This window comes from Nonomuraea sp. NPDC050404, assembly GCF_040655495.1.
Lineage (GTDB): Bacteria > Actinomycetota > Actinomycetes > Streptosporangiales > Streptosporangiaceae > Nonomuraea.
Map to the genome: position 1 here is coordinate 115343 of NZ_JBFAKB010000023.1, position 57431 is coordinate 172773.

At 70.4% G+C, this 57431-nt stretch carries 51 protein-coding genes and 1 pseudogene (2 of these 52 running past the window's edge); 32 read left to right on the forward strand and 20 right to left on the reverse strand.

Going from position 1 to position 57431, the window contains the following annotated elements; genetic code table 11:
- Positions 1 to 683 carry the 3' portion of a CopD family protein gene (locus AB0I81_RS45930; protein ID WP_360671775.1) on the forward strand. The gene continues 349 nt to the left of window position 1, outside the view, so only the last 683 of its 1032 coding nucleotides appear in the window; the start codon falls outside the window, past its left edge; its stop codon occupies positions 681 to 683.
- A 4-nt stretch (positions 684 to 687) separates the two neighbouring features.
- Here the strand turns inward: AB0I81_RS45930 and AB0I81_RS45935 are convergent, their stop codons facing one another.
- Genes AB0I81_RS45935 through AB0I81_RS45945 form a run of 3 tightly spaced genes read right to left on the reverse strand, consistent with a single transcriptional unit; the run spans position 688 to position 4064 of the window.
- On the reverse strand, positions 688 to 1875 hold the full coding sequence (locus AB0I81_RS45935) for a hypothetical protein (RefSeq protein WP_360671778.1): 1188 nt from the start codon (positions 1873 to 1875) through the stop codon (positions 688 to 690).
- A gap of 57 nt (positions 1876 to 1932) precedes the next feature.
- A complete protein-coding gene (locus tag AB0I81_RS45940; RefSeq protein WP_360671781.1) occupies positions 1933 to 2736 on the reverse strand; it encodes a methyltransferase domain-containing protein in 804 nt (267 codons plus the stop codon).
- Positions 2737 to 2774: 38 nt separating this feature from the next.
- Positions 2775 to 4064: a cytochrome P450 gene (locus AB0I81_RS45945; protein ID WP_360671784.1), complete on the reverse strand. Its 1290-nt coding sequence runs from the start codon at positions 4062 to 4064 to the stop codon at positions 2775 to 2777.
- An 85-nt stretch (positions 4065 to 4149) separates the two neighbouring features.
- Here AB0I81_RS45945 and AB0I81_RS45950 point away from each other — a divergent pair, with 85 nt between their 5' ends.
- From AB0I81_RS45950 to AB0I81_RS45970, 5 genes are all read left to right on the forward strand, one after another.
- Complete coding sequence (locus AB0I81_RS45950) at positions 4150 to 4557, forward strand: PaaI family thioesterase (protein WP_360671786.1); 408 nt, start codon at positions 4150 to 4152, stop codon at positions 4555 to 4557.
- A 115-nt stretch (positions 4558 to 4672) separates the two neighbouring features.
- On the forward strand, positions 4673 to 5101 hold the full coding sequence (locus AB0I81_RS45955; RefSeq protein ID WP_360671789.1) for a nuclear transport factor 2 family protein: 429 nt from the start codon (positions 4673 to 4675) through the stop codon (positions 5099 to 5101).
- A gap of 116 nt (positions 5102 to 5217) precedes the next feature.
- Positions 5218 to 8103 carry an alpha/beta fold hydrolase gene (locus AB0I81_RS45960; protein ID WP_360671792.1) on the forward strand — a complete coding sequence of 962 codons (2886 nt, stop codon included), beginning with the start codon at positions 5218 to 5220 and terminating at the stop codon, positions 8101 to 8103.
- Positions 8100 to 8948 carry an ABC transporter permease subunit gene (locus AB0I81_RS45965; protein ID WP_360671795.1) on the forward strand — a complete coding sequence of 283 codons (849 nt, stop codon included), beginning with the start codon at positions 8100 to 8102 and terminating at the stop codon, positions 8946 to 8948. Before AB0I81_RS45960 ends, AB0I81_RS45965 begins: the two co-directional genes overlap by 4 nt.
- Positions 8949 to 9324: 376 nt before the next feature.
- Positions 9325 to 10308: a hypothetical protein gene (locus tag AB0I81_RS45970; protein WP_360671798.1), complete on the forward strand. Its 984-nt coding sequence runs from the start codon at positions 9325 to 9327 to the stop codon at positions 10306 to 10308.
- A gap of 117 nt (positions 10309 to 10425) precedes the next feature.
- Here the strand turns inward: AB0I81_RS45970 and glpK are convergent, their stop codons facing one another.
- From glpK to AB0I81_RS45990, 4 genes are all read right to left on the reverse strand, one after another.
- Positions 10426 to 11940: a glycerol kinase GlpK gene (gene glpK, locus AB0I81_RS45975; RefSeq protein ID WP_360671802.1), complete on the reverse strand. Its 1515-nt coding sequence runs from the start codon at positions 11938 to 11940 to the stop codon at positions 10426 to 10428.
- A gap of 39 nt (positions 11941 to 11979) precedes the next feature.
- A complete protein-coding gene (locus AB0I81_RS45980; RefSeq protein ID WP_360671804.1) occupies positions 11980 to 12786 on the reverse strand; it encodes an MIP/aquaporin family protein in 807 nt (268 codons plus the stop codon).
- A gap of 246 nt (positions 12787 to 13032) precedes the next feature.
- Positions 13033 to 13479: an N-acetyltransferase gene (locus tag AB0I81_RS45985; protein ID WP_360671807.1), complete on the reverse strand. Its 447-nt coding sequence runs from the start codon at positions 13477 to 13479 to the stop codon at positions 13033 to 13035.
- A 6-nt stretch (positions 13480 to 13485) separates the two neighbouring features.
- Complete coding sequence (locus tag AB0I81_RS45990) at positions 13486 to 13683, reverse strand: hypothetical protein (protein WP_360671810.1); 198 nt, start codon at positions 13681 to 13683, stop codon at positions 13486 to 13488.
- 109 nt (positions 13684 to 13792) lie between these two features.
- Between AB0I81_RS45990 and AB0I81_RS45995 the strand changes: the two genes are divergently transcribed.
- On the forward strand, positions 13793 to 15913 hold the full coding sequence (locus AB0I81_RS45995) for a tetratricopeptide repeat protein (RefSeq protein ID WP_360671813.1): 2121 nt from the start codon (positions 13793 to 13795) through the stop codon (positions 15911 to 15913).
- 10 nt (positions 15914 to 15923) lie between these two features.
- Here AB0I81_RS45995 and AB0I81_RS46000 read toward each other — a convergent pair whose 3' ends face one another.
- The gene (locus tag AB0I81_RS46000; RefSeq protein ID WP_360671815.1) at positions 15924 to 16925 is read right to left on the reverse strand and encodes a hypothetical protein; all 1002 of its coding nucleotides are present in this window, start codon (positions 16923 to 16925) and stop codon (positions 15924 to 15926) included.
- A gap of 563 nt (positions 16926 to 17488) precedes the next feature.
- Here AB0I81_RS46000 and AB0I81_RS46005 point away from each other — a divergent pair.
- Together AB0I81_RS46005 and AB0I81_RS46010 are read left to right on the forward strand one after the other, a co-directional pair.
- Positions 17489 to 18391, forward strand: coding sequence for a PAC2 family protein (locus AB0I81_RS46005; protein WP_360671818.1), 903 nt, complete (start codon positions 17489 to 17491; stop codon positions 18389 to 18391).
- Between the two features lie 192 nt (positions 18392 to 18583).
- Entirely contained in the window at positions 18584 to 19624 is a 1041-nt protein-coding gene (locus AB0I81_RS46010) for a Gfo/Idh/MocA family oxidoreductase (RefSeq protein WP_360671821.1), read from the forward strand.
- Between the two features lie 16 nt (positions 19625 to 19640).
- Here the strand turns inward: AB0I81_RS46010 and AB0I81_RS46015 are convergent, their stop codons facing one another.
- Positions 19641 to 20429, reverse strand: a complete 789-nt coding sequence (locus AB0I81_RS46015; protein ID WP_360671823.1) for a tyrosine-protein phosphatase — start codon at positions 20427 to 20429, stop codon at positions 19641 to 19643.
- 64 nt (positions 20430 to 20493) lie between these two features.
- On the opposite strand from AB0I81_RS46015, the gene AB0I81_RS46020 reads away from it, so the two are divergent.
- Positions 20494 to 21366: a hypothetical protein gene (locus tag AB0I81_RS46020; protein WP_360671825.1), complete on the forward strand. Its 873-nt coding sequence runs from the start codon at positions 20494 to 20496 to the stop codon at positions 21364 to 21366.
- A 28-nt stretch (positions 21367 to 21394) separates the two neighbouring features.
- Here AB0I81_RS46020 and AB0I81_RS46025 read toward each other — a convergent pair whose 3' ends face one another.
- Together AB0I81_RS46025 and AB0I81_RS46030 are read right to left on the reverse strand one after the other, a co-directional pair.
- Positions 21395 to 23926: a tetratricopeptide repeat protein gene (locus AB0I81_RS46025; protein WP_360671828.1), complete on the reverse strand. Its 2532-nt coding sequence runs from the start codon at positions 23924 to 23926 to the stop codon at positions 21395 to 21397.
- Positions 23927 to 23996: 70 nt separating this feature from the next.
- Positions 23997 to 26096 (reverse strand): M6 family metalloprotease domain-containing protein, encoded by a 2100-nt coding sequence (locus AB0I81_RS46030; protein ID WP_360671830.1) that lies wholly within the window; start codon positions 26094 to 26096, stop codon positions 23997 to 23999.
- Between the two features lie 106 nt (positions 26097 to 26202).
- On the opposite strand from AB0I81_RS46030, the gene AB0I81_RS46035 reads away from it, so the two are divergent.
- Both AB0I81_RS46035 and AB0I81_RS46040 read left to right on the forward strand, forming a co-directional pair.
- Positions 26203 to 27387, forward strand: coding sequence for a helix-turn-helix domain-containing protein (locus AB0I81_RS46035; RefSeq protein ID WP_360671833.1), 1185 nt, complete (start codon positions 26203 to 26205; stop codon positions 27385 to 27387).
- A gap of 24 nt (positions 27388 to 27411) precedes the next feature.
- Positions 27412 to 28419: a hypothetical protein gene (locus AB0I81_RS46040; RefSeq protein WP_360671836.1), complete on the forward strand. Its 1008-nt coding sequence runs from the start codon at positions 27412 to 27414 to the stop codon at positions 28417 to 28419.
- Here the strand turns inward: AB0I81_RS46040 and AB0I81_RS46045 are convergent.
- Positions 28412 to 28831: a MarR family transcriptional regulator gene (locus AB0I81_RS46045; RefSeq protein WP_360671839.1), complete on the reverse strand. Its 420-nt coding sequence runs from the start codon at positions 28829 to 28831 to the stop codon at positions 28412 to 28414. The genes AB0I81_RS46040 and AB0I81_RS46045 overlap by 8 nt on opposite strands.
- A 70-nt stretch (positions 28832 to 28901) precedes the next feature.
- On the opposite strand from AB0I81_RS46045, the gene AB0I81_RS46050 reads away from it, so the two are divergent.
- From AB0I81_RS46050 to AB0I81_RS46070, 5 genes are all read left to right on the forward strand, one after another.
- Positions 28902 to 30629 carry an ABC transporter ATP-binding protein gene (locus tag AB0I81_RS46050; RefSeq protein ID WP_360671842.1) on the forward strand — a complete coding sequence of 576 codons (1728 nt, stop codon included), beginning with the start codon at positions 28902 to 28904 and terminating at the stop codon, positions 30627 to 30629.
- Positions 30630 to 30722: 93 nt separating this feature from the next.
- Positions 30723 to 31970 carry an MFS transporter gene (locus tag AB0I81_RS46055; RefSeq protein ID WP_360671845.1) on the forward strand — a complete coding sequence of 416 codons (1248 nt, stop codon included), beginning with the start codon at positions 30723 to 30725 and terminating at the stop codon, positions 31968 to 31970.
- A 40-nt stretch (positions 31971 to 32010) separates the two neighbouring features.
- On the forward strand, positions 32011 to 33552 hold the full coding sequence (locus AB0I81_RS46060) for a gamma-glutamyltransferase (RefSeq protein ID WP_360671848.1): 1542 nt from the start codon (positions 32011 to 32013) through the stop codon (positions 33550 to 33552).
- Complete coding sequence (locus AB0I81_RS46065; RefSeq protein WP_360671851.1) at positions 33542 to 33814, forward strand: hypothetical protein; 273 nt, start codon at positions 33542 to 33544, stop codon at positions 33812 to 33814. Before AB0I81_RS46060 ends, AB0I81_RS46065 begins: the two co-directional genes overlap by 11 nt.
- Before the next feature lie 33 nt (positions 33815 to 33847).
- Entirely contained in the window at positions 33848 to 34171 is a 324-nt protein-coding gene (locus AB0I81_RS46070) for a DUF5709 domain-containing protein (RefSeq protein ID WP_360671854.1), read from the forward strand.
- Between the two features lie 98 nt (positions 34172 to 34269).
- Here the strand turns inward: AB0I81_RS46070 and AB0I81_RS46075 are convergent, their stop codons facing one another.
- Complete coding sequence (locus AB0I81_RS46075) at positions 34270 to 34923, reverse strand: HAD-IA family hydrolase (protein WP_360671856.1); 654 nt, start codon at positions 34921 to 34923, stop codon at positions 34270 to 34272.
- 332 nt (positions 34924 to 35255) lie between these two features.
- Here AB0I81_RS46075 and AB0I81_RS46080 point away from each other — a divergent pair, with 332 nt between their 5' ends.
- A complete protein-coding gene (locus AB0I81_RS46080) occupies positions 35256 to 35858 on the forward strand; it encodes a Uma2 family endonuclease (protein WP_360671859.1) in 603 nt (200 codons plus the stop codon).
- Here AB0I81_RS46080 and hrpA read toward each other — a convergent pair.
- Positions 35848 to 39717 carry an ATP-dependent RNA helicase HrpA gene (gene hrpA, locus AB0I81_RS46085; protein WP_360671862.1) on the reverse strand — a complete coding sequence of 1290 codons (3870 nt, stop codon included), beginning with the start codon at positions 39715 to 39717 and terminating at the stop codon, positions 35848 to 35850. The genes AB0I81_RS46080 and hrpA overlap by 11 nt on opposite strands.
- Positions 39718 to 39816: 99 nt before the next feature.
- Between hrpA and AB0I81_RS46090 the strand changes: the two are divergent.
- Positions 39817 to 39906 (forward strand): annotated as a pseudogene (locus AB0I81_RS46090) (VOC family protein); the annotation flags it as partial.
- Here the strand turns inward: AB0I81_RS46090 and AB0I81_RS46095 are convergent.
- Positions 39887 to 40168, reverse strand: a complete 282-nt coding sequence (locus AB0I81_RS46095) for a VOC family protein (protein WP_360671865.1) — start codon at positions 40166 to 40168, stop codon at positions 39887 to 39889. The pseudogene AB0I81_RS46090 and the gene AB0I81_RS46095 sit on opposite strands and share 20 nt — an antisense overlap.
- A gap of 59 nt (positions 40169 to 40227) precedes the next feature.
- On the opposite strand from AB0I81_RS46095, the gene AB0I81_RS46100 reads away from it, so the two are divergent.
- Positions 40228 to 40659, forward strand: coding sequence for a MarR family transcriptional regulator (locus AB0I81_RS46100; RefSeq protein ID WP_360671868.1), 432 nt, complete (start codon positions 40228 to 40230; stop codon positions 40657 to 40659).
- Positions 40660 to 40670: 11 nt separating this feature from the next.
- On the opposite strand, the gene ppgK is transcribed toward AB0I81_RS46100, so the two are convergent.
- Positions 40671 to 41411, reverse strand: a complete 741-nt coding sequence (ppgK, locus tag AB0I81_RS46105) for a polyphosphate--glucose phosphotransferase (RefSeq protein WP_360671871.1) — start codon at positions 41409 to 41411, stop codon at positions 40671 to 40673.
- 109 nt (positions 41412 to 41520) lie between these two features.
- Between ppgK and AB0I81_RS46110 the strand changes: the two genes are divergently transcribed.
- The gene (locus AB0I81_RS46110) at positions 41521 to 42672 is read left to right on the forward strand and encodes a TIGR03118 family protein (protein WP_360671873.1); all 1152 of its coding nucleotides are present in this window, start codon (positions 41521 to 41523) and stop codon (positions 42670 to 42672) included.
- Between the two features lie 172 nt (positions 42673 to 42844).
- A complete protein-coding gene (locus AB0I81_RS46115; protein WP_360671876.1) occupies positions 42845 to 43549 on the forward strand; it encodes a TenA family protein in 705 nt (234 codons plus the stop codon).
- Positions 43550 to 43557: 8 nt separating this feature from the next.
- Here AB0I81_RS46115 and AB0I81_RS46120 read toward each other — a convergent pair whose 3' ends face one another.
- Positions 43558 to 44136, reverse strand: coding sequence for an HAD-IA family hydrolase (locus AB0I81_RS46120; RefSeq protein WP_360671878.1), 579 nt, complete (start codon positions 44134 to 44136; stop codon positions 43558 to 43560).
- 110 nt (positions 44137 to 44246) lie between these two features.
- On the opposite strand from AB0I81_RS46120, the gene AB0I81_RS46125 reads away from it, so the two are divergent.
- From AB0I81_RS46125 to AB0I81_RS46140, 4 genes are read left to right on the forward strand one after another with little or no spacing between them, the layout of a single operon-like run.
- Positions 44247 to 45065 (forward strand): DUF4253 domain-containing protein, encoded by an 819-nt coding sequence (locus tag AB0I81_RS46125; protein WP_360671881.1) that lies wholly within the window; start codon positions 44247 to 44249, stop codon positions 45063 to 45065.
- A 24-nt stretch (positions 45066 to 45089) separates the two neighbouring features.
- Positions 45090 to 46613 carry a hypothetical protein gene (locus AB0I81_RS46130; protein ID WP_360671884.1) on the forward strand — a complete coding sequence of 508 codons (1524 nt, stop codon included), beginning with the start codon at positions 45090 to 45092 and terminating at the stop codon, positions 46611 to 46613.
- Positions 46610 to 47029: a hypothetical protein gene (locus AB0I81_RS46135; RefSeq protein WP_360671887.1), complete on the forward strand. Its 420-nt coding sequence runs from the start codon at positions 46610 to 46612 to the stop codon at positions 47027 to 47029. The genes AB0I81_RS46130 and AB0I81_RS46135 overlap by 4 nt, the downstream gene beginning before the upstream one ends.
- A 10-nt stretch (positions 47030 to 47039) precedes the next feature.
- Complete coding sequence (locus AB0I81_RS46140; protein WP_360671890.1) at positions 47040 to 48626, forward strand: MFS transporter; 1587 nt, start codon at positions 47040 to 47042, stop codon at positions 48624 to 48626.
- 6 nt (positions 48627 to 48632) lie between these two features.
- Here the strand turns inward: AB0I81_RS46140 and AB0I81_RS46145 are convergent, their stop codons facing one another.
- A complete protein-coding gene (locus AB0I81_RS46145) occupies positions 48633 to 49442 on the reverse strand; it encodes an SAM-dependent methyltransferase (RefSeq protein WP_360671892.1) in 810 nt (269 codons plus the stop codon).
- A gap of 200 nt (positions 49443 to 49642) precedes the next feature.
- Entirely contained in the window at positions 49643 to 50899 is a 1257-nt protein-coding gene (locus AB0I81_RS46150; protein WP_360671895.1) for a Scr1 family TA system antitoxin-like transcriptional regulator, read from the reverse strand.
- Between the two features lie 221 nt (positions 50900 to 51120).
- On the opposite strand from AB0I81_RS46150, the gene AB0I81_RS46155 reads away from it, so the two are divergent.
- The 6 genes from AB0I81_RS46155 (at position 51121) to AB0I81_RS46180 (ending at position 57081) form a co-directional block, all read left to right on the forward strand.
- Positions 51121 to 51954, forward strand: coding sequence for a hypothetical protein (locus AB0I81_RS46155; protein WP_360671898.1), 834 nt, complete (start codon positions 51121 to 51123; stop codon positions 51952 to 51954).
- A gap of 311 nt (positions 51955 to 52265) precedes the next feature.
- Complete coding sequence (locus tag AB0I81_RS46160) at positions 52266 to 52730, forward strand: hypothetical protein (RefSeq protein ID WP_360671901.1); 465 nt, start codon at positions 52266 to 52268, stop codon at positions 52728 to 52730.
- A 12-nt stretch (positions 52731 to 52742) separates the two neighbouring features.
- Positions 52743 to 52973 carry a hypothetical protein gene (locus AB0I81_RS46165; protein ID WP_360671904.1) on the forward strand — a complete coding sequence of 77 codons (231 nt, stop codon included), beginning with the start codon at positions 52743 to 52745 and terminating at the stop codon, positions 52971 to 52973.
- A gap of 76 nt (positions 52974 to 53049) precedes the next feature.
- Positions 53050 to 53766 (forward strand): hypothetical protein, encoded by a 717-nt coding sequence (locus AB0I81_RS46170; protein WP_360671907.1) that lies wholly within the window; start codon positions 53050 to 53052, stop codon positions 53764 to 53766.
- A complete protein-coding gene (locus tag AB0I81_RS46175) occupies positions 53763 to 54950 on the forward strand; it encodes an FAD-dependent oxidoreductase (protein WP_360671910.1) in 1188 nt (395 codons plus the stop codon). Before AB0I81_RS46170 ends, AB0I81_RS46175 begins: the two co-directional genes overlap by 4 nt.
- A 46-nt stretch (positions 54951 to 54996) precedes the next feature.
- The gene (locus AB0I81_RS46180) at positions 54997 to 57081 is read left to right on the forward strand and encodes a hypothetical protein (RefSeq protein WP_360671913.1); all 2085 of its coding nucleotides are present in this window, start codon (positions 54997 to 54999) and stop codon (positions 57079 to 57081) included.
- 30 nt (positions 57082 to 57111) lie between these two features.
- On the opposite strand, the gene AB0I81_RS46185 is transcribed toward AB0I81_RS46180, so the two are convergent.
- A protein-coding gene (locus AB0I81_RS46185; RefSeq protein ID WP_360671916.1) for a Xaa-Pro dipeptidyl-peptidase crosses the window boundary here: on the reverse strand, positions 57112 to 57431 show its 3' end. It continues 1609 nt past the right edge of the window; the window shows 320 of its 1929 coding nt (coding positions 1610-1929); the start codon falls outside the window, past its right edge; its stop codon occupies positions 57112 to 57114.

The window sequence follows — 57431 nt, forward strand, 5'->3', positions numbered from 1 at the left end:
AGACCGCCGAGCTCAATCCGGGCGCCGTGCCGACGTTCGGGATGATCGCCGATTACGTCGGGAGCGTGGGCACCGGTCAGGGGCTGCTGTTCAGCGCGGCCTGCGCGCTGGCCGCGGCCGGCATCGGGCTGATGGCGGTGCGGTTCGGCGAGAAGGTGCCGGCCGAGCTGCGGGTGATCGTGGCGCTGTTCGGGCTGCTGCCGATCCCGGTCACCGGCCACGCGGTGAACTCGGTCTGGCACGACCCCATCATGATCTCGATGGAGATCCACGTCATGGGCGCGGCGGCGTGGGCCGGCGGGCTGCTCGCCACGGCCGCGTTCCTGGGGCCGCACCGGGACCTGCTGGCCCTGGCGCTGCCCAAGTTCTCCAGGATGGCCTCGGTGTGCCTGCTCCTGGTCGCGTTGTCCGGCCTGATCACGGGGCTGGGCACGATGGCGCTCACGCCCGGCGTGACGCTGCCCGGCGCGATCGTGACCAGCCAGTACGGGGTGCTGGTCGTGGTCAAGACGGCGCTGGTGGCGCTGGTGGTGCCGCTGGCGGCGCACATCCGCTTCCGGCTGCTGCCCGCCGTGCGCCGGGGTCAGGCCACCGCCCTGGTGGGCTGGGCGGTGGCCGAGGTGAGCGTGATGGGGCTGGCGTACGGCGTCGCGGTCGCGATCACCCGCGCGTCGATCGCCTGAAACTTCAGGACGTGGCGGGCGCGACGACCGCTCGTGGCGCGGTCTCGACCGGCCGGGAACGGCGCCTGCCCGCCATCCACTCGACGGCCAGCCAGACGACCAGCAGGCCGAGCCCGGCCCACACCGCTGACGCCATGACCAGCGGGGGCGCGCCCAGCAGCCCCTCGTGGCCCTGGATCGCGCCGTACACGGGCCCCATGACCGCGCTCTGCGCCGCCAGCCCGCCGTAGGCCGCGGCCGTCACGCCGGCCGACCCGAGCACCGCGCGCAGGACGGGCATCCGCAGCAGGAACGCCACGTCCACCAGCAGCCCGGCGAGGATCATGAAGAACGGCACCGCGGACGGCGGGAATCCGGTGAAGGTCAGCAGCGGCCAGGCCAGCGTCCTGAAGCCCACGTAACCGGCCGCGATGAGCGTGGCCGCGCCGAACCTGCCGATCATCACCCTGGCCGCGACCAGCACCGACAGCACGGCGACCACCGCGTACACCGGGTAGAGGAAGTCCGGTACGGGCAGCGTGAACCCGGCCATCATGGTCCGGTCGATCGGCCGCCCCATCTGGTCGGCCGCGAACTGCAACAGGATCGGCTCGGCGTAGGTGGCCCGGTTGTCCCACGCGCCGAGCGACAGGATGCCGTACTCCTGGTGCTGCTCGGGGAAGTGCACGTTCTCCAGGAAGAACGCGAACAGCGCGCCCAGCACCACCACCCGTTCCCTGCCGGGCGGCGCGCCCATGAACCAGCCGCGGATCACACCGGCGATCATGAAGAACGTGCCAAGGTAGAGCGAGATGTGCGACGGGCTCCACGAGGTGATGTCGAGCCCGTTGACGCGATGGTTGATCAGGTCGAGCGGCACGGCGACGAGGAAGATCCCGGTGCCCCACTGGATGAGCCGGAGCGCGGCCTTGTCCACGCCGTAGCCGGTGTAGCCGTGGATCACGGTCAGCGCGACGACGATGGCGGTGCCGACGGAGTTGAGCAGGTGGGGCGGGGCCAGGTCGTCGCGCAGCCACTTGAAGTGCCACGAGACGTCCCAGGCCGAGCCGAGCACCTTGAGCGTGAACGCCGCCAGCCAGCCGAAATAGAGCACCCTGAACAGGTCTTGCGGCGTCTCGCGGCCCGCCTCGCCGCGGGTCCAGTAGGGCAGGGCCCACGCGGCGGCCTTCTTGAACGATGCTGGAGACTTCACGGCAGCAAATCTTACGGTCATCCGCGCCGGTGCCCTTCGATGACCCGCGTCGCCCGCCTATGTGGTCGCGGCCGAGGCTTTCATGGAGAACATGAGGGGGATCCTGGGGGCGTCGCCGGGCAGGCGGTATCCGTCGGCGTCCTTGGTGAGGTTGGCGTAGCGGCGGAAGAGGATGTGGTCGTGCTCGTGCAGGAAGTCCACGCGCAGACCGGCCGCGACGACCGCGGTGACGATCTCGCCGAGACCGTGCCGGAACTGCACGGACTTCTGGTATTCGAGGATCTCGTCGCCGGTGTAGGTGTAGGGCCACTCCCAGACGTGGGGGCCGCGGTCGAAGTAGTCGTGGGTGACCTTGGTGCCCGTCTCGTCGTCCAGGGCGTCGGTGAACGGGTGAAATTCCGCGATATAGAGGAATCCGCCCGGCTTCAGGAGGGCTGCCACGGTTTCGGCCCAGCGGGTGAGATCGGGCAACCAGACCAGGGCGCCGATGCCCGTGTAGACGATGTCGTAGGTCTCGCCACCGAGCGCCTCAGGGGCGTCGTAGACGTCGGCGGCGACGAACGTCGCCGGGATGCCGCACTCCGCGGCGATCCCCCTGGCCTGCTCGACGGCGGCGTCGGAGAGGTCGAGGCCGGTCACCCGCGCGCCGAGCCTGGCCCATGACAGGGTGTCGAGGCCGAAGTGACACTGCAGGTGCGCCAGGCTGCGGCCGGACACGTCGCCCACCTCTTCGAGCTCGAACGGCCGCAACGCGTTCCGGCCCGCCTTGAAGCCTTCGAGGTCGTAGAAGTCGCTGTTGAGATGGACGGGGACGCGGGAGTTCCAGTTGGCCCGGTTGTGCCGCAGGTAGTCGTCTTCCATGATCTTCGATCGTATGGAGACGGCGGTGTCCTCGCACGTCATTTTCGGCGCAGGCGTACGGGGAGGTGCTTGAGGCCGTTCTGGAAGTTGGAGGTGAGCCGCGCGGGGCTGCCCGCGAGCTCGGCCTCCCAGGTGAGCAGTTCCTTGAAGACCGAGCGGAACTGGGCGCGGGCCAGGTGGGCGCCCAGGCAGAAGTGCGGGCCGAAGCCGAAACTGACGTGGTCGTTCGGGGTACGGGCGATGTCGAAGCGGTCCGGGTCCGGGAAGACGGACGGGTCGCGGTTGGCGGAGGCGTGGTAGACGACCACCTTGTCGCCCGCCCGGATGGGCCGGCCCGCGAGGGTGAGATCGCGGGTCGCCGTACGCCTGAAGTGCATGACCGGGGGCCAGAAGCGCAACATCTCCTCGATCGCGGAGTTCAGGAGGGACGGGTCCGCGCGCAGGCGGGCCAGTTCGGCGGGGTGCCGCAGGAGCGTGAGCAGGCCGCCGGGGATGCCGTTGCGGAGGGTCTCGTTCCCGGCGACGGCGAACAGGAAGAACATGTTCTCGAACTCCGCCTCCGTCAGCCCGCCCTTGCGCATGGCCGACATGACGGATTCGCCGTCCATCGGGTCCTCGGCCAGGGCATGGGCATAGGCGAACATGTCGGTCAGAGCCGCTCTGGAACGCGGATTGACGCCCGGCCCGAGTTCGGGCCTGGCCGCGAGAGCCAGTCGGCCCATGGGGGTGAGGGACTCGACGTCCGCCGTGGACAGGCCCGCGTAGTCGTCGTCCTGGTAGCCGATCACCCGTGACGCCCAGTCGTACAGCAGCCGCTTGTCCTGCGCCGGGACCCCCATGACGTGGGCCAGCGTCCAGACGGGCAGGTCGGCGGCCACCTCCACGAAGTCGCACTCCCCCTCATCGAACAGCGCCGCCGCCCGCTCCGCGATCGTCCGCTCCAGCGCGCGCACGGCACGCGGGGTGAAGGCCGCCGCCACGATCCTGCGCAGCCTGGAGTGGTCCGGCGGGTCCATGTTCAGCATCTGTGCCTGGACGAAGCGCAGGTCGGCCGGTGTGTCGGGGTCGCGGATCTGGGTGGCGCCGAGGCGGGAGGAGAAGTCGTCCGGGTTGCGGAGCACGTGCTTGACGTCCGGATGCCGGAACACCGCCCAGTAGCCGGGGCCCTCGCGCCACGGGCCCATGGGAGGCTCCGGGATCCAGCAGACGGGAGACTCCTCACGGAGGCGGGCGAACAGGTCGTACGGGACGGCCGCGTCGTACGTGGACGGCATGAAGATCTCCACGGCCGTACGTCCCGCGCGGTGCCCGTCATCAGTCGCCGACATGCGAACCTCCTGCGGTCGTCCCGAGTTATCCACAGGACCCTCGCCGGGCCCTTCATCGACCTTCTCCAGCGTGCATGATGGCCGCGTGACTCCAGAAGACGCAGAGGCGATTCTCCAGGAATACTTCGCCCCCTGGATCAAGCAGCTCGGGTTGCGGGTGGAGGAGGTGGGCGACCGCCACGCGATCGTGCGCCTGCCCTGGTCCGACGACCTGGCCAGAGAGGGCGGCGGGCTGTGCGGCCAGGCCATGATGGCCGCCGCCGACACGGCCACGGTGCTGGCCGTCTCGTCGGCGCGGGGCGGGTTCGTGCCGATGACCACGGTCCAGCAGTCCACGACGTTCCAGCGGCCGGTGGTGGGCAAGGACGTCCTGCTCGACGTCCGCATCACCAAGCTGGGCCGCACCTTGGCCTTCTCCGAGATCACCCTCAGGGCCGAGGGCAGCACCGAGACGGCCGCCCACGCCACGACCGTCTACGCGATCATGGCGTGACCTCATCCGTCCCGATAGGCCGTCGCCTTACCTCACAGGTAATCGCCGTCCGGCCCGCTCCCGGAGGAGACTGACGACCGGACGAACGCACCGAACAAACGTTTGAGGATGGATCATGACTACTGACGACACCGTGCGAGAGCTGCTGCGCCGGATCGGTGAGGGTGACTTCGACCGGATCGCCGAGCTGTTCGCCGAGCCGGTCGAGTGGCATCTCAACTGGCCCGGCGAAGGGCACCCCGCGGTGCCGTGGATCCGTCCCCGTTCGAGCCGCCGTGACGTGGCGGAGCACTTCCGCGAGCTGGGCGAGTACCACGTGCCCGAGCTGAACGGCACCTCGGTGGCGCGCGTCCTGGTGGACGGGGACGACGCGGTGGTGCTCGGCGACCTCGTGCAGACCGTCAAGGCCACCGGCCGGACCTACACCTCTCCGTTCGCGGTGCACCTCACGGTCGAGAACGGTCTGATCACCCGCTACTTCATCTACGAGGACAGCCTGACGGTCGCCCGCGCGCTCTCGGACACCGACGGGGACGTCCCATGATCGACGAGTCCTGCTGGTTTCATGATCGCCTGTCCGCCTCGGGGAGCGCCTTTCAGCAGGTCCCGGCAGGAGTGCCGTCTCAGCGATCTCTCAGGTCGGGAAAGTAGGCTCACCGCATGAAGCGTGTGGCCGCCGTGGTTGCGGTACTCGCCCTCATCGGGGTGACGACGTGGCTCGTGTGGCCGTCGGCTCCGGAGGCGCGGGGCCAGGACCAGCAGATAACCGTCGTCGACGGACCAGCCGACGACCAACGGGTCGAGCTCGATACGACGTTCTTCCCGCCACCCGGTGGTGGGAAGGCGCCTGCCGTGTTGCTCGCCCATGGGTTCGGCGGCAGCAAGCAGAGCATGCGCGACCAGGCGGTCCGCCTTGCCGAGCAGGGCTATGCCGTACTGACGTGGTCGGCCCGCGGCTTCGGCCGCTCGACCGGGCAGATCGCGCTCAACTCGCCCGACTACGAGGTCAAGGACGTCAAGCAGCTCATCGACTGGCTGGCCAAGCGTCCGGAGGTTCAGCTCGACGCCTCGAACGACCCTCGGGTGGGGATGGCGGGCGGCTCGTACGGCGGGGCCATCGCGCTGATGACGGCGGCCCATGATCAGCGCGTGGACGCGATCGTCCCCCAGATCACCTGGTCCGACCTGGCCGACGCCCTGTTCCCCAACGCCGCCGCCCCACCCACCGGAGGAACCCAGGCAGCCCAACCCACCTCTGAAGCTCAGCCTGCCTCCTCCTCTCCTGCGGCCGATCAGCCGGCGGGGGTGGCGAGTGGGGTGTTCAAGCGCATGTGGGCCGGCATCTTCTTCGGTCAGGGCGTCTCGCTGGACACCATGTCGCTGCTGGGCGGCAGGGAGAGCGTGGGGCCGCTGACCGCCGAACAGGCGCGGTGCGGCAGGTTCATGCCCGCGATCTGCGACATCTACCAGCAGGTCGCCAAGGACGGCAGGGCCTCGCCGGAGGCCGTCGAGTTGCTGCGCAAGTCGAGCCCGATCACCGTGGCCGGTCAGATCAAGGCTCCGACCCTGCTCATCCAGGGCCAGCGCGACTCGCTGTTCCCGCTCGGCCACGCCGACGCCAACGCCAAGGCGATCGCCGCAGCGGGCACGCCGGTGAGCCTGGCCTGGTTCGACGGCGGGCACGACGGCGGCAACGGCGAGGCCGACTGGCTCTTCGACCAGTCGGCGGCCTGGTTCGCCCGCCATCTGAAGGGCGAGGAGTCGGCGCCGGCGGTGAGCGCGTTCACGGTGACGCGTGACGGCGGGCGCGACCCCGGCACCCGCCAGCGCATCCGCCTGCATCCCGAGGCGGACTCCTATCCCGGTCTCGCCGGCTCCGGCACCTCCACGGTCGAGCTGAGCGGCCCCGAGCAGAACATCGTCAACCCGCCCGGCGGCGCGCCGGCCTCGATCTCGACCGTGCCGGGCATCGGCGGCCTGCTGGGCGGCCAGAACAGCCCCGGGGTCTCGATCGACATGCCGGGCCAGAGCGCCACGTTCGAGTCCCGGCCGCTCACCACGCCCCTCCAGCTCACGGGCAGCCCCACCGTCAAGGTCAAGGTGTCGGGCAAGGGCGAGGCGACGTTGTTCGCGAAGCTGTACGACGTGGCGGACGACGCCCAGCCGCCCACCCTGCCCGCCGGGCTGGTGGCTCCCGTGCGGGTGACGATCCCCGAGGGCTCGGGCAGCGCGGAGGCCACGATCAGTCTGCCCGCCGTGGACCACCGCTTCGCCGCCGGCCACCGCCTCCGCCTGGTCGTGACGACGACCGACATGGGGTACGCGACGCCTGTCGAACCGGCCACGTACCAGGTGTCGCTGGCCGCCAACTCCCTCACCGTCCCCACGGTCGGCACGCTGGCCGCGGCTCCGACCGGGGTGGCCTGGTGGGTGTGGGCGATGCCGCTGGGCGCCGTGGTGATCGCCGCGATCCTGCTGGCCACGGGACGCACCACGTCCCGCACCCGGCTCCGCCCCGCACCCGTCACAAGCAGCGACGGGCCAGGCGTCACCAAACTCACGGCTGAGGTCAACGGGACCACGGCGGGCGGTGGCTCCTCCGCCGGAGCGGCGGACGACGGGCTCGCGGTCGGCACCAAGAGCGGAGACGTCAACGGTGTCTCCGCCGCTGGGGTGGCGGATGATGGACTCGCGGTCGGCACCGACGCTGGGATGCCTGGCAGGCCAACCTCTGCGAGCGGAGACGTCAACGGCCGAGGCGCCGACACCGGAGACGCCAGCGGCGGATACACCGGTGCCGGAGATGCCGATGTTCCGCTGGAGATCAGTGGGCTGACGAAGGCGTACCGGAACGGTGAGCTGGCTGTTGACGGGCTGTCGTTCCGGGTTGAGCGGGGTCAGGTGCTGGGGCTGCTCGGGCCCAACGGGGCGGGCAAGACGACGACCATGCGGATGATGATGGGGCTCATCCACCCGGACGCCGGCGAGATCCGCATCTTCGGCGAGCGCGTGACGCCGGGAGCCCCCGTGTTGTCCAGACTGGGGTCCTTCGTCGAAGGGCCGGGGTTCCTGCCGCACCTTTCCGGGCGCGACAACATCCAGCTCTACTGGGCCGCCACCGGCCGCCCCAAGGCCGACGCGCACTTCGACGAGGCGCTGGAGATCGCGAACCTCGGCAAGGCCCTGGACCGAGCCGTGCGCACGTACTCACAGGGCATGCGCCAGCGGCTGGCCATCGCCCAGGCCATGCTCGGCCTGCCGGACCTGCTCGTGCTGGACGAGCCCACGAACGGGCTCGACCCGCCTCAGATCCGGGAGATGCGGGAGGTGCTCAAGCGCTACGCGCGCGACGGCCGTACCGTGATCGTGTCCAGCCACATGCTGGCCGAGGTGGAGCAGGCCTGCAGCCACGTCGTGGTCATGCGACGCGGGCGGCTGGTCTCGACCGGCCCCGTGTCGACGCTGCTCGGCTCTGCCGCGGTCACCAACGGGCACGGGCCGCGCCTGGAAGACGTGTTCCTCGACCTCATCGGAGACAAGACGTGACCACCGCGACCGGTTACGCGCCGCACCGTACGCTGCCGTTGCGGGTGGAGATCGTCAGGCAGTTCAAGCGGCGGCGGACGCTGGGCATGTTCGCGCTGCTGCTGGCGTTGCCGTGGATCCTCGTGATCGCGTTCGAGGTCGGGCCTGAACCGACCACGCAGGCGCAGTCGGCGCTGCGCCTGTCCGACCTGGCCACCGAAAGCGGCCTGAACTTCGCCGCCTTCGCCCTGTCGGTGTCGGCCAGTTTCCTGCTCGTGGTGGCGGTCGCGCTGTTCTGCGGCGACACCGTGTCGAGCGAGGCCAACTGGTCCTCGCTGCGTTACCTGCTGGCGGCGCCGGTCCCCCGCGACCGGCTGCTGCGGCAGAAGCTGATCGTGGCGCTCGGCTACTCGGCCGCGGCGGTGATCTGCCTGCCGTTGATGGCGCTGCTGGCGGGCACGCTGGCGTTCGGGTGGGACGACATCCAGGTGCCGGGGACGGGTGAGGTGATCCCGGCCTTCGACATGTTGCCGCGGTTCGGGATCGTGATCGGGTACGCGCTGGTCAGCCAGCTCGTCGTCGCCGCTCTGGCGTTCCTCGTCTCCACCATGACCGACTCCCCGCTCGGGGCCGTCGGCGGGGCGGTCGGGTTGTGGATCGTGTGCACCATCCTGCAGGCGGTCGAGGCGCTGGGGGTGTTGCGCGAGTTTCTGCCCACGTTCTGGAACAACGCGTGGACCGATGCCCTGCTGCCCGAGCTGGACTGGAGCGGGATGGCCAGAGGCGCTTCGGTGTCGATCACGTACGCGGCCATTCTGCTGGCGGTGGCGTTCCGGCGGTTCCGGCGCAAGGACGTGGTCAGTTGACGGGCTGGGAGGTGTGATGTCGTCAGGTTCAGGAGGGCGATTACGGTGAGGCATCCGTCGGTGAGGTCGCCGCGTCACTGGCGCTCCGTCGATGGGGTCGCTGTGCTGGTGGCGCTCCCCGATGAGATCGTCGCGTTGGCGGCGCTCCGCCGGTGAGATCGCCGCGTCACTGGCGCTCCGCTGGATGAGATCGTCGCGTTACTTGTGCGCCCGGTTGAGTACGCGTACTCATGTGCCGTTTTGGTGGGCTCTCTAGGCTTCGATCATGTCTTTGAAGCCTGTCGGGTGGGTCGGTGCGGTCGCGGTCGCGGCCGTTGCCGGGCTTTGGGCCTGGTGGGGGGCTCCCTCGGCCGATGGCAATGACCGCTGGAGGCTGGTGGCTGATGAGTCGTCGGTTACCTACGGAGAGGTCGTCGCCACCGGTGAGCGTGAGGCCTGGGCCTTTGGCTGGGACAGGGTCGGCCTCACCGCCTGGATTCCGATGGCCGACGGGCCGCGCCGTCCCACGGCCTTTCATTGGGATGGCAACCGCTGGGCCAAGAGTGACTTTCCGGTTAAGGACGGCGGTGTTGGCGCGGTCGCCGCGTCTGGCCCAGCGAACGTGTGGGTGGTGGCCGGGGGTGGCGTGCTGCGTTGGGACGGACGTGCTTGGGCCATGGTCCGGGAGTTGCCCGCCACGGCCCTTGCCGTCACCGCCGAGGATGATGTGTGGGTCTTCGGCGACCATCTGGCCTGGCACTACGACGGAGCCACCTGGACGGAACGACGCGTGCCTTTCCACGCCTTCCGAGTGAGCGCCCGCTCCGCCTCCGACATCTGGGCCCTGGACGTGGACGCCCGCACTGTGCACCGCTTCGACGGTGAGCACTGGACCCCGGTCGATCTGGCCTCGGTGCTGCCGAAGGTGCCGCCGGCGGCCAGTGATTCGCCGCCCGCCCCGGACCACGATTCGCTGTCCGTCCCCGACCACGACTTGCCGCCCGTTCCGGATCACGTTCAGCTCACCGCCATCACCGCCGACTCGTCCGGCGTCTGGATCACCGGAGAGATCGGGATGTCGTCGTTTCTGCTCTCCCAGAGCGGTTCCGGCTGGCGTAGGGAGGACACTTCCGCGACGGCCGGGCGGATGGTCCGCAACCTGCCGCCCGTCCCCGATGGCAGGGGCGGGCACTGGTTCCTCGGCTCCACCGACGTCAACGGTGACGACTCGGCCCTCGCCCATCGCGACTCCTCCGGCCGCTGGACCAAGGTTGCGGCCGGTGGCGAGCTCACCTCGTTGTCGGCCGTCCCCGGCGGTCCGCTGCTGGCCACCGGTGTGATCGGCAAGGCTTCGGGCGTCTTCCGCGCCGCCTCCCCATGAGCCTGCCGTTCGGGCGTTCATCGCGCGGCCTGCCCATGAACCTGCCGCTCGGACGTTCACCGCACCGCACGCCCATGAACGCGCTGTTTGCCAGGTGGCTGTCGGGTGGGCGGGCGGTTAGTCCGTGATCCAGTCGAAGGACTTGCTTACGGCCTTCTTCCAGCCTGCGTACGCCTGCTCCCGCTGCTCCTCGCTCCACTCGGGTTCCCAGCGCCGGTCCTGCGCCCAGTGGGCCCGCAGTTCGGTGGTGTCGGCCCAGTAGCCCACGGCGAGGCCGGCGGCGTAGGCGGCCCCGAGTGCGGTGGTTTCGGTGATGGCGGAGCGGCTGACCGGCACGCCCAGGATGTCCGACTGGAGCTGCATGCACAGGTTGTTCGTGGTGACGCCGCCGTCCACCTTGAGCACGTCCAGGACCACCCCGGAGTCGCGCTGCATGGCTTCGACCACGTCGCGGCTCTGGTAGCAGATGGACTCCAGCGTGGCGCGGGCCAGGTGGGCGTCGTTGTTGTAGCGCGACAGGCCGACGATGGCGCCGCGGGCGTCGGCCCGCCAGTACGGGGCGAACAGGCCGGAGAAGGCCGGTACGAAGTACATGCCCCCGGCGTCCTCTACCTGCCGGGCCAGCGCCTCGCTCTGGGGCGCGGAGGTGATGATGTGCAACTGGTCGCGCAGCCACTGCACCGCCGAGCCGGTCACCGCGATCGAGCCCTCCAGTGCGAATACCGGCGGCTGGTCGCCGAACTTGTAGGCCACGGTGGTCAGCAGGCCGCTCTCGGAGCGTACGCGGTCGGTGCCGGTGTTGAGCAGCAGGAAGTTGCCGGTGCCGTAGGTGTTCTTGGCCTCGCCGGGCGAGAAGCAGACCTGGCCGACGGTGGCGGCCTGCTGGTCGCCGAGGATCGCACTGATGACCACCTCGCCGCCGAGCGGCCCGTACCTGAAGGTGTTGCCGTAACCGGCGGGGTCGGCGGACGGCCGGATCTCGGGCAACATCTCGCGCGGGATGCCGAAGAAGGACAGCAGCTCGTCGTCCCAGTCCAGCGTGTCGAGGTCCATGAGCATCGTGCGGCTGGCGTTGGTGACGTCGGTGATGTGCACGCCGCCGTTGGGGCCGCCGGTGAGGTTCCACAGGGTCCAGGTGTCGGTGGTGCCGAAGACGGCCTCGCCCCGGTCCACGGCCTCGCGGACGCCGTCCACGTTCTCCAGGATCCACTGGATCTTGCCCCCGGAGAAGTACGCGTCGGGCCGCAGGCCGGTCTTGTCGCGGATGACCTGGCCGCGGCCGTCCCGTTCGAGCGCGGCGGCGATCCGGTCGGTCCGGGTGTCCTGCCACACGATCGCGTTGTAGTACGGGCGGCCGGTGCGCGGGTTCCACACCACCGTGGTCTCGCGCTGGTTGGTGACGCCGAGGGCGGCCAGGTCGCTGTCGTGCAGCCCGGTGCGCTGGAGCGTCGTCTGGATCACGGCGGCGGTCCTGGTCCAGATCTCGATCGGGTTGTGCTCGACCCAGCCCGCCCTGGGCAGCAGCTGCTCGTGTTCGAGCTGGAACTTGGCCACCTCGGCGCCCTCGTGATCGAAGATCATGAAGCGGGTGCTGGTGGTGCCCTGGTCGACGGCGCCGACGAAATCAGGCATCGGATTCGGTTCTCCTCGGCAGGATCAAGGTCGGGCGGGTCAGTCGGACGGCTTCACGGTGTCGCGGTCTTCGCCCTGGGGCAGGAAGCGGGCGATGCACGTCTGGTACAGGCCGGCTCCCAGTGCGCCGCCGACCAGCGGGCCGACGATCGGGACCCAGAAGTACAGGCTTCCGTACTGGTCTCGCCAGGCGCCGCCGTACCCGGTGAGGAAGCTGGCCAGGCGCGGGCCGAAGTCGCGAGCGGGGTTGATGGCGTAGCCGGCGTTGGTGCCGAAGGCCATGCCGATCGCGACGACGAGCAGGCCGATGACGAACGGTCCCAGGTTCGCGCTGGGCGCCATGTTGGCCGTGTCGGACAGGGCGAAGATGACGAAGAGCAGAATCGCGGTGCCGATGATCTGGTCGCGCAGCCCGCCCCACAAGGTGACCGGCAGGGTGCCGTTGCCGGGCAGGGTGGAGAAGACGCCCTGAGTCTTGAGCGTGTGACCGGGGTCGACCATGGTCAGCACCTCTGTGTAGTTCCAGCGCACCAGGAGGGCGGCCACGAAGGCGCCTGCCGTCTGCGCGACGGCGTACGGGATGACCTTGTGCCAGGGGAAGCCTCTGAAGAGGGCGAACCCCAGCGTGACGGCGGGGTTGAGGTGCGCGCCCGTGGTACGGCCGGCGACGTAGACGCCGAGCGTCACGCCGATCCCCCAGGCCCACGCGATGCTGTCGTGGTCGCCGAGGTCGGCGGCCGTCACCTGGGCGACGACGCCCACACCGAACAGGATGAGCACCGCCGTCCCCGCGAACTCCGCGATGAGTTCTCCGGCCACGCCCCTCTGGGTGAGTCCTTCGGCCACCGGTCACCTCCTTGCAGCAGCGTTGTGTGCCATTCCCGGTTACTGGGGAAGGCACACAGCACGTGTGCAATTGGTTGCGGAAAGTGATGGTCGGCAGAGGCTAGCTGACGGGGCGCGTCCCTCAGGTAGTCCGCGTCCCTCGGAAGGTCCGCGTCCCTTAGAGGGTGCCCGTCCCTCAGAAGGTGCCCGACCCTCAGAAGGTGCCCGACCCCCAGAAGGTGCCCGACTCGATGGTGTGGGTTCGGTTCAGAGGGGGCGGGTGAAGGTGACCGAGGTCGTGCCTGTCCCGTTGTAGCCGGGCACCGGGCCCGTGACCTCGAAGCCCATGCGGCGGTGGAAGGCGATGGAGGTCTCGTTGACCGGCGCGGTGATGGCCCTGACGACGCGGCGGCCGTCCTCGCGGGCGAGGTCGAAGAAGCGCTCGTACATCGTCCTGGCCAGTCCGCTCTTCCGCTCACCGGGATGAACCCCGACGAAGTGGATGTACGCCTCATCCGAAAGGGACGGCGAAAGGAACCCGATCAGGAAGCCCGTCATGCCGGACGGCCCCTGCGCCACCAGGCTCGTACGGTGGAAGTGGTCGAGGAAGAGGCGGGGCAGGACGAAACCGATCGGGCGGCCCCACCAGTCGTCCACCACGGCCGCGATGGCGTCGTAGTCCTCGGGAGCGGCGGGGCGCAGCGTTGAGGTCATGCGGCCCTAGTCCCAGTGCGGGGGGCGGTTGTCCAGGTAGAAGGCGTCGGTGTTGTCCTCCCGCCAGTCGCCCCAGCCGACGTCCGTGTCGTCAGCGGTCTGTTCGGGGAGGCTGGTGGTCCGCTCGGTAAGGCCCGTGGGACCTTCAGGACCGCCCTTGGCCTCATCTGGGGGAAATGTCCGCTCAGGTTGAGAATCCTTCACATCGGACATGCTACCGAGGCGTACAAACCGATACCGAGCGTGTTCGCCGGTCCAAAGACAGGCGGTGAGCCCGGCGGTACGATGCGAGGGCAGGTGTCGCCTACCCCCCGTGAGGCTGCTCATGGCCACCCCGACAGGCTGGCGGCGAGAAGGAAACCTACCGGCGGAGCTGACCAGTTTCGTCGGCAGGACGCGTCTGCTCGCCAACCTCAAACGACACCTCGGCGAATCACGTCTGGTGACCGTGACCGGCATCGGCGGCGTGGGCAAGTCGCGCACGGTGCTGCGGCTGGCACACCAGGTGCGCGCCCACTACCCCGACGGTGTCTGGTTCGCCGACCTCGCGCGGCTGCAGGACGCGGGCATGGTCAAGCACACGATCGCCTCGGCGCTCGGCATCGCCGACCAGTCCTCGCGGGCGGAGTCGGAGTCGTTGTCGGAGTGGGTGGGCCAGCGCGACATGCTGCTCATCATCGACACGTGCGAACATCTCGTGCAGGGCTGCGCCGAGCTGGTGCACGAACTGCTGGAGGCGGCGCCCAACCTGAAGGTGCTGGCCACCAGCCGCCAGTCGCTGCACCTGCCGTACGAGCACGTCGTGCCGGTGCCCCCGTTGCAGGTGCCCGGCGACGATCCGGCCGAGAGCCTGTTCACCAACGAGTCGGTGCAGCTCTTCGCGGCCAGGGCCGGGGCGAGCGTGCCGGACTTCGTGCTGGACGAGGACAACATCGGCCCGGTTGCCGAGTTGTGCCGCAGGCTCGACGGCATCCCCCTCGCGATCGAGCTGGCCGCGGTGCGGCTGCGGGCGCTGTCGGTGGAGCAGATACTCGGGCTGCTGGCCGACCGGTTCAGCCTGCTCGCGGGCGCCAGCCGTACGGCGCTGCCCAGGCACCAGACGCTGCGCGCGGCCATCGGCTGGAGCCACGAGTTGTGCGAGCCGGCCGAGCGGTTGTTGTGGGCGCGGCTGTCGGTGTTCGCGGGCGACTTCGAGCTGGACGCGGCCCGGTTCGTCTGCGCCGACGGGCGGCTGCCCTCGCAGGACATCACCGACCTGGTCACCGGGCTGGTGGAGAAGTCGATCCTGCTGATCAGGAGCAACCACGCGGGCGTACGCTACAAGCTGATCGACACCCTGGCCGAGTACGGCGAGGAGTGGCTGGACAAGCTGGGCCAGTCCCAGCAGATGCGCCAGCGCCACCTGGAGTACTACCTGAGCCTGGCCCAGCGCAGCGAGGACGCCTGGTCGGGGCCGCGCCAGATCTACTGGTTCGTGCGGATGCGGCAGGAGCACGACAACGTCCGGCAGGCGCTGGAGCACGCGCTCAGGTCGCCGGGCAAGGAGGTGCTGGCGCTCAACCTGTTGTCGTCGTTGTGGTTCATGTGGGTGTGCTGCGGGTTCGCCCGCGAGGGCCGGCTCTACCTGGAGCGGGCGCTGGAGGCCAACCCCACCGTGAGCAAGGAGCGCTGCAAGGCGCTGTGGGTGCTGTCCTACGTCAAGAGCGCGCAGGGCGACAGCGCGGGAGCGTTGCACGCGGCCGAGACGTGCAGCACCGAGGCGGTCCGGGTGGGCGACTCGCGGGCGGTGATCCTGGCCTCCAAGATGCAGGGCACGGCGGCGCTGCTCATGGGCGACCTGCAGAAGGCCAGCGCGCTGCTGGGCGTGGCGATCGAGTTCAACACCGACAACAAGGAGCTCAACCCCGGCCTGCTGCCCGCCATCGTCGAGCTGGCGATCGTGCTGACCACGCAGGGCGAGCTGTACGAGGCCGAGTCGCTGCTGCAGGACTGCCTGCAGGTGTGCAAGGAGCGCGGCGAGCTGTGGCTCAGCTCCCACGCGCAGTGGGCGCTGGCGGGCACGCGGCTGGCCAGCGGCAGGAACGAGGACGCCCTGCAGAACGCCAGGGAGGCCCTGCGGATCAAGCGGCACTTCCACGACACGCTCGGCACGCTGCTGGCGCTGGAGACCGCGGTACGGATCTTCGTACTGACCGGCAAGCTCGAACCGGCCGCCAAGCTGCTCGGGGCGCTGCAGCAGAACTGGAAGACGGCGGGGCTGCCGCAGCTGGGCGCTCCGTGGCTGACCGAGGACCACGACGCCTGCCTGCGCGACTGCCGGCAGCGGCTGGGCGAGCTGGCCTACAAGAACGCCTCCGAGGAGGGCGCCAGGCTGGACCTCGATGAGGCGTCCGCGATCGCGCTCGGCGACGCGGACGCCCCTGATGAGAGCTGATGGGGGACCGTTAGACGGCCTTCGGCCACTGGGTGCCGTCAGGCCAGGCGTGCACGTAGCGCGCACTGCCGAGGGAGAACTCGATGTGGCCGCGAACCCAGTGTTCGAGGCCGCGGACGTACTTGCGGACCGGGAGCGGGGCCCACTTCTCGAGCGACGCGCGCCGGTCGATGAACGCGGCGATGGCGTCGTTGTGCATCTGGGAGACCTGGCGCAGCGCCTCCTGGAGCTTGAGCGACTTGTGCGTGGCCAGGACCGTGACCAGGTTGTGCCTGGCCTTGTCGTTGTCGCGTTCCTTGGCGTACGACAGCAGGTCGTTGTCCCATCCGATGAGGTCACACGCCAGGTCGGAGAGTGTGCGCACGTCGGGATGGTGCCACTCCTCGGCCTCCAGCCGGTACCCGCCACCGGCGTCGATGAGCGCGAAGCAGGTGTAGGTGGCCCCGGTGATGCGGCGCATCAGGACGTAGTCCTCGGGGGTCGGGATGAGGTCGGCCTCGCGGTTGGCGGCTTCCCAGATCTGGGCGAAGAGGTACTCCTTCACGGTGATTCGCCACCGGTCCACCTGGGCGGGGGTGGCGTCGTCGGAGATCCGGCGCTGCAACTCCTGGAGTGCGAGGCCGAAGGGGTCGTCGGTGTCGGGATCTCTGCGGCCGTCGAGGATTTCGAGCAGCGGCGGGAGGGCGCGGGCCAATGCGGAGGCCCGGTGTCCCATGAGCTCGCCTTCGCAGAACGCGTCGTCGAAGGCGAAGAGCCAGTTGTACCAGTCGTTGATCAACCGGAGACTGTCCCGCGGCACCGTGGGGTTGGTACGAGCCGCGAGCAGGCCGATCTTCGAGCGCCGGAAGTGCTCGATGGTGTCGGCGCCGTTGAGCATTTTTGAGGCGGCCAGCCATGCGTGGCTCTCCGCGTCGACCTCCGAGGCATGAACGTTGATCTCGTTCGCGAACGGACATGGCAGCGGAGGGATGTGGAGCGGTCGCCTGCTGAAGGAGTGCGCAGAAGTAGCCACGCCCCCCAGCATGACTATGGAGTGACTGAAAGGCCACACTCGGCAACTTCGAGCCCTTTAATACTTATTTCATACTATGAATCGCTTTGCGTGAACCACTGGATAAACTGGTCATTCGCGAACATCTGCGCCGTTGGGATGGCCGAGGGGCGTCCGGCGCGCGGATCGGCTCCGGCGTGCATTGGTGCCCTGACCACGGCAGATTCCTTCCTGAACGCCACGCCCCCGCGCGGCCTCAGCCCACGGCCGCCGGCCCGGCCGGAGTCCGCACCGATTGTTACAAGGTTCCGTACAGTCTCAGCGTGACCGTAATAAGCCGCCGGCCTCAGCAAAGTGTCACCTTTGCCGTCGCTCGGATCGGCCGGCGATCCCGCTCCCGCACAGGTTCGCAGCGCCTGCGAGGTCACCCGCTCTGGCCAGGCAGGACGTCCCGGCCGCGCACTCCACGGGCGCCGGATCCCCGTCCATGCGGCCCCTTGTACCTCGATAGGGTGCCGTGCACGGAATCGTTCCGGCGCGCCGTAGGTTCTGGGAAAGAGTACCTAGGGAAAGGCTGTTCAACCGTGTTCGACCCGAAGGATCTCTACAAGCTCGCAGACGATGCGCCCGAGCTGCCCGATCCGGTGTTGCTGTACCACTTCGACGGCTTCGTCGACGCGGGCTCTGCCGGACGTCTCGCGCTCGGCCACCTGCTGGCCGAGCTGGAGCACCGGGTCGTGGCGACATTCGACGTGGACCGGCTGCTCGACTACCGGTCGCGACGACCCATCATGACGTTCGACACCGACCGGTGGGTGGAGTGCGAGAGCCATGAGCTGAGCCTGTACGTCGCCAAGGACTCGACGGGCACGCAGTTCCTGTTGCTGACCGGGCCCGAGCCCGACCGCGAGTGGGAGTTGTTCGCCAAGGCCGTGGCGGTGCTGGTGGAACGGCTGGGGGTGAGCAAGCTGGTGACGTTGCACGGGATCCCGATGGCGGTCCCGCACACCCGCCCGCTCGGCATCACGATGCACGCCAGCCGGCCTGAGCTGATGCACGCGCAGAGCAGCGTGTTCGGCCGGGTCCAGGTGCCGGGCAGCGTCGCGGCGCTGCTGGAGCTGCGGCTGGGGGCGCAGGGCCACGACGCGCTGGGGTACGCGGTGCATGTGCCGCACTACCTGTCGCAGGCCGAGTACCCGACCGCCGCCGTGACGGGCCTGGAGGCCGTGACGAGGGGGACGGGGCTGGTGTTCCCGATGGACGCGCTGCATGACGCCGCCCGGCGTACGACGACGGAGATCGAGGACCAGATCCAGGCCTCGGCCGAGCTGTCCACCGCGATCAGCGGGCTGGAGCAGCAGTATGACGCGTTCGCGGCGGGCTCGGAGCGCGAGAACCTGATGGCCGAGAACACCCCGATGCCGACCGGCGACGAACTGGCCGCCCAGTTCGAACGCTTCCTCGCCGAACGCGGCGAGGAGGAGTAATTCTCCAAGATCAAATGCCTCTCGATCCCGTACGGCACCGCCACCCCGGCCGCCACCCGCCGCACTCCGGCTGATGGCCCTCCAGGAACACGGCCTCTGACCCCTTCAGTGGCGGGCCGCCGTTACGGTGCGCCCTGTTGGCCCTCTGAGTGGTGTCTCGATACCCTGGGCCTGTCTCGATACTCTGGGCCGATGAGTGACATCCGCGTCGGCCTTGTCGGTTATGGCACGGCGGGGGCCTGCTTCCACGCCCCTCTGATCCACGCCACCCCCGGCCTGACCCTGGCGGCCGTCGTCACCAGGAATCCCGATCGCCAGGCCGAGGTCTCGGGCAGGTACGGCGCGGCGCCGGTGGCCGACGTGCGGGACCTGTGGGACCGGTGCGACCTGGTCGTGGTCGCCTCGCCCAACAGGACGCACGTGTCCACGGCCGCCGCCGCCCTCACCCGGGGCCTGCCCGTGGTCGTGGACAAACCGCTGGCCAGGACCGCCGAGGAGGGCCGCGAGCTCGTGCGCCTGGCCAAGGAGCGGGGGCTGATGCTGACCGTGTTCCAGAACCGGCGCTGGGACGGCGACTTCCGCACGGTGCGCAAGCTGGTCGAGGAGGGGCGGCTGGGCGAGGTGTTGCGGCTGGAGTCGAGGTTCGAGCGCTGGCGGCCGGTGCCCAAGGGCGGCTGGCGGGAGTCCGGCGGCCCCGACGAGGTCGGCGGCCTGCTGTACGACCTGGGCAGCCACCTCGTCGACCAGGCCGTGCAACTGCTCGGCCCGGTGCGCGAGGTCTACTGCGAGAGCGACGTCAGGCGCGAGGGGGTGAGCGCGGACGACGACACGTTCATCGCGCTGACGCATGCCTGCGGGGCCCGCTCGCACCTGTGGGCCAGCTCGATGGCGGCCAGGCTCGGTCCCCGGTTCCGGGTGCTCGGCTCGGCCGGCGGCTTCGTGAAGTTCGGGATGGACGTGCAGGAGGAGCGGCTGCGGGCCGGGATGACGCCCGACTCGGCGGGGTTCGGCGATGACGAGGAGGACCGCTGGGGCGTGCTGGGCGCGCAGGATGAGCGGGTGATCGTGCGTACCGAGGCGGGGGCTTACCTGAGCTTCTACCGGGGTGTGGCGGCGGCGCTGCGCGAGGGCGCGGCGCCGCCGGTGGATCCGGAGAGCGCGGTGGAGGTGCTGGCCGTCATCGAGGCGGCCCGGCTGTCGGCGACCCAGCGGATCGTCGTCCACCTGAGCTGACCCCCCTGTCACAGGCTCAGAGCAGGCGGGACTGCATGGCGGCCGTGTCCGTGTCCGTCCAGCCGTGCTGGGCCAGCCACCCCGCCGGCCCGTCGAACCGGTCGTCGAGCACGCCGAGGAACTGCTCGATGTAGCGCGACCTCGGCATGTGGTCGTCGGCCGGGCGCGAGTCCAGGTCCACCCGGTAGGTGTCGCTGCCCCGCAGCCGCTGGAGTATCAGCTCCAGCCGCTCCCCCGTGGCCACGTAGTCCGCGACGATGGCCTCCCGGGTCACCCCGGCCAGCTCCAGCGCCAGCGCCGACATCACCCCCGTACGGTCCTTGCCCGCCGCGCAGTGCACCAGCGAGGCCCCGTCGTCCAGCGCCATCGCCCGCAGGCCCGCCACCACGGAGTCCGGCCGGTCGCGCAGGTAGCCGAAGTAGAACCCGGTCACCCGCAGTTCCTCGTCGAGCACGCGCTCGGCCCACGGCAGCACCCGGTCCGCGTCGATCGTGTCGGCTTCGACGTCGGTGTGCAGTCCGCCCTCCGCGAACAGCGTCAGGTGGTGGTGACGCACCTCGGGCACGCGGGTCAGCGGGCCGGGGCCCTCCAGGGTCACCTCGGCGTTGGAACGAAGGTCCACCACGTGCCGCAACTTCAGCTCGTCCACGAGCAGGGTCACGTCCGCGGGGGTGAGTCCCTGCAGATTGTCGGCCCGGAAGATCTGTCCGGCCCGGGTCCGCCCACCGTCACGTGTGGGGAGTCCGCCCAGGTCACGGACGTTGACAGCGCCTTGAAGGTCGATCCACCTCGTCATCTCGCTCATTATTACGACCCTATATGTCCATCGAATATGAGCGAATTCGACGTTCATAACGCAGCATGAACGTATGGATCCACGTGCTCTGCCTCCACGGCTGGTGATCGATCCATCGCTGCATCCGGAGATCTCGGTCGAGCTGCGGTCAAGCCCGCACATTCTCCGCATGGCCCGGTCGGGCTCGCGAATGGACACCACACTCAATCCCGCCCTGCTCTTCGTGCTGCCGGGCTTCCTGCTCATGCTCTCCGTGCTGACCGGCAATCTGCTCTTCTACCTCGCGAGCGTGGGCTCCGGCTTGATGGTGCTGATCCGGTGGATGGCGGTGGACACCTCATATCGATCGACCAGACGAAGACTCCGGCTGGCCAGGGAGCACGCCAACCAGTACATCCTGCCCGAGGACCTGGACCGTCCCTGCCAGATGCTGCTGCGCAGGGCGCAGAACGCCGTCGAGGCGATCATGGGCTCGCAGGTGCACAAGGCCGGGCTGATCGACAGCATCGACAACCAGGTGTCGCTGCCGGAGGAGATCTGGCAGATCTCCCAGCGGCTGCGGAAGTTGTCGTCGATGCACGCGGAGCAGGGCAGGATCATTCCGCGGGAGCTGCCGTCGGGCATGGAGGACGCGTTCAAGCCGTACACGACCGCGCTGGACGCCGCCTGGACGTCGTTGTCACGGCGCGTGCGCCATCTGGAGAAGTACGCCAAGCAGGTCCTCAAGGCGGACAAGGTCTACCACGCCCACCTGCGGCTGGAGGCGCTGGCCGCCAAGACCCCCGAGTACCAGCAGCTCATCGCCGAGACCGTACGCGACGAACTGGCGCACGAGCGCATCAGGGAGTTGTCGGACCAGGCGGCCCACGTGCGCAAGCTGTTCGAGGAGAGCATCCTCCAGGCCAGGCAGGCGGCCGGGGAACTGCTGCGATCCCCACTCACCTGAAAGCGCGGCGCAGGAGCCCGGTCCCCGCTCACCTGGGGTCCGGGGCGGCGCGGCGCAGGAGTTCCAGGGTCCTGCGCATGCCCGCCTCGTTCCCGAGGCTGCGGTAGATCTCCCTGGCGTGCTCCAGCGGCTCCACCGCGGCCCCCCGCCCGCCCGCCTCCAGGTGCGCCTCGCCGAGGTAGCGCAGGCTCATGGCCATCCACCACCGGTCCTCCAGCTCCTCGAAGTCCCGCACCGCCCGCCGCAGCGCCTCCTCCGACTCCTCGATCCGGCCGAGCCTGGCCAGCGCCCGCCCGGCCGACACCGCGGTCCGCGCCACCCCCCACGAGTCCCCCAGCGCGGCCAGGATCTCCTCGGCCCGCCGCACGTACTCCAGCTCGCGCAGCCGGTTGTCCGGATCGCCCACCTCGCCGGCCGCGCGCAGGCAGCGCGCCTCCTCCCACAACTCCCCGCGCTGCTTGAACATCTCGCCGGCCCGGTCGAGGCTGAAGCCGGCCCTGGTGAACAGGTTCGACGCCAGCCGGTGGTCGCCCGCGCGGTGCTCGCCGCGCGCCTGCGCCGCCAGCACCTCGCCGTAGACGCGCAGGGTCTGGGCCTCGGAGTAGCGGTTGCCGTCCCGCTTGAAGATCTCCAGGGCGTCCTCAAGCAGCTCCCTGGCCTCCTCCGGCCGCCGCTCGGCCATCCGCATCTCGGCCAGGTTGCGCTGGGTGCGGGCCATCCACCACAGGTCCTCATCGCCCTTGAACGAGGTGATGGCCCCGATCAGGAAGTCCTGCGCCCGGTCCAGATGCCCGTCGCTGAACAGCGTCATCCCGATCGTGCGCATGGCCCTGGCCGCCCACCAGGTCTCCCCCAGGTCGGTGAAGAGGCCGAGCGCCCGCTCGGCCTCCTCCAGCGCCCGCTCGCGCAGTCCCAGCCCGCCGTGCACGGCTGCGGCGTCCAGCAGCGAGATGGCCAGAGCACGCCGGTCGCCGGTCCGCGCGGCGGCCTCGCAGCCCAGCTCCGCCACGGCCGCCCAGTCCGACCAGTACGCCCGCAGCGAATGGCACAACGAGCAGAACGCCCTGGCCAGCCCCCACGTCAGCTCCCAGAGCCGGAGCTGGTGCGCCAGGTGAACCATGGCGACGAGCGAGAGCCGCTCGGCGTTGAGCCATTCGCCGGCCAGCACCTCCCCGTCGGGGGTCGATCTGCGGCCGGCCCTGCTCCAGTCCTGCGGCCAGCGGTTCTGGGCGGCCTCCTCGGCGCGGCGGCGGTAGCCGTACAACACCCGCTCTATCGCGGCCCTGCGCCGCTCCTCCTCGTCCTGTTCCGCCAGTTCGGCGGCGAACACCCGGACCAGGTCGTGCAGCCGGTAGCGCATCGTGCCGGTCTGGTCGGTGCCCGAGCACTCGGCGAGCTGCGCGTCGATGAGCGCTTCGAGCTGGTCGGCGCCGTCGAGGCCGGAGATGTCGAGCAGCTCACCGGCCACCCAGCCGGGCACATCGGGCGAGGTCAGCGCGCTGAGCAGGCGCAGCAGGCGGCGCTGCATGCCGGTGCAGTCGTCGTAGCTGAGCTGTACGGAGGCGCGCACGCTCTTGTCCACCGTGGGCGCGACCTCCAGCAGGTCGAGCCGGCGCCGCGTGTCGGCCAGCCGCTTGGCCATCTCGCGCATGGTCCACTGCTCGCGGGTGGCGAGCCGGCCGCCGCAGATGTTGATCGCCAGCGGCAGGAAGTCGCACATCCCCACGACCTCCTTGGTGGCCTCCAGGTCCTCCATGACCCGGCCGCCGCCGGCCAGCCTGGCCAGCAGCTCCACCCCGTGCGCCTCGCTGAACACGCCGAGCCGCGTGTCGTGCGTGCCGTTCAGGAACAGCGGGGCGCGCGAGGTGACCAGCACCGCGCAGCCGGGCTCGGCCGGGATCAGCGATTTGACCTGGGCGGCGTCGTGGGCGTTGTCCAGTCCGATGAGGATCCTGCGGCCCTTGGTCCAGGTCAGCCAGAGCTTGCGCAGCTCCTCCAGGCCGCCGGGGTCGGTGGTCAGGCGGACGTCGAGCGCGCGCAGGAAGCCGATCAGCACCTCCTCGGGCCGGACCGGGGCGTCCACGCCGCCGCGCAGGTCGGCGTACAGGCGGCCGTCGGGGTACCAGCCGGCGACCTCCTGGCCGAACCTGGTCATCAGCGCGGACTTGCCGACGCCGCCCCGGCCGTACACGGAGACGACCAGCGGCGGCGAGAGGTCAGAGGCCTTCTTGCGCTCGGCGAAGACCTGGCGCAGCTCGGCCAGCGCCTCGACGCGGCCGGTGAAGTGCTCGGGAACGGGCGGCCATTGGTCGGGCGAGAGCGGGCCCGGTTCTAAGCGGGGCCGGCGTTTGGCGCCGCGTGACTCGGTGGTGACCCAGGTGGCCAGCCCCGCGAGGACGGCGGCGGCTATCGTGACACCGACCTTGGCGACGACCGGAATGTTCCACTCCGCCAGAGTCGGCAGCACGCTCGCGGCGGCGGCGGCGATCCCGGCGGAAGCGGGCGTGGCCCACGAGATCTTCCTCCGTCGCGGTCTGTCCGGCAGGTTGTCCCCTGTCAACGAACACCCCCTCTGGGGGTGATTCAAGCCGATGGGGTACGGCCTGCGCCAGCCGTACCCCATCGTTCATTCAAATGCCGATCACATGACAGGTGGCGGTCATCGTCTTGCTCGGGTCGCTCTCCGAGGTGGCGGTGAGCTTGACCCTGGCCAGCCGGTCGCCGCCGGCCGCGCGCACGGCGTTGACGCTCACGAGCGCCTGCCTGCCGGTCGCGACGGAGGCCAGGGCGTTCGGGAGCTGGGCGGTCCAGCCCCTGCCCTGCACCTCGGCCTTGAGGCGGTAGAGGTCGGAGTTCAGGTACGCGCTGACGTCCTCGGGGTGCTGCCCCTGCGCCGGGGCCGTCCTGCCGGTGTTGAACAGCGGGAACTTGCAGGTCGAGATGTTCTTGGCGGTGGGGATGCCGGCGGCGGGCAGCAGCTTGAGCCCCCGGCGCTGCGGGCCGGAGCCGTCGAGCGAGCGGATCGCGACGGTGTAGGAGAGCTCGCCGTCGCGGTTGCGGTGCACGTCGGTGATGTAGAAGTGCAGGCGGTTGGCCTCATCGACGTACTCGTACTCGCTGCCGGAGTCGGTGCCGGCGTGGAAGAGGGCGTCGGAGAGCTGCCGGTAGTCGCCGATCGTGATCGGCACCTGCGTCCCGTCGGGCAGCACGTAGTCGGTCATGCCGATGTCCTGCGGGTTGGCGTCGATCACCCACTCGAACGGGGCGTCGTCCTCGTTCTTGGTCTTGGCCAGCAGGACGCCGGAGTCGGGGGTGAAGGAGTCGGTGCCCATGCGGTCCACGACCTCGACGGTGTAGTTCTCGTACTCGCCGCGGTCGCACAGGGGGTCGGTCTCCGCGCAGGAGCTCTTGTCGCCGGTGTCGAAGGAGATGTTGACGCCCGACAGCTCCTTGTCGCCCGGCTGCACCACGCGGGCCAGCACCTTGGCGGTGACCAGGCCGGACTCGTCCAGCGCCTCCCGTGACAGGCGCAGCACGTTCCGCTCGTCCACCATCTCCAGCGCGATCTTGTTGCGCAGCATGTGCTGGGCGCCCATGGAGGCGCCGCCGGTGGGCGGGATGAGCCAGCGGGAGTGCGGCCCGCCCGGGCCGTTGAAGCTGCCGCGGCTGAGCATCTCCCAGATGCCGGTGTACGACCTGATCGGCGGCACGCCGTACGGGTTGTTGTAGTTGTCGGCGATGCCCATGATGTGGCTCAGCTCGTGGGCGTAGACGGCCATGCCCGAGCTCTCGGCCTGCACCGAGTCGATGCCGAAGCGGGCGTTGGGCCAGAAGTTGGAGCCGGCCTGCCAGGAGGTCCAGTCGACGTAGCGGGTCGCGACCCAGTTGGGCAGCGCGGGGTCGGGCGGGCCCCACTCGTCCGGCACGTCCTCCTTGAGCGGGAACTTCATCATTCCGAACTCCTGCCAGGTGGACGACTCGTCCTGGCCGGCGCTGAGGTAGAAGACGAAGTCGAACTGGGCGGCCACGTCCGGGCCGACGGCGGCGATCCAGGCCGCGTTGCCCTCCGTGCGCAGGTTCTTGTTGCACGAGTCGCCCGCGGGGCAGCCGGTGCCGCGCTGGAACTCCATGGCGTACTCGTGGTCCTTGCCGCTCAGGGTGTAGGGACCGAAACCGGTCAGGTCCACGCCGTACCGGCCGCCGGAGTCCTCCATCCAGTACTCGTGGATGGTGTGGCCCCTGTTGAGGTCGTTCGGGGTGTTGAGGAAGTCCTGGTAGAACTTGGCGACCTGGTCGCGCGGGACGTCGTGCGCCTCGGCGCTCGGGTTGGCGTAGATCGTCGAGCCCTTGGGCTGGGTCGCCACGAACGGCTGGTTGGGGTAGTCGAGTAAGACGAGCGCGCCCTTGAAGGTGCGTTGTGACCCCTTGACCGCGGGGTCGTTCCACTTGGTGCCGGGCGGCTTCTTGTAGTCCGCCCACGTCATGTGGTCGGGATTCTCCCAGTTCTGCGGGTCGATGGGCTTGATGCCGCCGGGTGGGCGGGTGCGCAGGGCCTGACCGTCGAGGGGTGCGTCACGCTGCCAGGGCTGCGTCTGCGGCCAGTGGTCCTGCCGCCACGGATGCTCAGGATCTTCGGGGGGTGCTGCGGAAGCGGGGGTTGCCAGCAGGCTCACCGGGATCAGCACGATGGCCGCCAGCAAACCCTTCAGCAGCTTCTTCGGGGCATTCACGAATCGACGGTATAGACGTTATTGACGGAGATCACCCGGCAGTTGTAGGGAAGACCTGTATCTGAAATTCCGTCGTTTGACGAAATATCCAGGTAAGAGGGTGCCCGTGGCGGATCTCCAGCGCACCGTTGACGAGCTCGCCGCCCGGCTCGACCGTCCCGTGCTGCTGGAGGATCGCGTGCAGCGCGTCGTGGCGTACAGCGAGCAGAGCGGCGCCATGGACGACGTCCGCCGTGACTCCATCCTGCGCCGGCGCACCGTGCCCGAGGTGCGGCAGTGGTTACGCGCGGCCGGCGTCCACGAGGCGACGCGGCCGCTGCGCACGCCCGGGGCGCCGGCCCTGGGGCTGCTGCCGCGCGTCTGCGTCCCGGTACGGCACGCCGACAACCTGCTCGGCTTCCTGTGGTTCATCGACGCCGCGCCGCCCATGACGGACCCGCAGGTCGCCGAGGCCGCGGCGGCGGTCCCCGGCCTGGCCCTGGCGTTGTTCCACGAGAGCCTGGCCAGCGGCCTGGCCTCGCACCGGGAGCTGGAGGCGGTCAACGGGCTGCTGCTCGGCGAGCGGGAGGCCGCCAGGCAGCTCATCGAGGCGGGCGCGTTCCCGCAGGCCCAGCCGGTGACCGTGCAGGTGGCAAGGCCGCGGGCGGCCGAGCCTGACGACGCGCTGCGGCTGGCGCTGGAGCAGGGGCTGCTGGCGTTGCGGCGGCGGCTGAGCGGGCACCATCCGCTGCATCTGGTGCGTTACGACCACGCGGCGCTGCTCACCGCCGGGCCGCCGGTCTCGGCCGACGAACTGCACGCGGCCATGCCGGTGCCGGTGGTGGTCGGGATCGGGCGGTCGCGGCCGGCGCTGGCGGAGGCGGCGGCGTCGTACCGGGAGGCCAGGCACGCGGCCGAGGTGACCGCGCGGGTGCCGGGGCTGGGGCGGACGGCGGAGTGGGCGCGGCTGGGGGTGTACCGGATGATCACCCAGTCGCCGGACCAGGAGCTGCATCCGGGGCTCGAAGGGCTGCTCGCGGATGCCCAGTATCTGCCGCTGCTGGAGACGCTGGAGACCTACCTGGACCTGGCGGGCAGCGCGGTGGCCACCTCGCGGGCGCTGCGGCTGCACCGTACGTCGCTGTACTACCGGTTGCAGCGGGTAGAGGAACTGGCACGTACGGATCTGAAGGACGGGGGTGAGCGGCTCGCCTTGCATCTCAGCCTCAAGCTCGCGCGGCTTTCAGGACGTTACCTGCCCAGGAGCCGCCCTGATTGCAGTGATGTGCCGGATTCACGTTTAATGCCCTGAGGGCCTGATCCGACGGGAGTATGGATGCCGTCTGCGAAGCGTGCCGGACCATTGACGGGCAAGCGCGCGCCCGCGCCGGTCGTGATCCACTCCGCGTCGCTCGTCCTGCCCGTGTCCGCCGATCCCCTGCGTGACGGGGCGGTGGCGACCAGAGGCGAGCGCGTGCTCGCCGTGGGCCCGAGGACGAAACTGCGGACGTCCCACCCCGCCGCCGAGGAGGTGCGGTGGCCGGGCATGATCGTCGCCGGCATGGTGGACGCCTGCTGCGCCCCGCCCTCCGCTCCCGGGGTGACCGCGTGGGCGCGCGTGGTATCCGATCTGGCCGAACCTGCGGGGTCTGCCGGGATCTCCTACATGGCGGTGACCAGCGAGAGCGAGCAGGAGTGGGAGGAGAGCGGGCGCGACGCGATCATCACGGCCATCCGCGAGGTCGATCGGCCCTGCGCGGTCGGCATCGCCCTGCGCACCCGCGACCCGCTGGTGGTCGAGGACGTCGCCGTGCTGGCCAGGACGTTCGGGCTGCGGCTGCTGGTCGATCTGGAGCACCACTCCCTCGCCGCGCTGGACGAGGCGGGGGTGCTGGGGCCGCTGTGCCACGTCGTGTGCGCCAGGCCGCTCGATCCGGGCGAGCGCAAGCTGCTGCGGCTGCGCAAGACCGTGGTGGCCCTCTGCCCGACCGCCGTCGAGCCGGCCGGGGACGTGCTGACCCTGCTGGAGGAGGGCAACACCGTCGCCTTCTACACCCGCGGCACCTACTCGGAGGGGCCGCTGGGGCTGGCCTCGGCCATCCGGCGGCACGTGCGCGAGCGCGGGCTGCGGCCCCGTGGGCTGGACCGCAGGCTGGTGGAGGCCGCGACGCTGGGCGGGGCCAGGGCGCTGGGCATGGATCGGGGCAAGGGGCGCATCGGGTCGCTGGCCTCCGGCGGGCGGGCCGACTTCGCCGTGTACGACGCCCGCGGGCGTTATCCGTACTCCGCCCTGCTGGCCCAGCCACCCTGCCTGGGCACGGTCGTCGGCGGCACGGTCACCTGAACTGACCGTCCACCAGGCCCAGCAGCTCGCCGAGTTGCTCGCGCTGGTCCCCCGACAACACCGCGAACAGTTCCTCCCCCGCCTGCCTGCGCGCGTCGCGGGCCCGTTCCGACATGGCGCGCCCCTCGGGCGTGATCACGACCAGCGTGGAGCGGCGGTTGGCCGGATCGACCTGCCTGAGCGCGAGCCCTGACTGCTCCAGCGCGTCCATGACCGGCGTGAGCGAGCGCGGCACGATCCGCAGCTCGTCGGCCAGCCGCACCATGCGCATCGGCCGGTCGGCGTCGGCCAGCGCCCGCAGCGCCCGTGCCTGGCCGGGGTTGAGCCCGAGCGGCACCAGCCGCGCGACGTAGCCGTGCCGCAACCGTTTGGAGACAAGGAACAAGAGCTCGGCGAGCTCCTTTTCTGCCATGAAGGTAAGTTTAGCCGGAAGAAATATGAGTTAACCTCTGTTTGAGTGGACATCTGAGAGGAGATCCTTTTTGACGGAGGAACCTCGCGCGCCCCTCCGGCGCATCGTGAAACTGTTCGCCGCCTATCGCGGCCGCCTGAGCGTGGTGGCCTCGCTCATCCTGCTGTCGTCGCTGGTGTCGCTGGCCTCCCCCTTCCTGCTGCGCGAAGTGCTGGACGTGGCCATCCCGGCCAGGGACGCCGGGCTGCTCACGCTGCTGGCGCTGGGCATGATCCTCGTGGCGGTCACGACCAGCGTGTTCGACGTGCTGCAGACGCTCGTCTCCACCACCGTGGGCCAGCGGGTGATGCACGACCTGCGCATCGCCGTCTACGGCCACCTGCAGCGCATGTCGCTGGCCTTCTTCACCAGGACCAGGACCGGCGAGGTGCAGTCGCGCATCGCCAACGACATCGGCGGCATGCAGGCGGTCGTCACCTCCACCGCCGCCTCCCTCGTCTCCAACCTCACCACCGTGATCGCCACGATCGTGGCCATGCTCGCGCTCGAATGGCGGCTGACCGCGATCTCCCTCGCGCTGCTGCCGGTGTTCGTGTGGATCAGCCGCAAGGTGGGCGAGGAACGCAAGCGCATCACCGCCGAGCGGCAGCACAAGCTCGCGAACATCGCCTCCATGGTGCAGGAGTCCCTGTCGATCAGCGGCATCCTGCTCGGCCGCACGATGGGCCGCTCCACCGAGCTGACCGAGCGCTTCGGCAGGTCCTCCCACGAACTGGCCGAGCTCGGCGTGCGCACCAGCATGGCCGGGCGCTGGCGGCAGGCGTCCATCCAGCTCGTCATGGCCGCGATGCCCGCGATGATCTACTGGGCCGTCGGCCACACCGGGGCGATCTCCGTGGGCACCCTGGTGGCCTTCACCACGCTGCAGACCGGCCTGTTCCGCCCGGCGGTGTCGCTGCTGCGGCTCGGGGTCGAGGTGCAGACCTCGCTGGCGCTGTTCGGGCGCATCTTCGAGTACCTGGACCTGCCCGTGGACATCCTGCCCGGCAGGCGCGAGCTGGACGGCGTACGCGGCGAGGTGCGCTTCGAGAACGTCGACTTCTCCTACGGCGAGGCCCCCACCCTGACCGGCGTGGACATCACCGTGCCGGCCGGCACCGGCCTGGCCGTCGTGGGCGAGACGGGCTCGGGCAAGACCACGCTGAGCTACCTGCTGCCCAGGCTCTACGACGTGACCGGCGGGCGGGTCACGATCGACGGGAACGACGTGCGGGAGCTGACCTTCGAGACGCTGAGCCGGGTCGTGGGCGTGGTGTCGCAGGAGACGTACCTGTTCCACGCCTCGATCGCGGAGAACCTGCGCTTCGCCCGGCCCTCGGCCACCGACGAGGAGTTGCGGGCGGCGGCGCGGGCCGCGCGCATCCACGACCACATCGCCTCGTTGCCCGAGGGCTACGACACGGTGGTGGGCGAGCGCGGCTACCGCTTCTCCGGCGGGGAGAAGCAGCGCCTGGCCATCGCGCGTACGCTGCTGCGCGACCCGCCGGTGCTGATCCTCGACGAGGCCACCAGCGCCCTGGACACGCAGACCGAGAAGGCCGTGCAGGACGCGCTCGACGGCCTGGCCAGGGGCCGTACGACGATCACGATCGCGCACCGCCTGTCCACCGTCCGCGACGCGGACCAGATCGTCGTGCTCGACCGCGGGCGCGTCGTGGAACGCGGCACCCACGACAAGCTGATGGCCCGCGCCGGGCACTACGCGGCGCTGGTGAGCCGCGACCAAGTCCCCGTTTAAACGTGTCTTGCCTCACATTCCGGTCAGACCGGAATCCGGTCGCCTGAGCAGCGTGTTTGTTCCCGCGGTGCATCTTCAAGGCAAGGACCCGTTTTGTCCCCCAACTCCTCCACGTTCAGAGCCCTGCGTCATCACAACTACCGGCTCTGGGCGGGAGCTGACCTCGTCTCCGTCACCGGCACCTGGATGCAGGTGCTGGGCGTCAACTGGCTCATCCTCACCCTGACCGGCTCGGCCACCAGCGTCGGCCTGAGCCTGGTCATGCAGGCGCTCCCGACGCTGGTGCTCGGCATGTGGGGCGGGGCGCTGGCCGACCGGCTGCCCAGCCGACCTGTCGTGATCGCCGCGCAACTCGCGCAGGCCGCCCTCGCCGCGGCGCTGGCGGTGATCGCGCTGACGGACGTGCGTTCCGTGCTGCCCATCTACGCCGTGGCACTGGCCGGAGGCGTGGTCACCGCGCTGGGCGGGCCCGCGCTCGGCCGGTTCGGCGCCGAGGTGGTGCCGCCCGCCGACCTGCCGAACGCGATGGCGCTCGGCTCGATACTCAACTCCGCCGGCCGCATCCTCGGCATGAGCGTGGCGGGCGCCCTGCTCCCGATCACCGGCAACGGCGGGCTGTTCGTGATCAACGCGGCCAGCTTCTTCGCGGTGATCGTGGCCGTGGCGGCCATGCGGCGCGCGGAGTTCCACGAACTGGCCGCCTCCGAGAGCCGGCCGGGAGCCGTGCTCGACGGGTACGTGTTGCGCACCCCCTGGCTGCTCGTCGTCCTGGCGCTCTGGTTCGTCGCGGGCAGCCTGGGGCGCAACTACCAGGTCACCATGGCCGCCATGAGCGCCGGCCCCCTGGAGGCGGGCGGTGGCGGCTACGGCCTGCTGTCCACGGTCTTCGCCGTCGGCACGGTGCTGGGCGGCTTCCTGGCCGCCTCCCGGCCGAACCTGACGATCAGGCTGCTGCTGGTCATGGTGTTCGCAACCGGCGTGGTGCAGGCGCTGAGCGGGCTGATGCCGTCGTTGTGGACGTTCGCGGCGGCGATGTTGCCGATCGCCGCAGGCGCGGTGGCCCTCGACACCACCGTTTCGGCCAGGGCGCAACTCGACAGCCCCGAGTCGATGCGCGGCCGGATCATCGCGGCCCTGTCCATCGTCAGCGCGGGCGCGGGCGCGGTGGGCGGGCCGCTGCTCGGCTGGCTCAGCGACACGTTCGGGCCGCGGGCCGCGCTGGAGATCGGCGGCGTGGTGTGCGTGGCCGCGGCGCTGGTCGCGGCGGTGGCGCTGGCCAGGTTGTCCGGCCAGACGGTCAGGCAGGCCATCAAGGTACGGCCCGGCCTAGAGAACGCCTGAGCGCGACCGAAGGCAGGCGCCGAACGCGTACTCTCGTGACGTGCACAACACCAGATATGCGCCCTCCGGAATGGTGTGCAGCGTCGACCACCTGGCCTCGGCGGCCGGGCTGGCGATGCTGGAGCGCGGCGGATCGGCCGCGGACGCGGCCATCGCCGCGAACGCCGTGCTCGCCGTCGTCGCCCCGCACATGTGCGGTCTGGGCGGCGACCTGTTCGCGCTGGTCCACGACGGCGGGGTGAGCGCGCTCAACGCCTCGGGACGGGCGGGATCCGGCGCGGACGCCGACCGCCTGCGCGCCGAAGGCCACACGCGCATGCCGCACCTGCACGACGTCAGGTCCGTGCCGGTGCCCGGCTGCGTGGACGGCTGGGCGGCGCTGCACACCAGGCACGGCCGCCTGCCCCTGGCCGACCTGCTCGCGCCGGCGATCCGGCTGGCGGGCGCCGGCTTCCCCGCCTCGCCGCTGATGGTGGCGGGCGCGGCGAACGCGGCCAGGCGTCCCGGCGGCGCCGACTTCGCCTCCGTACGGGCCGCGGGCGACCGCGTGACCAGGCCCGGCGTGGCCCGCGCGCTGCAGGCCGTGGCCGAGCACGGCAGAGACGGCTTCTACCTGGGCGAGTTCGGGCAGGGCCTGATCGCGCTGGGCGCCGGCGAGTACACCGAGGCCGACCTGGCCGCGCCGGGCGCCGACTGGGTGGAACCGCTCAGGACGCGGGCGTTCGGCCACGACGTCTGGTCGATGCCGCCCAACTCCCAGGGCTACCTGCTGCTGCGTTCCCTGGCCATCGCCGAGGGGCTGGACCTGCCGCGCTCGCCGAAGCACGCCGCCTGGGCGCACCTGCTGGCCGAGGCCGCCAGGGTGGCCGGGCACGACCGGCTCGACGTGCTGCACCAGGACGCCAAGGACCTGCTCGACCCGGCCGAGATCACCAGGCGGCGGGCGATGATCGACCCCCGCTCGCGGCTGCGGCTGCGCGCGCCGGCCGAGGCGGGCGACACGACGTACCTGTGCGCGGTGGACGCCGACGGCATGGGCGTGTCGCTGATCCAGTCGAACGCGGCCGGGTTCGGGAGCATGGTGTTCGAGCCGCGTACCGGCATCAATCTCCACAACCGGGGCATCGGCTTCTCGCTCAAGCCCGGCCATCCCGCCGAGTACGGTCCCGGCAGGCGCCCCCCGCACACCCTCACCCCCGCGCTGATCACCCGCCGCGACGGCACGCTCAGGTCCGTGGCGGGCACGATGGGCGGCGACGCGCAGCCGCAGCTCATGCTCCAGGTCATCACCCGGCTGCTGCTGCACGGCGAGGAGCCGGGACGGGCGATCTCCGCGCCGCGCTGGCGGCTGGGCACCGGCGGCACCGGGTTCGACACCTGGGACGCGCCCGACGACGCCGTCCTCGACCTGGAGGAGGGCGCGAGCTGGGCCGACGGGCTGGCGGCGCTCGGGCACCGGGTGGCGGCGCTGCCGTACGGGAGCTCGTTCGGGCACGCCCACCTCATCGACGTACGCGAGGACGGGATGCTGGCCGGGGCCGCCGACCCGCGCTCGCTCGTCGGATCGGCGATTGGGCGCTGACCGTCCGGGTAGCGAGCCCCACGTCGAGGAGGAGGAGACCAAGCTGCTCCCCTCGCTCAGGAAGTCGGCCGACACGAAGGAGCTGGAGCGGCTCGGCAGGGCCTTCCAGCAGCGCCGCGCCGAAGAGCTGACCGCGCTCGGCTCCCCCACCGAGCCCACCAGGGCCGAGCTGTACGAGCAGGCGCGGCGGACCGAGGTCCCCGGACGTTCCCAGATGGGCAAGGAAGAGTTGGCGCAGGCTCTGCAGGAAGGCAAGTCGTAGGATTCCGGCCCGCTGTCTGGGTAGGGGGCGCGTATGACCGAAACACCTCCGAACCGGCACGGCATGAGCGACGAGCAGGAGATCGAGGTCGCCGAGTGGACCGACGACCTGGGCTTTCGCCACGAGATCGTCGAGGACGACCCGCAACACCGGGACTCGCTCGACGAACGCCTGCGGCGGGAGGCTCCTGAGCGGCTGCACGAGCCCCGTCCCAAACACCGGCTGACGCAGCCGGACGAGGGCCTCGAACCGGACAGGGACGCCGAGGAGATCGGCGAGGACTACGACGACGACACCGACGACCTGTCGGCCGAGGAGCGGGCGGTCCGCATCGATCCCGAGGACAACCTCACGTGAACCGGCCGCGGGCGATCCGCATCGGCTCCCGTGGGAACCTCACGTGAGCCGCTCCAGGACAGGAGAACCTCAGGTGGGCCGCTCCAGGACAGGAGACCTCACGTGAGCCGCTCCAGGGCGGGCAGCAGGGCGTGCAGGTCGTCGACGATCACGTCGGCGGCCGCCGCCTGCGGCCGTTCGGCGTGCAGGTAGCCCCACGGGCCACGGCGCAGCAGCGCGGTACGCATGCCCGCCGCGGCGGCCGGCAACACGTCGTTGTCGAGCCGGTCCCCCACGTACAGGATCTCGGCCGGCTCCCGCCCCGCGACCGCGGCGACCTTGGCGAAGAAGGCCGGCTCCGGCTTGGAGACGCCCCACCCGTCCGAGGTGTGCACGGAGTCGGCGGGCAGGTCCATGGCGACCAGCGCGTCGTAGGCCCGCACCGGCTGGTTGCCGGCGATGATCACCTGGTATCCCGCCGCCCGGACGGCGGCCAGGGCCTCGCGCACGTCGGCGTAGAGGTCGTCGGCGTCGAAGTGGTTGCGCAGGCCGTCGGGGTCGTCCCGCTCCCAGGCGGCGTCCTCGGCCGCGAGGTCGAAATCGGGGCGTACGAGCCGGAAGGCGTCGCCGTGCGGCCGGTCCAGCGCGGCCATGCCGCCGAGCGCGCCCAGCAGCACGAAGGGGCTGACGCCCAGCCTGCCCGCCCAGCGCGTCCAGATGCGCGTCTCGTCGATCAGCGTCTCACCGACGTCGAACACCACTGCCTGAATCATCGATCCCCCTGCTCGAACCGCTCTGTCTCGCCTCATCCACCCGGGCATCGGGAGACATCGGACTACCTGCAAGGGGATTTTTTCATGCGGCCCAGGCACGATGCGAAGGGCCACCGGCCCGATGCGCACCTCGACCGGCCTGACAGCCTGCGAGCGGAGCTCGTCCAGCCGTACCGGCCTGACGCTCCCCTGCGGCGGGTATGTCCGCGCTCGCCCGCTTAATCCCTGGTCAGCCGCTTCCGCTCTGGGCAGAGGCAGCCGATTCTGGTCGCGCGGGGCGATGCTGAAGTGGAATACTTAGCGTGCCTGTTCGAACACGAAGGGATGGTCTCATGGTGGCCATGGCGATCGAACCTCCGGCGACCCAACCCGACAAGCCCGACCAGCACACGCCACAAACCGCAAGAGAGCTGTTCGATGCCCTCCCCCCCCTCCCCGGCTTCCGGGTCGAGGTCATCGATGGGAAGCTGATCGTGAGCCCTGCCGGCAGCCCCGAGCACACGTGGCAGGCCCTGGACCTGCACAATGCACTTCTTCCGTTGAGCCTCGACCGAGGGTGGCGCAGCACCCCGGGCAGCCTGAGCCTCTGCATCGAAGGTCCCCGAGATTCGGTGATCCCCGATTACTCCCTGATACCTCCCGACTGCCCGCGCTGGGGTAACGAGTTTCTGTCGTCCTGGGTGATCATGGCCGCCGAGGTCATCTCCCCCAGCAGCATTCGCACTGACCGTGAGGACAAGCTACGCCTCTATGCGCTGGGAAAGGTGCCGATCTACCTGCTCATCGATACGATCACCAGCTCCCCCGGCGCGACCGTCCACAGCGACCTCGACGAGGGCAGATACCGCGCGACCACCACCGTTCCCCTCGGGAAGCCGCTCCATCTGCCCTCCCCCATCGACTTCGACCTCGACACCTCGATCTTCATGGCGTGAGTTTCTCCAGCGCCTTCGTGATCCGCTTCTCCGATACCGGGGTCGGGGTGCCGAGGGTCTGGGCGAAGAAGCTCACCCGCAGTTCCTCGATCATCCACTTGATCTCCAGCACCTCAGGGTCCCCCCGCCGCGCGGGATGCAGCCGGTCCAGCACGTCGTGATAGTCATCCTCGATCTTGTGCACCCGGTCCATCCACTCCTGATCCCGCCAGGGCTCTTCGGGCAGCTTGGTGAGGCGGCGGTCGATGGCCCGGATGTAGCGCAGGATGTCCGACAACCGCCGGTTGCCGGTGGCCGTCACGAAGCCCTTGTAGATGAGTTTGCCGAGCTGGTCCCGTACGTCGTCGGTGGCGGCGCTCGGTCGTAGCGCGTCCAGGCGGACGTTCGACTCGTGCCAGACGCTCAGGATCTGCTCCACCTTGGACAACACGTCCGTCGCCGTGTCGTACAGGTGGGCGCGCACGTGCTGATAGAGGCGGTCGAAGCCGGCCGGGTCCCAGGCCGGGCCTCCGAGGTCGAGCATCAGCTTGTCCACGGAGGCGTTGACCACGTCATCGAACAGGGCGATTGCCCCGCCGTGCGGGCTGCGGGACAGGGCGAGTTTGGCCTGGTTGGACAGGCCGCCGAGGAGGGATTTGGCGGGGTTGGTGACGTTCAGCAGGAGCAGGCGGCGCACGCCGGGCCAGTGGGAGCGGCGCTGCTCGGCCTGCGTCTCGAAGATCTTGATGGAGACCGAGTCGCCGGCGTCCACCAGGGCCGGGTAACCCTTCATGCGGCCCTGCTCGAAGACCTTGGGCAGGGTGCCGAAGCTCCAGGTGTGCAGGCCGGTCTGCTCCAGGTCGTCGCCCGCCTGGGAGAGCGTCTGGCGCAGTCGGGGGGCCAGGCGGCGCTTGAGCGCGTCGAGGTCCTTGTCCTCGGCCACCGTGCGCCTGCGCTCGTCGATCACCCGGTAGGTGATCCGGAGGTGGTCGGGCACCTGGTCGAGTTGCCAGGCGTCGCGGGGCACGCGGACGCCGCTCAGCCGCAGCAGTTCGCGCTCCACGGCCTCCAGCAGCGGCTCGCCGCCCTGCTTGACGCCGGCCAGCACCTGCTTGGCGTAGTTGGGGGCGGGCACGAAGTTGCGGCGGATGTGCTTGGGCAGTGACCGGATCAGCGCGGTGATCAGCTCCTCGCGCAGGCCGGGGATCTGCCAGTCGAAGCCGTCGGAGTTGACCTGGTTGAGCACCTGGAGCGGCACGTGGACGGTGACGCCGTCGGCGTTGGCGCCCGGCTCGAACTGGTAGGTCAGCTTCATGCGCTGGCCGAGCTGTTTCCAGGTGTCCGGGTAGTCGCGGGCGCTGACGTCGGCGTTCTCGTTGACCAGCATCTCCGGCGAGAACGTGAGCAGCTCGGGCCGCTCCTGCCTGGCCTGCTTCCACCAGGAGTCGAAGTGCCTGGCCGAGACCACTTCGGCGGGCACGCGCTGGTCGTAGAAGTCGTAGAGGGCCTCGTCGTCCACCATGATGTCGCGGCGGCGGGCCCGGTTCTCCAGCTCTTCGACCTCTTCGAGCAGCCGGCGGTTCTCCTTGAGGAACTTGTGGTGGGTCTCCCAGTCGCCCTCGACCAGCGCGTGCCTGATGAACAACTCGCGCGACAGGTCGGGGTCGATGCGGCCGTAGTTGACCTTGCGGCCGACCACCAGCGGCACCCCGTACAGGGTGACCTTCTCCAGGGCGATCACCGCGCCCTGGTTCTTCTCCCAGTGCGGCTCGGAGTAGGTGCGTTTGACCAGGTGCTGGGCGAGCGGCTCGACCCAGTCGGGCTCGATCTTGGCGTTGACGCGGGCCCACAGGCGCGAGGTCTCGACCAGTTCGGCCGACATGACCCACTGCGGCTGCTTCTTGGCCAGCGTGGAGCCGGGGAAGATGGCGAAGCGGGCGTTGCGCGCGCCGATGTACTCCTGGATCGGCCGGCGCCCGTCCGCGCCGCGCTTCTCCATGACGTCCTTGACGCCGATGTGCGACAGCAGGCCGACGAGCAGGGACGTGTGCACGTGGTGCGGGTCGGCGGTCCCGCTGTTGAGCTCGGCGCCGAGGGTCTGGCGGAGCTGGCTGTAGATGTCCTGCCACTCGCGTACGCGCAGGTAGTTGAGGAACTCGGCCTTGCACAACCGCCTGAACGCGCTGGAGGACAGCTCCTTCTGCTTCTCGCGCAGGTAGTTCCACAGGTTGAGGTAGGCCATGAAGTCCGACTCGGGGTCGGCGAAGCGGCGGTGCTTCTCGTCGGCCTGCTGCTGCTTTTCCGAGGGGCGTTCGCGCGGGTCCTGGATGGACAGGGCGGCGGCGATGACCATGACCTCGCGCAGGCAGCCGTTCTTCTCGGCTTCGAGGACCATGCGGCCCAGGCGCGGGTCCACCGGCAGGCCCGCCAGCTTGCGTCCGACGCCGGTGAGCTTGCTCTGGGCGTCGAACGCGCCCAGCTCGTGCAGCAGGTTGACGCCGTCCTTGACCTGGCGGCGGTCCGGCGGCTCGACGAACGGGAACGCCTCGATGTCGCCGAGCCCGATCGAGGTCATCTGGAGGATGACGGAGGCCAGGTTGGTACGCAGGATCTCGGGGTCGGTGAACTCCGGCCGGTTGAGGAAGTCCTCCTCCTCGTAGAGGCGGATGCAGATGCCGTCGGAGGTACGCCCGGAGCGGCCCTTGCGCTGGTTGGCGCTGGCCTGCGAGATGGCCTCGATGGGCAGGCGCTGCACCTTGGTGCGGTGGCTGTAGCGGGAGATGCGGGCGAAGCCCGGGTCCACGACGTACTTGATGCCGGGCACGGTGAGCGAGGTCTCGGCCACGTTGGTGGCCAGCACGACGCGGCGGCCCGTGTGGCGCTGGAAGACGCGGTGCTGCTCGGCGGCGCTGAGGCGGGCGTACAGCGGCAGGATCTCCGTGTTGCGGAACTCGGCCTTGGCCAGCGCGTCGGCGGCGTCACGGATCTCCCGCTCACCCGACAGGAACACCAGGATGTCGCCGGGACCCTCGCCGATCAGCTCCCTGCACGCGTCCACGATGCCCTGCGTCTGGTCGTCGTCCTCGTCGAGCGGCCGGTAGCGCACCTCGACCGGATAGGTACGGCCGGACACCTCGACGATCGGCGCGTCGTCGAAGTGGCGCGAGAAGCGCTCCGGGTCGATCGTGGCGCTGGTGATGATCACCTTGAGGTCGGGGCGCCTGGGCAGCAGCTGTTTCAGGTAGCCGAGGATGAAGTCGATGTTGAGGCTGCGCTCGTGGGCCTCGTCGATGATCAGCGTGTCGTACTGGTCGAGCATGCGGTCGTTCTGCAGCTCGGCCAGCAGGATGCCGTCGGTCATGAGCTTGACCAGGGTGCGGTCGCTCGCCTGGTCGGTGAAGCGGACCTTGTAGCCGACCACCTCGCCGAGGCCGGTGCCGATCTCCTCGGCGATGCGCTCGGCGACGGTACGGGCGGCGATGCGGCGGGGCTGGGTGTGACCGATCAGGCCGCGCACGCCACGGCCCAGCTCCAGGCAGATCTTGGGGATCTGGGTGGTCTTGCCGGAGCCCGTCTCGCCCGCGATGATCACGACCTGGTGGTCGCGGATGGCCGCCAGGATGTCGTCTTTACGCTGGGATACGGGCAGATTTTCCGGATATTTCACCTGCGGTACGGCCTCGCGGCGCCGTACCAGCCGCTGCTCGGCCCGTTCCACGTCGGCGAGGATCTCGGCGGCGATCTTGTCGCGGGTGTCGCGCGAGCGCACCCGGCGCATGCCGTCGAGCCTGCGCCGCAAGCGCCGCTGGTCGCGCGGCATGAGATCGGGCAGGCGGGACTGAAGCTCGGCGAGTGAGGAGGACAACGAAGGCGTTCCCATACTGCTTTCAGGATATTTGAGCCCGGCATCCCCGGAGCCAACCGCCCATGGTGCCCGACGGGACCCGCCTCGCGCACCTCAATATCGCCGTGTCTAGCGATCGTGACCCCGCCCGTGGACGGCCCCTTCGGGCGCACGTTCAGCTTCGCCGACCCCGACGGCTACGTGATCACCATTCACGATCGGGCACGCCCGCCTCCTGGAGCTCGTCGTGCAGCCGCTGCGCGTCGTCGGCCTTGAGCCAGAGCGCCACGCCGGTGCCGGGCCGCTGGGGAAGCTGAACGCCGGGGAGCGGCTCGCGTACGGCGAAGGCGATGGGCTCGGTCGCGAACACGACCGCGTGCGGGGGGCCGGGGGCGCGCTTGAGCCCGAGGCGGGTCTCGTAGAACCCGGCGGCCTTTTCGAGGTCGCGGACCTGCAGGGCGACGAAGTCGATTCCGGTGACGGTCATGGATACTCCCTTTGCATGTCAGGACTTTGACATGAGTGAGCATATGTCAGAATTCTGACATGACGCAAGAAGACGCGAGGCGTACCGTCGGCTACCAGCTCAAGCGGGTGCAGGCGGCCCTGCGCGCGGCCATGGACGGCGCGCTGCGCGCGCACGGGCTCACGACGCCGCAGTACGTGTGCCTGGAACTGCTCGGGCAGCAGGCCAGGCTCTCGAACGCGGAGCTGGCGCGCGGGGCCTTCGTGACGCGTCAGTCGATGAACGTGGTGCTGCACAACCTGGAGGAGGCGGGGCTGGTGGAGCGGCCCTCGACGGCCCCCACGGGACGCGCGCTCCCGACGCGCCTGACGGCCTCGGGAGAACGGCTCCTGGAGGCCGCCAGGGCTGATGTGATGGCGATCGAACGCCGGATGACGTCCGGCCTGGACCGTGCCCAGGCGCAGATCCTCATGACGCAACTGGAGCACATGTCCGAACTGTTGTCCGAATGACGGCGGGCCGGTTACCCGCGTCCGTCGGTCCGGGCGTGTTCGGCGGCGGCGTGGGCGGCGCCGATGATGCCCGCCTGGTTCTCCAGGGCGGCGGGCTCCAGGGGTGTGTCGAGGTGGATGTGCGGCAGGAACTTGTGCGCCTTCCTGCTCACGCCGCCGCCGATCACGATCAGCGACGGCGAGAACAACATCTCGACGTAACGCAGGTACGCCTCGACCCGCTCGGCCCACTCCTCCCAGCTCAGGTCGTGCTCCTCGCGGGCCCGCGCCGAGGCCCGGTGCTCGGCGTCCTTGCCGTGGAACTGCAGGTGCCCCAGCTCGGTGTTGGGCACGAGCACCCCGTCGGTGAACAGTGCGCTGCCGATCCCGGTGCCGAACGTCAGCACCAGCACGGTCCCGCGCCGCCCCTTTCCGTGGCCGAACCTCGCCTCGGCCAGGCCGGCCGCGTCGGCGTCGTTCAGCACCGTCGCCCCGCCGAACAGCCCGGCCGCGTCGACGCCGATCCAGCCGCGGTCCACGTTCGCCGCCGTCTTGACCACGCCGTTCGCGACGACCCCGGGAAAGGTCACGCCGACCGGACCGTTCCAGTCGAAATGCGTCACGATGGAGGCCACTACCTCGGCCACCGCATCCGGCGCGGACGGCTCCGGTGTGGCCACGCGCAGCCGCTCTTCCAGCAGCTCACCGGTCTCCGTGTCGACCGGCGCACCCTTGATCCCGGAGCCGCCGATGTCGATGCCCAGAACGTTCATGCTCTACATCTCCCCCAACAGACGCCGGAAAACTATATTTCTGGTCGGCTGAACCCGCCTCCTGCCCTCCGCGTATCTCGCGTCACAAGCGCTAACTAGGAGGCAACGGATGCGGCCACGCATCATCACACTCTGCGCTGTTGCGGTCGTCTTGGGAGCGACTCTCACCTCTCCCGCACACGCCACCACCAGGACGCGATTCGACGTCACCCCCCTTGTGTCGGACGTCAAGGGCAAAGCCCCTGTCACCGACCCCAAGGTCGTCAACCCGTGGGGCCTGGCCATGGGAAAGACTCTCTGGGTTTCGAACACGGGCACCGGTAGCGCCACGGTCTACTCCGGCACGGGCAAGAAGGAGCAGACGGAAGTGGCCATCCCGGGTGGAGCCCCGACCGGCCAGGTGTTCAACCCGGGTGAAGGCTTCACCGTGAAGGGCAAGCCCGCCAGCTTCATCTTCTCCAGCCCGAGCGGCGCCATCTCCGGTTGGAACGCCGAGGTCGACAAGGCCAACGCGGTCATCGCGGCCTTCACCCGCGGCGCCGACTACAAGGGGCTGGAGCTCGTCCAGACCGAGGACGAGGCGTTCCTGCTGGCCGCGGACTTCGCCAGCGGGCGCATCCACGCCTTCGACGAGGATTTCCAGCGCATCCGCCTGGGCCGCTCGCAGTTCAGGGACCGGGCCCTGCCCGAGGGCTACAACGCGTACAACGTCGCGGTGGCCAACGGCAACATCTGGGTGGCCTACGCCCTGCGCGACCCGGAGACCGGCAAGCCCGTCTTCGGCAAGGGCAAGGGCTTCATCAGCCGCTTCAACGCCGAAGGCCGCCTGACCGGCCGCATCTCCCGCGTCGGGCTGAACGCCCCGTGGGGGCTGACCGCCGCGCCGCGCGGCTGGCGGGAGTACCGGGGCGCGCTGCTGGTCGGCAACTTCGGTGACGGCACCGTGCACGCCTACAAGAGCGGCCGGCACCTCGGCTCCCTGCGTACGTCCGACGGCAAGGCGGTCGTACTGCCCGGCCTGTGGGACATCGAGCCCGGCACCGCCGCGACCGGCGGCGAGAACTCGTTGTGGTTCTCCGCCGGCATCGACGGCACCAAGCACGGCCTGATCGGGGTCATCGCCCCGCAGGGGACAAAGGTGAGCTCCAGCGGGGCGGGCACGCCGTCCAGCAGCCCGTCGAGCAGCCCATCGCACCCATCAGGCCACAAGACGGGCGCCACTACCCAGCCACCCTCCCAGAATCCCTACGGCGGGTACTGACAGGCGCCCGGCCGCCGCCGTCCCCCGACCTGGTGAGAAGCGCAGCTCGCCCATATGGGCGGGGGGCGGCGGTCACGCGGCGTTTCCGGCGCGGTCAGCGCGAGCCGCGCCGGAAACAGCCTCAGCGGTACGGAACGCGGCAGGTACGGCTCCCCGAAGTACAGTCGGGGGCGTGAGTGAACGATCTTTCAGCGAGTGGCTCAGGCAGCAGTGCGAGCCCGGGTGGACCGCGGTGGTGACCCACCCCTTCGCGATGGCGATCAACCGGGGCACGGCGACCGGCGATGAGATGCGGCGCTACCTGGAGCAGGACTTCCAGTTCGTGGACTCCTTCACGGCGCTGCTCGGGGCGGCCGTGGCCAGTGCCGACACCTTCGAGGCGCGGGTGCCGTACGGGCAGTTCCTCGGGCAGGTGGCGACCACCGAGGAGAAAACCTACTTCCATCGGGCGCTGGCCGAGCTGGGCGGCCGGACGGAGGTGCCGCCGGAGCCGGTGACGGCGGCGTTCATCGCGCTCATGGGCGAGGTCCGGGCGGCACAGGACTACCTGAAGATCGCCGCCGTGCTGTGCGTGGCCGAGTGGTGTTACCTCGGCTGGGCCTCGCGGGCCACCGAGCCGCTGCCGGAGAGCTTCGTGTACCGGGAGTGGATCAGGCTGCACGAGGGCGAGGAGTTCCGCGCGTGGGTGGGTTTCCTGCGCGGCGAGCTCGACCGGCTGGGCGCGGATCTGGCGGAGGAGCGGCGTCAGGAGGTGCTGAGCGTGTTCCGCCGGGCCGTGGAGCTGGAGCGGGCCTTCTTCGACATGGCAGCCTCAGACACGACCTCGCACACGGTTTCGGACGCGAGCTCGGACGCGGCCGCCGGGGCGGACGCCTGACCCCTCTGCTAACCGAGCACGGCCGCCAAATCGTCATATTTCTGGTAATGGACGCCGGTCATCCCGAGCGTTCTGGCGGCCTCCACGTTCGGCAGCCGGTCGTCCACGAACAGGCAGCGCTCGGGCGCGACCCCGGCCCGCTCGGCGGCGATCTCGTAGATGCGGCGGTCGGGCTTGGCCACGCCGACCCTGGCGCTGCTGACCACGTCGTCGGCGAAGTGCGTCAGCCCCAGCAGGTCGATGTGCTGCTCCAGCGTGTCCATGGCGTTGGTCACGATGACCACCGGCACCTGCTGCTGCGCCCTGGCCAGCAACTCCTTGACCTGCTCATCCACCCAGAACCTGATCGCCAGGAACTCCGCCATGGCCCGGCGGGCGCGCTCGTCCCCGCCGAGCGCCACCGTGATCGACTCGGCCCACTCCGCCTCGGTGATCCGGCCGAGCGTCGCGGGCCCGATCACCTCGGGGTCGAAGGCCGTCTTCATGAGGGGCAGGCCGTAACGGGCCTCGATCTCGGCCTGGGCGGCGTGGTCGAAATGGCGCAGCACGCCGTCGAAGTCGGTGAGAACCGCGTCAAAGGGGATCACAGAACAGCATTCTGCCCCAGATGCGCGACCCGGAGGTCCCGCCACAGGTGCCGGGGCGACCGGCGGCACTACCATCTCCGAGACAGGATTCGGTATCGGAACGGTAGGGCATGAGCGATCATCGGCTGCCACGTGAGCTCAGCCGCCTGTTCGCCGACGGCGGCAGGGGGCGCAAACTGCCCGTGACGCTGCCGCCCGGTGAGGTGGTCTGGCCTGATCCCGGCTACACCGGGCAGGGCCCGGCGGCGCGGCCGGCGTTCTGGATGAGCGACGACCCGGTGAGCGGCGCGGACTGGACGCGGCTGCGCGAGTGGCACTCGCACAGCGGCCTGTGGCCGGTGCTGCTGGACGAGTCCGCCCAGCCCTGGGCGGTCGGGCAGGTCGTACCGGATGACTCCCGCCAGATCGAGCACTTCACCGCCGAGGGCTTCATGACCGAGGTGTGGCAGGAGTGGGTGGTGCAGATGCCGAAGGACGCGCTGGAGGAGCTGGATCCGTACGGCGCGATCTGCCCCGGCCCGGCCGCGCCCGGCACGCTGCGGGCCGAGCCCGGGGCGGTCGCCGACTGGCTGGCGGGCGAACTGGCGGTCAGGGACATGCCGCTCGGCCTGGTCGCGGCGAACCGGAGCGCGGACGCGCTGGTGGTCATGGGCTGGCAGGGGGCGCTGCACCACAACGAGTGGATGGTGCCCATGGCGGCGGTGGTGCGCAGCTGGGAGGACAGGTTCGGGGCGCGGGTGGTGAGCGTCGGCTTCAACACGCTGGAGCTGAGCGTGGCGGCGCCGCCGGTCGATCCGGAGCACGCGTTACACGTGGCGGCCGAGCACTGGACGTTCTGCCCGGACAACGTGGTGCAGGGACCCGGCGACCTGGAGGCGTACGCCGAGCAACTCGTCGGCCGACACGCCTGGTCCTTCTGGTGGGACTGAAAGGCCCTTTTTACGCTACCTTTAATGTCCGTGTCCTCGGGAGATCTCACACCGGAGTTGCTGCACTCCTCCTTGTGGGGTGACGCGCTGGTGGAGGCCGCGGGCATCCCCGTCTACGACATGCAGCTGGTGACGGTGGGCGGCGGCCTGGGCTCGTTCACGCTGCTGGACGTGCTGCGCATCCGGGGCGTGGCCACCTCCGCCATGAGGGTGCTCTCGACCAGCGACTCGCCCTGGCAGACGTGGGAGTACCTGACGCGCGTCTCGCAACTCCCGGCCCACGAGCGCATCCGCTCCGACTCGGGCGCGCGGCCCGACAACATCTGGGGCTTCCCCTCGTACGCGGTGCAGGAGGCCTGGCAGGACCGCTCGGTCAGGCCGCTGCTCCAGGTGCTCACCGAGCCGGTCATGGCCGACTTCTACAGCCCGAAGGCCGCGCTGGTCATGCGTACCGTGCAGCGCGAGGCCGACCGCATCGGCTACTGGCAGATGCTGGCCAAGGGCCAGGTGCGCATGGTCAGGAAGCGGCTGGGCGGCGGCTACTTCACCATCCTGACCCCGCCGGCGGGCAGCGGGCCGACCAAGCGGGTGGCGCTGCGCTCGCGGTTCGTGCATCTGGCCGTGGGCTATCCGGGGCTGAAGTTCCTCGACGACCTGCAGGAGTTCCGGCAGCGGCAGGGTGAGCGGTATCGGGTGGTGAACGCGTACGAGCCGCATGAGCACGTCTACGACCAGCTCAGCAAGCGTCCCGGCGTGGTGGTCGTGCGCGGCGCGGGCATCGTGGCCTCGCGCGTGTTGCAGCGCCTGATCGACGACAGGGAGCGGTACGGCCTGCGGACCCAGATCGTGCACCTGTTCCGCACCTACGTCACCGGCTCGCACGGCCCGCACGCGTTCATGCGCCGCAAGGGCGGCGACGGCTGGGCCTACCAGGCGTTCACGATGCCCAAGTCGGCCTTCGGCGGCCAGCTCAAGGCCCAGTTCCGCAGGGCGACGCCCGAGCGGCGGGCCCGGCTGGCCTCCCTGGTGGCCGGCACCACCACACCGAAGTTGTCCGGCTGGCAGGAGCAGCTGCGCCGGGCCAGGCGGGGCAACTGGTACCACCCGGTGCACGCCGAGGTGGAACGCATCGACCTGGCGCCCGACGGCCGGCTGGTCACCTATACGAACAGCGCGAACTCGGCGCCCATGCAGCACGTCTCCGACTTCATCATCGACTGCACCGGGCTGGAGGCCGACATGCCCGAGCACCGGGTGCTGGACGACCTGCTCAGGCACGGCGGCGCGCGCCCCAACAAGGCGGGCAGACTGCAGGTGGGCGAGCACTTCGAGGTGCTCGGCGCGGAGAACGGCGACGGCGTGCTCTACGCCTCGGGCGCGGCCACGGCGGGCAACCACTTCCTGGCCGTGGACAGCTTCATCGGCATGCAGACCGCCGCCCTGGACATCGCCGACGACCTGGCCGGGCGGGGTTTCTGCGGCGGGCTGGGGCCGGTCAGGTCCGTGTCGCAGTGGATCAGGTGGGCGGCGAACAGGGGTCCGGCTTGATCCCGACGCTGGCCGGGCGCCTGCAGACTCGGCTGTTCGTGCTGGCCACGGTGGGCGTCGTGCTGACGGCGCTGCTCACGCCGCTGCTGCCGATGTCCTTCGGCGACGCCTTCCTGATGTTGCTGGCCGTCGCCGTCGTGGGCGCCGGCTGGGAGCTGCTGTATCACCTGCTGATGCAGTTCCGCTGGGACAAGGACTGGCCGACATTGTTCGGCCTGGTCACGGCCGTCCCGGAGGGGCTGCTCATGTGGGGGCTGCTGGATCTCGGCCTGGTGCCGGGGGTGGACGGGCCGGTGGCCTTCTGGGCGTTCGCCGTCATGTTCGGCGTCGTCTGGCTGGGCCAGTGGCTGTTCGTGAACGGGCCCATGAGGGTGCTGTTCGTCAAGTGGCGGCATCGGGGTGGCCGCCTTCTGTAGAGGGGGATTCATGGGCGGAGTCGAGCTGGCTCGTCCGTTGTGGTTCTGGCTGGGCACGGTGGCCACGGTCGCGGGGGTGGTGCTGCACCTGCCGATGTACCTGCACAGCGCGGAGATGCACTACCGCCTGGCGGGCATGCCGATGGACCTGCCGATGACGATCGGCATGGTGCTGATCGTGGCGGGGCTGGTCGTCACCGCGTACGGGCTCGTGCCGCCGGGGGCGTTCACCACCAAGCCGGCCGGTGAGGTGCGGGTGCGGGCACTGGACGACCAGAGGATGCGCCCGGCGCACATCGGGTTGATCGTGGTCATGTCGGTGGCCGTGGTGATCGACGCGATGAAGCCGATCACGCTCGGCTTCGTCTCGCCCGGCATGGTCGAGGAGTACGGGCTCAAGTCACCGCTCAACCCCGGCGGCGACCTGCCGGTGGCGCTGCTGCCGCTGTTCGGCCTGACCGGGACGGTGCTGGGCTCGCTGTTGTGGGGCTGGCTGGGCGACAAGATCGGCCGCAAGCCCTCGATCCTGTACGCGGGCGTGTTGTTCATCGGCACCGCCATCTGCGGCGTGATGCCCTCCTTCGAGGGGAACCTGTTCATGTGCCTGGCCATGGGCCTGGGCGCGGGCGGCATGTTGCCGATCGCGTTCTCGCTGCTGGCCGAGACCATCCCGCCCCGGCACAAGGGCTGGGTGATGGTACTCATCGGCGGCAACCTGGCGGTGGCGTACCTGCTGGCGAGCTGGCTGTCGGCGACGCTGGCGCCGGACTACTCCTGGCGGGTGTTGTGGCTGGTCGGCCTGCCGACCGGGGTCTTCCTGATCCTGCTCAACCGCTTCATCCCCGAGTCGCCGCGCTTCCTGCTGGCCCACGGCCGCGACGCCGAGGCCCGCGCGGTCATGGCCAAGTACGGCGCCGCGCTCACCTCGCAGGCGGAGGTGGAGCGGGTCCGGGACGAGCACGAGGGCGGCTACTCCCGGCTGTTCAGGGCCCCGTTCACCGGGCTCACGGTGGCCGTGGTGATCCTGGGGCTGAGCATCGGCCTGGTCACCTACGGCTTCCAGCTCTGGATCCCGTCGAACCTGCGCCGGCTCGGGCTCGACCAGGCCACGGCCGACCAGGCGCTGGCGGACTCGACGCTGCTGGGGTTGCCGCTGATCTTCATCGCGGCGGCGATGTACGGCCTGTGGAGCGCCAAGAAGACGATCGTCGTGCTCTCGGCGCTGGTCGGCGCGGCGCTGCTGATGTTGTCGTTCTCCGGCGAGACGCTGGCGCAGGACCGTACGTGGCTCTACGTGCTGCTGGCCGGGCCGATCGTGGGAACGGCGGCGATCGCCGCGGTGCTGGCCGCCTACAGTTCGGAGATCTATCCGACCCGGGTGCGCTCGCGCGGCTCCGGGCTGTCGGCGGGCGTCGGCAAGTTCGGCGGCGTGGCCGTCACCGGCGTGCTGGTCGCGGGCGCGGCGGCCCCGTCCATCGGGATGACCTCGCTGCTCGGGGCGGTGCCCCTCGTGCTGGCCGTGCCGGCGGTGCTGGTGTTCGGCGTCGAGCCCGCCAAGGGCCCGGCCGGCGAACCGGCCGAACCCGCGGCGGCTTAGCGGGGGTCAGGGAATCCGGGCCACGGCGCCGTAATTACCGGACGCGCTGGGTTGTTCGGCACAGACGATGTCGTGGCCATGGGGCCGCCATTCCGGGACCCACACCAGTCCCGGCTCGACCAGCACCAGACCTTCGAGCAACGCCGCGACCTCCTCACGGGTACGAATCGCGTGACCGGGAAGCGTCATCGCCAGCAGGTCGTGAATGGCCGGCAACAACTCCGGCGGAATGGCGTCGAACGTGGTCTGCAGCAGCGACAGATAACTTCGCTCCGGCACGACCTGCCTGATCCGCTTGATCACGAAATGGAAGTACTCGTCGTCGTTCAGGCTGTGGGCCGACAGCAGCAACACGGCCATGGGCCGGTCCCAGTCGAGGAACGTCTGCAGGACCCGGTCATCGAGCAGGTCGTCGATCTCGCGCACGTCGCCCTCTACGACGCGTACGAGGTCGGTGACGGGCTCGATGGTCGCCCTGGCTCCGGCCAGCACCATAGGGTCGTTCTCCACGTAGACCACGCGCGGCACCGAGGCGCGCAGGGCGTCACGGGCCACGTCGTGCAACTGCCTGCCGGGCGGCAGGCCGCTCGGCACACCACTTCCGATGATCAAGAACTGGTCGACGCCCCGTGTCGCCAGGTGACGGACCACACGGCATAAATATTGGAGCACGGCCCTGGCGGCCGTCGTGGTGATGGGGGCGGCCTGATCATAGCGGCGCATTACATCTCTGTCCGCCACGAAGTTGTTCTTCCCACCCGCGGCGGCGTCGAGAATTCGGGTGATCCTGGCTTGGGCCATCTCCAGCTTCGCCAAGTTTCGGATGGCACGCTGACGCATTGAGTGTTGCCCCTTTCCCCTCGCCCACTACCTCAGGAAAAGCTAGATCCTTGCGGATCCCCACTCGATGACCCAGACCATATGATCCTCGCTGCACGGCGAAAGACAACCGGAAAACCCATTGATTGTGGATATACCTACGTAACCATTTGTTGGTACAAACGCGCGGGAAATGATCAGATCCCCAGCGAACGCGAAAGCCTTTCGCGATGGAAATTCAAGGTCTCGAAGGTCTCGTCGCGCGTGGTCGTCGTCACCGACAGCTTCGTGAACGCCTGGTGGAAGGACTCCACCGCGCCCGGCTCGGTGATCAGCGCGTCGGACTCGATGCCGTGGGCGCAGGCGATGTCGGGCTCGAACGCCTCCGTGAAGCGCCACAACGTGAACGGGCCGGTGCGCGGCACGTACGCGGGGTCGTCCAGCGGCACCACGTGCAACGAGACGTTGGGCCGCTTGGCGTGCTCGATGAGCACCTCCAGCTGCCTGAGCTGCACGTGCTGCCCGACGATCGAGCGCGTCAGCACGCTCTCGTCCACCACGGCCCACAACACCACGCCGCTGTCGCGGGCCACCGCCTCCTGGCGGGCCAGCACGAGGGCCAGCGCCTCCTCCACCGTCTGCTGCCCGAGCGTCGCCGGGCCCGCGACGGTGATGGCGGCCCTGGCGTATTCCTCGGTCTGCAGCAGCGGCGGGACGAACTGGTTGTGGTACGTGCGGATCACCGTGGCCCGCTGTTCGAGCGCGTAGCCGGTGGCCAGCCAGACCGGCACCGACTGCGCGTCGTACCAGGCGGCCTCGCGCTCGCCCCTGGCCAGTGACAACACGTACTCGCGGATGGGCGGCACGGAGACGCCGTAGACGGTCAGCAGGCGCTCGACGGTGATGGGCGCAGGAGCGAGCCTGCCCTCCTCGATCGCGGGGATCGCGGCGGCCCCTCTGCCGATCGCGGTATCCACCTGCTCGACGGAGAGCTGGGCGGTCAGGCGCAGGCCGTGCAGGCGCTTGCCGAGCGCCCGGCGCTGCGGGCCGCTCAGCGGCGCGACCGCCTCGGGGATGTCGGAGGTCGGCTCCGGCTCCTCGGGCAGGCCCTCGGCCTTGCGGGCCAGCTCCACCACGCCGCGCAACACGGCCAGCGAGCCCTCCGAGAGCCCCGAGGCGGACAGGCCGATGGTGGCGGCACGCAGTTGCAGGTCCTCGACAGAGCCGGATTCGAGGAAGTCGTCGCCGACCAGCCAGCCGACGCTCACCTGCAGGCAGGAGGCCAGCGCCCGCAGCACCTGGAGCGTGGGGTTGGTCTGCTTGCCGGTACGGAGCTGGCTGACGTAGGCACGGGTGATCGGGATGCCGGCCTCCGTCAGGGCGGAGGCGACCTGAGCGCCGGTGTAGCCGCGCTTGGTCAGCGCGAGATCGAGCCGCTCGGCGAAGTTCGCCACGGCACACCTCCTACCGCCCGTGAACGCCTCAAGCGTAAGGGACACGAGCCCCACTGTCCCCTGCCATGCGGGGCAGCTCTGCCCCGCGCGTCGCTAACAACTTATGCGCAAACTGTCAGTTGACATAGCCCTGTCGTGAAGCGGACTATCGGAGCACGTGGTAACTGAGGCTTAACAGCCCAAGGGTTCTGAAGAGATCCCCGGCGAGGAGGTGGCCGGACGTGACCATGGATTCCCCGGACGCTGTCTGGTTGGACACTGCCTGGCTCTGTGAAGGCCCGGTCTCCACCGGGCAGGAGCAGGTCGTTCAGCGCATCTGCGCCCGCGTGGCGGGACCCGCGGCCGACGCCGGCGTGCACGTCGTGAGCCTGCCGCTGGGCGGCGTCGAGGTCTGGCTGGACGACCCCCGTCACCGCTGGCGTTTCCACCACCGGATGGCCCGCGAGCTGCGGCTGGCCGGATGGCACACGGAGACCAGCCCCGATCGGCTGCTGTTGCTCGGGTGGAGTGCGGTCTGCCTGAGCCACCGCGCCAGGATGCTGGCGGCGGCGCTGACCGGACGGCTGGCCGACTTCGACAAGACGGCGTTCACGGCCGTCATGGTGGCCACCCGGCTGAGTCACGATGACTTCCCTGCCGAGCGGCTGGCGGCCGAGGTCGAGTCGTGCTGCGCCGGCGAACTGCGCTGGCCGGCCCGGCTGGCCGATCTCGACGGGCTCGAACGGCGGTCGTCGCTGGAGCCCATGCGGCTCAGGCTGGCCCAGGTGGCCGGACTGGAGGTCAAGGTGGGGCTGCGCTGCGGCGAGCATCTCGCGCTGGCCTCGAAGGTCGCGCGGATGGTGGCCGGCGGTGCGGGACCGGCCAGGACGCGCACGTCCCTGCCCCTGCCAGGACCGGCGGAACACACGGCCGGAGCGGGGGCGGCAGAACGCATGGCCGGCCGCGATATGACCGAGCGCATGGTCGACCGAGGGCTGACCGAGCGCATGGTCTGCGTCAGCGTGCCCAATGTGTCCGAGGACACGACCGTCGAGAGCGCGGTGACGGCGCGATGACACTGACGCCCGTACGCGAACACCGGACCGCACCGGTCCCGGCGGCCTGCCCGCCGCGACCGGCAGCGCGGCCGGCCGCCCGCGGGCGTCCTCTCAAGCTCTTCGGCGGGGCGGGCGTGCTCACGCCCGGCCCGGCCCTGTCCTGCCAGGACGCGACGGCGGTCATCACGGCCGCGTCCAGGCAGGTGCTGCCATCCGGCGGCGGGCGGTCTCCGGCCGGGCACGGCCGGTCCGCCCCATGTGCGGGACCGGTGGCAGCGTCAATGACGCCGGCCCCGGCGCTTCCCAACCCCCCCGGCACCGTGCGGCACGTGCCCGACCTAGTCGGTGCGGTGCTGTTGGCCAGCGCGGTCGCGGCTGGCGTGCTGGCCATCTCGAGGGGTAGCGCCTGGGGTCGGTCTTCTTCCCGTTCGCTGGGTCGCGCGGGCGCCTTCGCCGTGCTCGCCACGGGATCGCCGATCCCGTGGCGGGACCGGTGGCGCCCGCGCGACCCGCGGCGGCGCGACGGCCCGGCGGCGATGACGGCCGCGCTGGTGGCCGTCGCGCGGGCCGCCGTTCTGCTCGCCGCCACGGCGCAGGTGCGGGTCGCCGGGGCGTCGGGACGTGAGACCGGACCACGATCTCAACGCGCGGCGGAAGAGGGGCCGGCGATGTCTCGCCGGCTCCTCGCCGGTCCGCGCGGCGACCCCGACCAGGTACGCGGCGAGGCCGAGAAGGAGCGGGCCCGCTTCGGAGCGTTCTGTCCATCCCCTACCGGAACCACCAACCCGCGATAACCAGGAGCGATCATGCTCTCCGAAGAGCTGCGCAGGTCACAACCGCACGAAGTGCACGCACGGGGCGTACCGCCCGGCGCGCCGCCGCCCTCATGGGGTGAGAGCCGGTCTCCCACTGAGTCGGCGCGAATCACGCAGAGCGCGGGATCGGCGCGGACCGTGCACAGTTTGCGTCGCATCCGCCAGGTGTCCGTCGAGGCCATCACCGAGATAGACCAGGCGCTGCGGCACCGCGCCTCCTGATCCGCTCGACCTTCCCGCACAGGAGGAAGACCATGCGCACCGTCCGGGGCATCCAGTGAGCCGCGGCAGGATCGGCGTGATCGTGGCTCCCGCGAACCCGTCGGCGGAACCGGAGCTGACCAGGCTGCTCGGCTCCCGGGCCGACATGCACGTCGCCCGCCTCCCCGTACGCCCGGGGCCGTCCCTGGCGGACCGGCTGGACAGCTACAACGCGGCCCTGCCCGCCATGGCGGGCGTCTTCGACGGCCTGCGGCTCAGCGCGCTGGTCATGGCCTGCAGCGAACCCCGCTACCTGCTCGCGCCCGAGGAGGACCGCGAGCAGTGCGACGAACTGACCGCGGCGACCGGGGTGCCGTTCGCCACGGCCACGCTGGCCATGCGTGAGGCGATGGAGCACGTGATGGCCGGCGACATCGTGCTGGTCTCGCCGTACCAGCCGTGGGTGACGGACCTGGCCGAGCGGTTCTGGAAGTCCGCCGGGGTGGACGTCTCCCGCGTGGTGCAGGTACGGGCCCGCGACGGCTACTCCTCCTACGCGGTCACTCCCGCCGAACTGATCAGCCAGGTCGAGCCGGCGGAGTTACCCGGGGACGCCGTGCTGCTGTTCACCGGCACCGGGCTGCCCACGTTGCCCGTGTTGCGCCGGCTGACCAGCGGCAACGACCGGACGGTGCTCACCTCCAACCTCTGCGTGGCCTGGTGGGCCCTGTCCAGGGCCGTCGGGCGGCACGTGACGCTCAGCCGCGTGCCCCACCGCCGCCGCGTGACGGCCCAAGGGGGGCGCACGGCATGAAAGGCGTCATCGTCGTCGGAGCCGGCCCCGCCGGGCTGACCGCCGCGCTCGCGCTGGCCAGGGCGGCGATCCCGGTCACCGTGCTGGAGCGCGAGAGCGAGCCGCCCCGCCACGCGCGCGCGTGCACCTTCCACCCCGCCACGCTGGACCTGCTGGACGATCTCGGCGTCGCCGCCAGGCTCGTGGCCGCGGGCCGGGTGGTGGACCGGGTGCAGTGGCGTGACCGGCCCGGGACCGTACTGGCCGAGATGGGTATGAACCGGCTGGACGGCCTGACCAAGCATCCGTTCAGGATCCACGCCGACCAGGCTTCGCTGACCTCGTTGCTGCTCTCCGCCCTGAGCGTCTACCCGGACGTGGACGTGCGGTTCGGCACCCACGTGGACGGTGTGGCGGAGGGCGGCACAGGGATCCGGGTCCGCGTCGGCCACACCTGGACGCGGGCCCGGTACATGATCGCCGCCGACGGCGCGCACAGCACCGTACGCGGCTCGCTGGGCCTGCCCTTCCCCAGGTCCGCCTATCCGACGCAGGCGCTGCGCGTCTTCACCGACTCGCCGCTCGACCGGCTGCTGCCGAGCCTGGCGCCGCTGACCCACGTCCGCGACGTGCAGCAGTCGTGCACCCTGATCGGGCTGCGCGACCACTGGCGGATCATCTTCAAGATCCCCTGCGACACGCACGAGCCACTGTCCATCTCGAACCTGTCCCTGCTGCTCCGCAGGGCCCTGCCGGGAGCCACCGAGCCGATCCGGGTGACCGGCGCCGACCGGTTCGAGTTGTCGAAGGGGGTGCTGACCTCCTACCGGTGCGGGCGGGTGCTGTTCGTGGGCGACGCCGCGCACCTGACCTCGACGGTCGGCGGGCTGAACATGAACGCGGGCATCCACGACGCCGCCGAGGCCGGGCGGGTGATCGCGGCCGTCGCCGGCGGCTACGCCCGGCCCGCCGCGCTGGAGGCCTGGGCCTGGCGGCGGCGCTCCGTGCTGCTGCACCGGGTGATCCCGCGCAGGGAGGCGCGGCTGGCGGGCGTGCGTGAGCGCGACAGCGCCAGGCTCGCGGCGGCCATGGCGGGGTTACGGGCCATCGCGGGGGATCCCGACGCCACGCGCGCGTACCTGGCGCAGGCGTCGCTGCTCGACGCTCCCGATCCCGCCGTGCCGGGTTCCGCCGGAAGGACTTAGCACGACCCGTACGCGTCCACGTACCGATAGGAGGAGGTGACACCGGATGTGGCGAACCCTGTCCGACGACGCCCGCCAGGCCATCCGCGACCTGTGCGACAAGCACGGCGCCCGCCTCTACGACTACTGCCGCACCGAGCTCGCCACGGGCGACGCCGAGCAGGCGGTCGCCGGCGCCGCGATGACGGCGCACCTGTACGTGGACCGCGTGGTGGACCCCGGCCTGCGACGACCCTGGTTGTACGCGGTGGCCCGCGCCCACCGGGCGGTCGTGGCCAAGCCCGCCAGCATCGGCTCCTGGTCGCGGCCCGGCCGCATGTCGGAGCTGCTGCCCGAGGCGCTGCTGTCCCTGGATCGCCCGCGGCGCGAACTGCTCGACCTGGCCGTACGGCACGGCCTGGCCGATGCGGAGATCGCCGTGATCTTCGAGCTGCCCGAGGCCGAGGTGCGCGCCATCGTGACGCGGGCCGCCGCCGGCCTGGAGGAGTGGTTCGCCGCGATCATGGCCGCGCGCTCCCCCGACGGATGTCCCGACCTGACGGCACGGATGGCGGAGTGGGTCACGGCTCCCGGCCGGCGGGCCAGGGCCAGGATCGGCCGGCACATCCAGTCCTGCGCGACCTGCCGGGCCGCGCCCAGGACCATGACGGCGGAGGCGCTGCTGCGCCGGCTGCCGATCGCGTCGTTGCCCGGCACACTTCCCAACCGGCTGGCGTTGGCGCAGCCGTTGCCCGGCGAGGGGCCACTATGGCGAGCCGACGGCTTTCCTGTGCAGGCCCGCACACTGGTGGAGACCGGCCTTTCGTCCCCGGATCCGCCGGTCGCCAACGCCACGCCGTCCCTCCCGGTCGCCGACCCCACGACGGCGACGCCGGGAAAGCCCTGGTCGGCGGCGGGCGCGGCCGCCGCCGACCAGGAGCATCACCCACCGACCGTCCCCGGCCAGCGGCACCGTCCCGCGCCCATGCCCGGCCCTGGGCCGCTGGCGGCGCCCGTCGCGAACCACGAACCTCCCCCTGCCCACAATCCCAACCACCGATCGCCTTTCCCGGCCAATGGGTCGAACCACCGGCCACCCGCCCCGGCGCATGACGCCGACAACGGATCCGCCCCGGCACACGGATCCTCCCCGGCTCACGGATCTCCCCCGGGTCACGGCCCGGACCACCGGCCGCCTCCCCCGGCGCATGACATGCCGCTCGCCGCCCCCGTGGACATCCCCGCGGACGTCCCTGCGGACGACGCAGGTCAGGAGCAGCAGGCGGCGCCGGCCGTACGCGGACGTCATCCCTTCACGCCGCCGAGCCGGTTGCGCCCCTTCCGCGGCGGCGCCTACGGCGACAAGCTCGTCTACACCACCTCGACCAAAGGCGAGAGCAACGGCGTCCACGACCAGGGCGCGATCGTCCGCTACGGCGGCATCACCCTGTCCTCGCTCAACCAGGGGCCAAACGGGGACGGCGAGCAGTGGCAGGAGTTCTGGCGCAACCCGCCCGAGGATGAGGACGATCCCGAGCCGGGCACCCCGATCAGGGCCGTGGCCAGGCTCGGGCTGATCATGGGCGTGGGCCTGCTGGCGGCCGGGCTGATCTGGGCCGTCATGAACGCCCGCGAACATCCGGCCACGCTCACCAAGGCCGCCGCGCAGACGAGCGTGCTGCTGCAGGAGCCCTCGCGCCGGGTGGCCGAGGTCACCACCGCCGAGGCCGCCCCGGCGTCGCGGCTGAAGGCCGTGCCCAGGAAGGCCGAACTGCCCAGGCCGGCGCCGCCGGTGGCGCGCCTGTCGCCGTCGTCGGAGTGGCTGGGCGCGGCGCGTACGGGATCGTTCTCGCTGTCGTGCACGGGCCGGTGCGAGATCATCTCGGCCACCGGCACGAACGGCATAGCCGTCTCGGGGACCCGCTTCCGCGTCAGGGAGCCACGGGACGGTTGTGCGGCGGAGCCGCAGGTGCGGCGCGGGCAGATCACCGTCCGGTGGGCCGGCAGGACCACCGGCGACGGCCGCCGCACCGGCGGCACCACCACCGCCAGGGGCACGCTCACCATGAACGTGGCCTGGACGGCCGCCCCGCGCGACGACGTGCTGATGGTCGACGCCCGCGGCGGCGTCCACATGAGGGGCTGCGGGTAGGAGCCGGCGGCTCCCACCCGCAGAGGGGGTTTAGTAGAACTGGAACTCAGGCTCGGGCTCGGGCAGGTCCAACCGCTCGGGACCGCGGAACCTGGAGGTGTCCTTCGGTACGTCGGCCAGCGGCGTGCCCAGCACGAACGGCACGCTGACGCTGCTCCTGGCCAGGTCGACGGTGACGTTCGCGCCGGTTCCCGCCTCATTGCCGTAGGTCGAGTCGGTTCCGGCGATCACCAGGCCGATCCTGTGGCCCTTCTTGAAGGTGTAGTCCTGCGGCAGCGTCAGCCACTTGACCTTGCCGTACGTGCCCGCGGGCAGCGGCTCGGCCCGGCTGAGCGAGTCGCGGTTCTGCA

What these genes read in the sequence shown, in the direction of transcription:
- AB0I81_RS45940 (WP_360671781.1), bottom strand. Translation starts at nt 2,736, where the DNA reads ATGGAAGACGACTACCTGCGGCACAACCGGGCCAACTGGAACTCCCGC.
- AB0I81_RS45945 (WP_360671784.1), bottom strand. Translation starts at nt 4,064, where the DNA reads ATGTCGGCGACTGATGACGGGCACCGCGCGGGACGTACGGCCGTGGAG.
- AB0I81_RS45955 (WP_360671789.1), top strand. Translation starts at nt 4,673, where the DNA reads ATGACTACTGACGACACCGTGCGAGAGCTGCTGCGCCGGATCGGTGAG.
- AB0I81_RS45960 (WP_360671792.1), top strand. Translation starts at nt 5,218, where the DNA reads ATGAAGCGTGTGGCCGCCGTGGTTGCGGTACTCGCCCTCATCGGGGTG.
- glpK (WP_360671802.1), bottom strand. Translation starts at nt 11,940, where the DNA reads ATGCCTGATTTCGTCGGCGCCGTCGACCAGGGCACCACCAGCACCCGC.
- AB0I81_RS45985 (WP_360671807.1), bottom strand. Translation starts at nt 13,479, where the DNA reads ATGACCTCAACGCTGCGCCCCGCCGCTCCCGAGGACTACGACGCCATC.
- AB0I81_RS46010 (WP_360671821.1), top strand. Translation starts at nt 18,584, where the DNA reads ATGAGTGACATCCGCGTCGGCCTTGTCGGTTATGGCACGGCGGGGGCC.
- AB0I81_RS46015 (WP_360671823.1), bottom strand. Translation starts at nt 20,429, where the DNA reads ATGAGCGAGATGACGAGGTGGATCGACCTTCAAGGCGCTGTCAACGTC.
- AB0I81_RS46020 (WP_360671825.1), top strand. Translation starts at nt 20,494, where the DNA reads ATGGATCCACGTGCTCTGCCTCCACGGCTGGTGATCGATCCATCGCTG.
- AB0I81_RS46040 (WP_360671836.1), top strand. Translation starts at nt 27,412, where the DNA reads ATGCCGTCTGCGAAGCGTGCCGGACCATTGACGGGCAAGCGCGCGCCC.
- AB0I81_RS46045 (WP_360671839.1), bottom strand. Translation starts at nt 28,831, where the DNA reads ATGGCAGAAAAGGAGCTCGCCGAGCTCTTGTTCCTTGTCTCCAAACGG.
- AB0I81_RS46070 (WP_360671854.1), top strand. Translation starts at nt 33,848, where the DNA reads ATGACCGAAACACCTCCGAACCGGCACGGCATGAGCGACGAGCAGGAG.
- AB0I81_RS46075 (WP_360671856.1), bottom strand. Translation starts at nt 34,923, where the DNA reads ATGATTCAGGCAGTGGTGTTCGACGTCGGTGAGACGCTGATCGACGAG.
- AB0I81_RS46080 (WP_360671859.1), top strand. Translation starts at nt 35,256, where the DNA reads ATGGTGGCCATGGCGATCGAACCTCCGGCGACCCAACCCGACAAGCCC.
- hrpA (WP_360671862.1), bottom strand. Translation starts at nt 39,717, where the DNA reads ATGGGAACGCCTTCGTTGTCCTCCTCACTCGCCGAGCTTCAGTCCCGC.
- AB0I81_RS46095 (WP_360671865.1), bottom strand. Translation starts at nt 40,168, where the DNA reads ATGACCGTCACCGGAATCGACTTCGTCGCCCTGCAGGTCCGCGACCTC.
- AB0I81_RS46100 (WP_360671868.1), top strand. Translation starts at nt 40,228, where the DNA reads ATGACGCAAGAAGACGCGAGGCGTACCGTCGGCTACCAGCTCAAGCGG.
- ppgK (WP_360671871.1), bottom strand. Translation starts at nt 41,411, where the DNA reads ATGAACGTTCTGGGCATCGACATCGGCGGCTCCGGGATCAAGGGTGCG.
- AB0I81_RS46110 (WP_360671873.1), top strand. Translation starts at nt 41,521, where the DNA reads ATGCGGCCACGCATCATCACACTCTGCGCTGTTGCGGTCGTCTTGGGA.
- AB0I81_RS46125 (WP_360671881.1), top strand. Translation starts at nt 44,247, where the DNA reads ATGAGCGATCATCGGCTGCCACGTGAGCTCAGCCGCCTGTTCGCCGAC.
- AB0I81_RS46130 (WP_360671884.1), top strand. Translation starts at nt 45,090, where the DNA reads ATGTCCGTGTCCTCGGGAGATCTCACACCGGAGTTGCTGCACTCCTCC.
- AB0I81_RS46140 (WP_360671890.1), top strand. Translation starts at nt 47,040, where the DNA reads ATGGGCGGAGTCGAGCTGGCTCGTCCGTTGTGGTTCTGGCTGGGCACG.
- AB0I81_RS46165 (WP_360671904.1), top strand. Translation starts at nt 52,743, where the DNA reads ATGCTCTCCGAAGAGCTGCGCAGGTCACAACCGCACGAAGTGCACGCA.
- AB0I81_RS46175 (WP_360671910.1), top strand. Translation starts at nt 53,763, where the DNA reads ATGAAAGGCGTCATCGTCGTCGGAGCCGGCCCCGCCGGGCTGACCGCC.
- AB0I81_RS46180 (WP_360671913.1), top strand. Translation starts at nt 54,997, where the DNA reads ATGTGGCGAACCCTGTCCGACGACGCCCGCCAGGCCATCCGCGACCTG.